Annotated in this window: 50 protein-coding genes and 1 tRNA gene (2 of these 51 cut by a window edge); 10 read left to right on the top strand and 41 right to left on the bottom strand. The window is 58.0% G+C overall.

The annotated features are described in order from the left end of the window. Positions 1 to 459, bottom strand: partial view of a ribonuclease R gene (rnr, locus tag LC059_RS09605; protein ID WP_226703631.1) — the 5' end (the start) only. The gene continues 2,403 nt to the left of window position 1, outside the view; the window shows 459 of its 2,862 coding nt (coding positions 1-459); its start codon is at positions 457 to 459; the stop codon falls past the left edge of the window. 303 nt (positions 460 to 762) lie between these two features. Here rnr and LC059_RS09600 point away from each other — a divergent pair. After that, positions 763 to 849: transfer RNA gene (locus LC059_RS09600), tRNA-Leu, on the top strand. Positions 850 to 1,271: 422 nt separating this feature from the next. On the opposite strand, the gene LC059_RS09595 is transcribed toward LC059_RS09600, so the two are convergent. Further along, entirely contained in the window at positions 1,272 to 1,748 is a 477-nt protein-coding gene (locus LC059_RS09595; protein WP_226703630.1) for a DUF6795 domain-containing protein, read from the bottom strand. Positions 1,749 to 2,211: 463 nt separating this feature from the next. Between LC059_RS09595 and LC059_RS09590 the strand changes: the two genes are divergently transcribed. Next, the gene (locus LC059_RS09590; protein WP_226703629.1) at positions 2,212 to 3,675 is read left to right on the top strand and encodes a lytic polysaccharide monooxygenase; all 1,464 of its coding nucleotides are present in this window, start codon (positions 2,212 to 2,214) and stop codon (positions 3,673 to 3,675) included. Between the two features lie 97 nt (positions 3,676 to 3,772). Here LC059_RS09590 and LC059_RS09585 read toward each other — a convergent pair whose 3' ends face one another. The 10 genes from LC059_RS09585 to LC059_RS09540 form a co-directional block, all read right to left on the bottom strand. Further along, on the bottom strand, positions 3,773 to 3,970 hold the full coding sequence (locus tag LC059_RS09585) for a hypothetical protein (protein ID WP_226703628.1): 198 nt from the start codon (positions 3,968 to 3,970) through the stop codon (positions 3,773 to 3,775). Between the two features lie 574 nt (positions 3,971 to 4,544). Beyond that, entirely contained in the window at positions 4,545 to 5,138 is a 594-nt protein-coding gene (locus LC059_RS09580; RefSeq protein ID WP_226703627.1) for a hypothetical protein, read from the bottom strand. A gap of 178 nt (positions 5,139 to 5,316) precedes the next feature. Beyond that, the gene (locus LC059_RS09575) at positions 5,317 to 5,601 is read right to left on the bottom strand and encodes a hypothetical protein (RefSeq protein ID WP_226703626.1); all 285 of its coding nucleotides are present in this window, start codon (positions 5,599 to 5,601) and stop codon (positions 5,317 to 5,319) included. 115 nt (positions 5,602 to 5,716) lie between these two features. Continuing rightward, the gene (locus LC059_RS09570) at positions 5,717 to 6,193 is read right to left on the bottom strand and encodes a transglycosylase family protein (RefSeq protein ID WP_226703625.1); all 477 of its coding nucleotides are present in this window, start codon (positions 6,191 to 6,193) and stop codon (positions 5,717 to 5,719) included. 65 nt (positions 6,194 to 6,258) lie between these two features. Then, positions 6,259 to 7,101 (bottom strand): IS3 family transposase, encoded by an 843-nt coding sequence (locus LC059_RS09565; protein WP_226704113.1) that lies wholly within the window; start codon positions 7,099 to 7,101, stop codon positions 6,259 to 6,261. An 11-nt stretch (positions 7,102 to 7,112) separates the two neighbouring features. After that, positions 7,113 to 7,481, bottom strand: coding sequence for a transposase (locus tag LC059_RS09560; protein ID WP_226703624.1), 369 nt, complete (start codon positions 7,479 to 7,481; stop codon positions 7,113 to 7,115). 68 nt (positions 7,482 to 7,549) lie between these two features. Next, positions 7,550 to 8,038, bottom strand: a complete 489-nt coding sequence (locus LC059_RS09555) for a hypothetical protein (protein WP_226703623.1) — start codon at positions 8,036 to 8,038, stop codon at positions 7,550 to 7,552. A gap of 76 nt (positions 8,039 to 8,114) precedes the next feature. Next, a complete protein-coding gene (locus LC059_RS09550) occupies positions 8,115 to 8,639 on the bottom strand; it encodes a hypothetical protein (RefSeq protein WP_226703622.1) in 525 nt (174 codons plus the stop codon). A gap of 97 nt (positions 8,640 to 8,736) precedes the next feature. Next, positions 8,737 to 9,207, bottom strand: a complete 471-nt coding sequence (locus LC059_RS09545) for a hypothetical protein (RefSeq protein WP_226703621.1) — start codon at positions 9,205 to 9,207, stop codon at positions 8,737 to 8,739. A gap of 347 nt (positions 9,208 to 9,554) precedes the next feature. Then, positions 9,555 to 10,751, bottom strand: a complete 1,197-nt coding sequence (locus tag LC059_RS09540) for a multidrug effflux MFS transporter (protein ID WP_226703620.1) — start codon at positions 10,749 to 10,751, stop codon at positions 9,555 to 9,557. Positions 10,752 to 10,965: 214 nt separating this feature from the next. Here LC059_RS09540 and LC059_RS09535 point away from each other — a divergent pair, with 214 nt between their 5' ends. Then, complete coding sequence (locus LC059_RS09535) at positions 10,966 to 11,982, top strand: succinylglutamate desuccinylase/aspartoacylase family protein (protein ID WP_226703619.1); 1,017 nt, start codon at positions 10,966 to 10,968, stop codon at positions 11,980 to 11,982. A 74-nt stretch (positions 11,983 to 12,056) separates the two neighbouring features. On the opposite strand, the gene LC059_RS09530 is transcribed toward LC059_RS09535, so the two are convergent. The 16 genes from LC059_RS09530 to LC059_RS09455 all read right to left on the bottom strand — a co-directional run bounded on the left by LC059_RS09530 (position 12,057) and on the right by LC059_RS09455 (position 30,365). Beyond that, positions 12,057 to 13,283: a lytic murein transglycosylase gene (locus LC059_RS09530; RefSeq protein ID WP_226703618.1), complete on the bottom strand. Its 1,227-nt coding sequence runs from the start codon at positions 13,281 to 13,283 to the stop codon at positions 12,057 to 12,059. Between the two features lie 216 nt (positions 13,284 to 13,499). Then, complete coding sequence (gene trhA, locus LC059_RS09525; protein ID WP_226703617.1) at positions 13,500 to 14,159, bottom strand: PAQR family membrane homeostasis protein TrhA; 660 nt, start codon at positions 14,157 to 14,159, stop codon at positions 13,500 to 13,502. Between the two features lie 168 nt (positions 14,160 to 14,327). Beyond that, positions 14,328 to 15,044 carry a hypothetical protein gene (locus LC059_RS09520; RefSeq protein WP_226703616.1) on the bottom strand — a complete coding sequence of 239 codons (717 nt, stop codon included), beginning with the start codon at positions 15,042 to 15,044 and terminating at the stop codon, positions 14,328 to 14,330. Further along, entirely contained in the window at positions 14,998 to 16,398 is a 1,401-nt protein-coding gene (locus tag LC059_RS09515; protein ID WP_226703615.1) for a selenium-binding family protein, read from the bottom strand. The genes LC059_RS09520 and LC059_RS09515 overlap by 47 nt, the downstream gene beginning before the upstream one ends. Positions 16,399 to 16,605: 207 nt before the next feature. After that, on the bottom strand, positions 16,606 to 17,928 hold the full coding sequence (locus tag LC059_RS09510; protein ID WP_226703614.1) for an adenylosuccinate synthase: 1,323 nt from the start codon (positions 17,926 to 17,928) through the stop codon (positions 16,606 to 16,608). A 117-nt stretch (positions 17,929 to 18,045) separates the two neighbouring features. Then, positions 18,046 to 19,236, bottom strand: a complete 1,191-nt coding sequence (locus tag LC059_RS09505; protein WP_226703613.1) for an ATP phosphoribosyltransferase regulatory subunit — start codon at positions 19,234 to 19,236, stop codon at positions 18,046 to 18,048. 63 nt (positions 19,237 to 19,299) lie between these two features. Beyond that, positions 19,300 to 19,485, bottom strand: coding sequence for a DUF2065 domain-containing protein (locus tag LC059_RS09500; RefSeq protein ID WP_226703612.1), 186 nt, complete (start codon positions 19,483 to 19,485; stop codon positions 19,300 to 19,302). Positions 19,486 to 19,627: 142 nt separating this feature from the next. Further along, a complete protein-coding gene (hflC, locus tag LC059_RS09495) occupies positions 19,628 to 20,503 on the bottom strand; it encodes a protease modulator HflC (protein WP_226703611.1) in 876 nt (291 codons plus the stop codon). An 11-nt stretch (positions 20,504 to 20,514) separates the two neighbouring features. Beyond that, complete coding sequence (gene hflK, locus LC059_RS09490) at positions 20,515 to 21,666, bottom strand: FtsH protease activity modulator HflK (RefSeq protein WP_226703610.1); 1,152 nt, start codon at positions 21,664 to 21,666, stop codon at positions 20,515 to 20,517. A gap of 111 nt (positions 21,667 to 21,777) precedes the next feature. Beyond that, positions 21,778 to 23,115, bottom strand: a complete 1,338-nt coding sequence (gene hflX, locus LC059_RS09485) for a ribosome rescue GTPase HflX (RefSeq protein ID WP_226703609.1) — start codon at positions 23,113 to 23,115, stop codon at positions 21,778 to 21,780. A gap of 190 nt (positions 23,116 to 23,305) precedes the next feature. Further along, the gene (hfq, locus tag LC059_RS09480) at positions 23,306 to 23,590 is read right to left on the bottom strand and encodes an RNA chaperone Hfq (RefSeq protein ID WP_226703608.1); all 285 of its coding nucleotides are present in this window, start codon (positions 23,588 to 23,590) and stop codon (positions 23,306 to 23,308) included. Between the two features lie 180 nt (positions 23,591 to 23,770). Continuing rightward, complete coding sequence (miaA, locus tag LC059_RS09475; RefSeq protein ID WP_226703607.1) at positions 23,771 to 24,733, bottom strand: tRNA (adenosine(37)-N6)-dimethylallyltransferase MiaA; 963 nt, start codon at positions 24,731 to 24,733, stop codon at positions 23,771 to 23,773. A 146-nt stretch (positions 24,734 to 24,879) separates the two neighbouring features. Continuing rightward, positions 24,880 to 26,790 (bottom strand): DNA mismatch repair endonuclease MutL, encoded by a 1,911-nt coding sequence (gene mutL, locus LC059_RS09470; protein WP_226703606.1) that lies wholly within the window; start codon positions 26,788 to 26,790, stop codon positions 24,880 to 24,882. Between the two features lie 52 nt (positions 26,791 to 26,842). Next, positions 26,843 to 28,189, bottom strand: a complete 1,347-nt coding sequence (locus LC059_RS09465; RefSeq protein ID WP_226703605.1) for an N-acetylmuramoyl-L-alanine amidase — start codon at positions 28,187 to 28,189, stop codon at positions 26,843 to 26,845. Between the two features lie 84 nt (positions 28,190 to 28,273). Further along, positions 28,274 to 28,786, bottom strand: a complete 513-nt coding sequence (gene tsaE, locus LC059_RS09460; protein WP_226703604.1) for a tRNA (adenosine(37)-N6)-threonylcarbamoyltransferase complex ATPase subunit type 1 TsaE — start codon at positions 28,784 to 28,786, stop codon at positions 28,274 to 28,276. Positions 28,787 to 28,832: 46 nt separating this feature from the next. Next, positions 28,833 to 30,365 carry an NAD(P)H-hydrate dehydratase gene (locus LC059_RS09455; protein ID WP_226703603.1) on the bottom strand — a complete coding sequence of 511 codons (1,533 nt, stop codon included), beginning with the start codon at positions 30,363 to 30,365 and terminating at the stop codon, positions 28,833 to 28,835. A gap of 155 nt (positions 30,366 to 30,520) precedes the next feature. Between LC059_RS09455 and queG the strand changes: the two genes are divergently transcribed. Further along, complete coding sequence (queG, locus tag LC059_RS09450) at positions 30,521 to 31,639, top strand: tRNA epoxyqueuosine(34) reductase QueG (protein WP_226703602.1); 1,119 nt, start codon at positions 30,521 to 30,523, stop codon at positions 31,637 to 31,639. Positions 31,640 to 31,699: 60 nt separating this feature from the next. Here queG and LC059_RS09445 read toward each other — a convergent pair whose 3' ends face one another. From LC059_RS09445 to LC059_RS09415, 7 genes are all read right to left on the bottom strand, one after another. Next, the gene (locus tag LC059_RS09445) at positions 31,700 to 33,502 is read right to left on the bottom strand and encodes a PLP-dependent aminotransferase family protein (RefSeq protein WP_226703601.1); all 1,803 of its coding nucleotides are present in this window, start codon (positions 33,500 to 33,502) and stop codon (positions 31,700 to 31,702) included. Between the two features lie 144 nt (positions 33,503 to 33,646). Beyond that, complete coding sequence (locus LC059_RS09440) at positions 33,647 to 34,282, bottom strand: HdeD family acid-resistance protein (protein WP_226703600.1); 636 nt, start codon at positions 34,280 to 34,282, stop codon at positions 33,647 to 33,649. Between the two features lie 142 nt (positions 34,283 to 34,424). Continuing rightward, a complete protein-coding gene (locus tag LC059_RS09435) occupies positions 34,425 to 35,588 on the bottom strand; it encodes an efflux RND transporter periplasmic adaptor subunit (protein WP_226703599.1) in 1,164 nt (387 codons plus the stop codon). Next, positions 35,585 to 38,698 (bottom strand): efflux RND transporter permease subunit, encoded by a 3,114-nt coding sequence (locus LC059_RS09430; protein ID WP_226703598.1) that lies wholly within the window; start codon positions 38,696 to 38,698, stop codon positions 35,585 to 35,587. Before LC059_RS09430 ends, LC059_RS09435 begins: the two co-directional genes overlap by 4 nt. Positions 38,699 to 38,962: 264 nt before the next feature. Beyond that, positions 38,963 to 39,910 carry an alpha/beta hydrolase gene (locus tag LC059_RS09425; RefSeq protein WP_226703597.1) on the bottom strand — a complete coding sequence of 316 codons (948 nt, stop codon included), beginning with the start codon at positions 39,908 to 39,910 and terminating at the stop codon, positions 38,963 to 38,965. Next, positions 39,897 to 41,096 carry an MFS transporter gene (locus LC059_RS09420; protein WP_226703596.1) on the bottom strand — a complete coding sequence of 400 codons (1,200 nt, stop codon included), beginning with the start codon at positions 41,094 to 41,096 and terminating at the stop codon, positions 39,897 to 39,899. Before LC059_RS09420 ends, LC059_RS09425 begins: the two co-directional genes overlap by 14 nt. Positions 41,097 to 41,162: 66 nt before the next feature. Next, positions 41,163 to 44,558, bottom strand: coding sequence for a PAS-domain containing protein (locus LC059_RS09415; RefSeq protein ID WP_226703595.1), 3,396 nt, complete (start codon positions 44,556 to 44,558; stop codon positions 41,163 to 41,165). A 181-nt stretch (positions 44,559 to 44,739) separates the two neighbouring features. Here LC059_RS09415 and LC059_RS09410 point away from each other — a divergent pair, with 181 nt between their 5' ends. The 3 genes from LC059_RS09410 (at position 44,740) to LC059_RS09400 (ending at position 48,800) form a co-directional block, all read left to right on the top strand. Then, entirely contained in the window at positions 44,740 to 46,959 is a 2,220-nt protein-coding gene (locus tag LC059_RS09410) for a TonB-dependent receptor (protein ID WP_226703594.1), read from the top strand. 675 nt (positions 46,960 to 47,634) lie between these two features. Then, positions 47,635 to 48,123 (top strand): META domain-containing protein, encoded by a 489-nt coding sequence (locus tag LC059_RS09405; RefSeq protein WP_226703593.1) that lies wholly within the window; start codon positions 47,635 to 47,637, stop codon positions 48,121 to 48,123. Between the two features lie 131 nt (positions 48,124 to 48,254). Beyond that, positions 48,255 to 48,800 (top strand): META domain-containing protein, encoded by a 546-nt coding sequence (locus LC059_RS09400; protein ID WP_226703592.1) that lies wholly within the window; start codon positions 48,255 to 48,257, stop codon positions 48,798 to 48,800. A gap of 278 nt (positions 48,801 to 49,078) precedes the next feature. Here the strand turns inward: LC059_RS09400 and smrA are convergent, their stop codons facing one another. From smrA to LC059_RS09370, 6 genes are all read right to left on the bottom strand, one after another. Further along, positions 49,079 to 49,675 carry a DNA endonuclease SmrA gene (smrA, locus tag LC059_RS09395; RefSeq protein ID WP_226703591.1) on the bottom strand — a complete coding sequence of 199 codons (597 nt, stop codon included), beginning with the start codon at positions 49,673 to 49,675 and terminating at the stop codon, positions 49,079 to 49,081. A 47-nt stretch (positions 49,676 to 49,722) separates the two neighbouring features. Continuing rightward, positions 49,723 to 50,595, bottom strand: a complete 873-nt coding sequence (locus LC059_RS09390) for an SDR family oxidoreductase (protein WP_226703590.1) — start codon at positions 50,593 to 50,595, stop codon at positions 49,723 to 49,725. A gap of 38 nt (positions 50,596 to 50,633) precedes the next feature. Next, a complete protein-coding gene (locus LC059_RS09385) occupies positions 50,634 to 51,077 on the bottom strand; it encodes an acyl-CoA thioesterase (protein WP_226703589.1) in 444 nt (147 codons plus the stop codon). A gap of 74 nt (positions 51,078 to 51,151) precedes the next feature. Beyond that, positions 51,152 to 51,652 (bottom strand): protein-export chaperone SecB, encoded by a 501-nt coding sequence (gene secB / locus LC059_RS09380; protein WP_226703588.1) that lies wholly within the window; start codon positions 51,650 to 51,652, stop codon positions 51,152 to 51,154. Between the two features lie 138 nt (positions 51,653 to 51,790). After that, positions 51,791 to 52,042: a glutaredoxin 3 gene (gene grxC / locus LC059_RS09375; RefSeq protein ID WP_226703587.1), complete on the bottom strand. Its 252-nt coding sequence runs from the start codon at positions 52,040 to 52,042 to the stop codon at positions 51,791 to 51,793. Between the two features lie 42 nt (positions 52,043 to 52,084). Next, on the bottom strand, positions 52,085 to 52,495 hold the full coding sequence (locus LC059_RS09370; protein WP_226703586.1) for a rhodanese-like domain-containing protein: 411 nt from the start codon (positions 52,493 to 52,495) through the stop codon (positions 52,085 to 52,087). A 331-nt stretch (positions 52,496 to 52,826) separates the two neighbouring features. On the opposite strand from LC059_RS09370, the gene gpmI reads away from it, so the two are divergent. From gpmI to LC059_RS09355, 3 genes are all read left to right on the top strand, one after another. Continuing rightward, positions 52,827 to 54,371, top strand: coding sequence for a 2,3-bisphosphoglycerate-independent phosphoglycerate mutase (gene gpmI, locus LC059_RS09365; protein WP_226703585.1), 1,545 nt, complete (start codon positions 52,827 to 52,829; stop codon positions 54,369 to 54,371). 44 nt (positions 54,372 to 54,415) lie between these two features. Further along, a complete protein-coding gene (locus tag LC059_RS09360; RefSeq protein ID WP_226703584.1) occupies positions 54,416 to 55,561 on the top strand; it encodes a murein hydrolase activator EnvC family protein in 1,146 nt (381 codons plus the stop codon). A gap of 267 nt (positions 55,562 to 55,828) precedes the next feature. Then, on the top strand, positions 55,829 to 57,671 hold the 5' portion of the coding sequence (locus tag LC059_RS09355) for a thrombospondin type 3 repeat-containing protein (protein WP_226703583.1). 1,169 nt of this gene lie beyond the right edge of the window; only the first 1,843 of its 3,012 coding nucleotides appear in the window; the start codon lies at positions 55,829 to 55,831; its stop codon lies off the right edge, out of view.

The following is a 57,671-nucleotide window of genomic DNA, read 5'->3' as shown; positions in this document are numbered from 1 at the left end:
GCGAAAACCGCCGGGGGTCTCGCGCACCAGCACCTCGTCGCCGTCGAACACCTTGCGCATCTGGCGGTGGGAAAGAAACAGGTCGTCACTGCCATCGCCGGGGGATACGAAACCAAAGCCATCGCGGTGACCGATCACGCGGCCACGCACCAGGCTCATTTTATCGAGCACACCGAAATCACCGGCGCGGTTGCTGGCAATCTGGCCGTCCCGGCTCATGGCGATCAGGCGTCGGCGCACGCCCTCGCGGCGGTCTTCATCGTCGATGGACAACAGATCCGCAACGGCTTCCCAGGCCAGGGGGCCGGACTGCTGCTCCAGCAGGTCCAGCAGGAACTCGCGGCTGGGCACGGGCTTTTCATACTTCTCCGCCTCGCGCTCGGCGTGAGGATCGGCTGTCGGTCCAGCGCTGTCAGGGGCGGGTGAGTTGGGTTTGTCTTGATTCAAAACAGCTTCCATTGTTCTGCGATTGACCGCGCAGTCTGCGCAGCCCCGGGATACGCCCGGCGCAGTGGGATGAGTGATTACAACCAGAAGTGGCGAATGCCGGGAGCGGCCGCAAGCCACCCTGAATGTTGCACATTGCCGCGAGTATAAGCGATTTGGCCGCAATTCCCGACCCGTTTTGCCGGCGAAGGCCCCTCTAGATTACGCGGTGCGCCAATGGGCACCCTCGATGGCGTAAAAAGCCGCAAAAAGGCGTTGACACCCCCGGACCAAATCAATATAGTGCGCGTCCTCAACGGAGCACACCGTTGATTTGCCCAGGTGGCGGAATTGGTAGACGCGCTAGCTTCAGGTGCTAGTGGCCTTACGGTCGTGGAAGTTCAAGTCTTCTCCTGGGCACCATATCTGCATAAAAAAGGCCGACTCGGAAGAGTCGGCCTTTTTTATTTCCAGCTTTCTTTATCCCCGTTCCCGCCCTGGAAGCAGGAGGGAGGAAGCTGACGAGCCACAGCTAGCGCCTCCACGTTCCTCAGCCGCCATTTAGCAGTCTCTTTCAGCGCCAGTCCCTGCGTGAACTGATAAAAATAAATATTTTCGATCCCGACAACTCCAGAATGAAGAGCCCTTCAGTCTTCCTTATAGTCTTCGTCTAATAATCCTTTTTCCTTAAGTGTCTTCACAAGCTTTTCTACCCGCACAAATGCGACCAACCCAAGTATTCCGAACACTAGTGATAAATACTCCATCATAATCCTCCAGATAATTTTTATTTCTCTTTAGCTCTAGCCAGCCCACCAAAATCGCGGACAACACTGCCCACCCATCTAGCTCCCCCATGTACAACTTGTACCTATGGAATGAAGCATCATATGGAAAAATCGGGTGTCGTCAGTCAGCTCACATTTGAAATTTAGAGGCTTACCGTCAAGCTCGGCATTGCTTTCTTCACTTCTCTTTACTCCCTCCCAGATCAGGAACTCCTTGCTCTCATATTCAACAATCAACTTTTGATGGGACACAAATTCCTTTGGAAAAATAGTCCTCTCAGCTTTCGTTAGAGAATCAAAGTGAAATAGGCCCTCATCGTTCGCCTCTATTACCTCTTCATAACTTTTATCGCCAAATTTCACGAGGCGTCGAACGTTAGCACGCGAGGCGGGAACCCCCTTATAGGTCAACAGACCTGAAACCTCCGAAAACAAAAAGACTTCCTTTCCCTTTAAAAGATCCACAGCAATTCCTTTATTCGAAGCTGACAGTGCAATAAGAAAAATAAAACAATAGAAAGTGATACGTCGCAATTTAAACCTCCGGTCAGAGCGACTCGCATACCCCAACAGTTAAAAAACTTGTAAAAGATAGTAACGCAGCAGGGGCGTAAGACATACCAATAGCAGCTGTCCAAATAGGGTTACAAAACGAAAATCAGACAATCGCTTTCAAGCAGGGCAATTTTTACCAAAGGCGGAACCTCATTGAGTGGTTGGCCGCGCTACATAATTGCGCCTTCAGCGCGACAAATTCAAAGCCAGCACATTCGTCAGAGAATTTTGCGCCAATGACTAAGTTGCAAAGTTAGGCACCGTTCACATAACCAACTTCTTCAACCTCAAGTACGGCAAGTTTTGACGCCCAATTCCCTACCCACCCTATACAGCAAAGCCGCACGTATTAGCATGGCGACCACCAGACAGCGCTGTCATTGCTTTTGACAGCGCTGTCTGGAGCACAAGAAATATAACCAAAATAATTGAGGAAACCGCTATGTATCAAAGCACCCAATCCGGGACACAATTACGCAGTGCACTTATCCTACTTGCCTTCTGTGCCCTGCCGAGTATCGACTCCTACGCCCACGGCACCATGGAGGCCCCAGAAAGCCGCATCTACAACTGCTTCCTAAACAACCCAGAAAACCCCTCCGATCCCGCCTGTGCAGCAGCCAAAACCCTGGGCGGCACCCAGCAGTTCTACGACTGGAACGAGATCAACCAGGCCAATGCCGCCGGTGACCACCGCGCCCTGGTGCCCGATGGACAACTCTGCTCTGGTGGCCGCAGCAAATACGCCGGTATGGACCTGGCCCGCAGCGACTGGCAGGCAACCCCAATTACCCCCAATGCTGATGGCACGTTTGACTTTCGTTTCTGGGCAACCGCCCCACATGCCACCGACGAATGGTTGTTTTATATCACCCGCTCCGGCTACACCGGCTCTGAGCCACTGAAGTGGAGCGATATGTTCGAGTTCTGCCGTCTTGGCAACCTACCCGTGAGCGCGGACAAGCGTTACACCCTGACCTGCCCGCTGCCAGAGTTGACCGGCAAACATGTGATTTACACCACTTGGCAACGCTCCGACAGCCCGGAAGCCTTTTACACCTGTACTGATGTAGTGCTCGGTAACGGCACACCCAGTGCGTGGGCCGATGAAGGCCCGCTGCAGGCACAATCGGAACTGGCCACAGGCAGCCGGGTGAGCCTTCGCCTGTTCAACAGTAGCGGCAACGATATGGAAACGATCACTTTAGAGCTGGAGCAGGACTCGACCGCGGCGGAATGGGCACTAGCTTTCGCGAACACGGTCAATACACAATCGCAGTATGCACGTATCGGCGTACTGGACCTTTCCAGCGATACCATTGCACCCGTTGAGAGTACTTCGGAGAACCGGGTTTACACCCAGGCGGACCTGAATTTGAGCCACGAAGTGGATATCCAGCCCGCAGACACCAACAGCAGCAACAATGCGCCCATCGCCAATATAAACGCGTCACCGGGCAGTCTTTCCGGGGCCGGGATCATCAATCTTTCTGGCGCCAACAGCAGCGACCCGGACGGCGATCCACTCAGCTATAGCTGGGTGATCAGCAGCGGTACCGGTGCCACCCTGAACAGCGGCAGTAGCCGGGATGTGGTATTGATTCTCGACGCTCCCGCGGTCGCACAGAACGTGGTGGTAGAGTTGACCGTATCCGACAGCCAAGCGAGCGACAGCACCAGCATCAGTATTCCCCATACGCCGGCATCTACCGGCGACGACTACGACTACATCTACCCGAATGGCATGGGAAGTTATGTACCGGGGGACACAGTGGTACTGGGAAGTGACGGCCATCGCTACCAATGCAGGCTCTTCCCCGAGGGGCAGTGGTGCAATATCAACAGTACCTTCCACTATGCACCGGGCACTGGCACAAATTGGGGCGACGCCTGGATTCAGCTCTGATGGTTTAGGTTTTTGCACCGAAACAAAAACGCCCGGAAGGTTCCGGGCGTTTTTGGGAGTGACCTAGGTGAACTTAAAAAGTGCTTTTAGAGCAATACTACTTTTCGGAGTCCTTATTACTTTTTTGCTCCTGCAGACTCACCCCTATGGCAGCGCCAATCGATATGCCCACACCTATACCAAGAGCTACATTATTGATCGCCGCCCCAATCCCGGCTCCAATGGCAACGCCAACGGCGATTCCAAGACCAATGCTGGACTCAGATTTGGCTGGCTTATTTTTTCGTTTACGCATGCAATGTCACTCTTAAGCCCAGTAATAAATAAATCGTCCCGCGAACAATGCTGAAGCGACCACGTAAAAAAGTGCACAAGGTAAGAACTCCCGCGGAGTTCCGACGGGCCGGAGCCTCACTGCATATGATTGTTATATTTTTTTAACCACCACAGTAATAATGGAGTTACAAAAGCCGACACAACGTAGTAAAAAAACAAAGCCAGCATTGAAAATGGACTCAATAGCCAATCTAGATAGTGCTCGAATCTCGTGCATTTCCACACTGCATCAAGTAACCCAAAATGCTCACCATCATAACTATCATGAGAGTACAAATACGTAGTGAGCATGTAAATAATCAAGGGAAAAAGCAGCCCCGAGAGAATTACGATTTTTTTTATGCTCACTTACTCTCCGAAAATATAACGCCCGCAACAGGGGCTACCTATACTATGCACGCTTTGTGCGAAACTGGGAGCGCAGCGACCCGCACAAAACGTGCATAGCGTGGGGCGTCCCGCGGAGGCCCGAAGGGCCGGAGTAAACTGCTTTCGCTTGTTATACAGCTACGAAGTGATCAGCCTTGTAGTTACTAAAAGCAGAAGACATAGCCTTTAGCCGTAGTCTTACATTGCACCATTCCGTTTTTAGTATTAATTAGATAGTGATTTCCAGCTCCGGAGTTATTGTCTGCATATTTTACAGGTGGTGGAACAAACGCATTTCCGCTAGTTGCGGATGCAGTATTACTCATGTCAGCCCCCATCTGTCCTAAAGACGTCCCTATACTAGACAATTCCGCTTGTCGCGCCAAAGTAACGCTTTGCTTTGCCCTAGCATATTCTGCCTTCAATTTTTCGGTGTATGGAGCCCATTGCGATTTGGCCTGCTCACACCCACTTTCAATTTCATAATCTGGGACACCAGCGGTGAACTGAGCAAGTCGCGCATACTCACTCTTGTACAGTTCCTCATTAATCACAGCAAAATCAAGAAATGATGCCGCAACATAATTGTACTCGTATACAAGCGAAGGATCATAAAAACCCTTATCGACGCAAGTATTAGAAATTATATTTCTCTGCGCAAATTCCATAACCGCAACATCATTGATTCGATAGTGAGCAAACATCGTTTCACATCCTGAGACAGATACCACTGCCGCTATCATTAGAATTTTTTTCATTTTTATATTTCCTATTTTTCAACAATGAACATGTATAACGCCCACAGCAGGGGCGGCTTAATTTGTGCGCGTTTTGCGCGAAATTGAGAGCGAAGCGACCGCGCTAAACGTGCACAAAGTAAGACGTCCCGCGGAGGCCCGGAGGGCCGGAGCTTCACTGCCTGTGTTTTTTAAGTTTTTATTGCTTGCGATTTTGCTGATACCCATTTACGAAGCCCCACAATGTAAAGAAGCCAAAAACTGCAGCGAAAAACACCAGTGCATAGAAAAATAGCGGATCGCTCGCGATGGTTAATAACTTCTCTTGAGGCCTATACCTTATTTCTTTGAGTAAAAACTTGCCATCTATCAGTAACCAGGGGATCAAGAGAAAAAATATACCAAGCCCAACGACAAGGTTAATGATAGGTGGCGTGCGGGCCTTCTTAATTCCGCCAAAATCAAACAATGCTTTAATATTCATGAAACTTAACGCCGTGCCCAGACGCAGCTTGCTTCGTGCGCATTTTGCATGAAAATGGGAGTGCAGCGACCGCGCAAAAAATGTGTAAAGTAATCTGTCGGCCTGCAGCGCATTGTTAAGTTTCCAATGCTGCCGCGAAAAACTCAATTGCTTCCGAACTGGTATACACAACTTTCCCTTCTTCGCCGTGCTTTTTCACCATATAGTGAACGACGCTTTCTTCATCTGGTTGAACAACAGCAAGGTATGATGAGTTTTTCCAGCCTTCTTTTTTGTACGATATGTAAAATTCTGCCAGTACCTCTCCATTCATCATTGGGCCTCCAGCTTTCACACCGTTTCCAACTAGATTTTCTGGCCATGCCCCCCAGCCTTGAGAATTCATTATTTCTTCAGCAATTCCCTTTACCTTCTCACGGATAGGTTTCACATACCTTTTGGAGTATGATCTAGGATCAATTTCCTGCAGCGAGTCTTTAACGGCTTCAACTATATCTCCGCGATTCAATCGCTCCGCATTTGAAAGAAGTCTCTCCAACTCTTTCCTGTTGTATTTATTTTCACGAATATTTTGAATAATTTTATCGCTCACTACTTCACCTAGAAACTTAACGCCGTGCTCAGCGGCGGTGATCTGCTACCACTTTCGTGGACACTTTATGCCGCCAGTTTTTCATACTCTGAAGGCGATTGATAGCCGAGGCTAGAGTGAAGCCGCTCTCGGTTGTAGAACTCAATGTATTCGATGATATGAGCCACTGCATCGATTTCGTTTTCGAACATCCTCTGATGAACAAGCTCTGTCTTCATACTATGGAAGAATGATTCGACGATTGCATTATCCAGTGGGTTGCCCTTACGACTCATACTCCGTGTCATACCTGCCGACTCAACAAGCTCTCGATACTCATGTGCTGCATATTCAATTCCCTGGTCAGAATGGAATATACAGCCCTCCTGTGGTCGTTGGCGCGCCAAGGCCATCTTCAGTGCACTCTTCGTCAGTTCGCTATTACGCTTCCTGCTGAAGGACCAGCCAACTACCGATCTTGTAAATAAGTCGATGACAACAGCATGATATAGCCAGCCCGTTCCAGTCTTTATATAAGTAAAGTCTCCGGCCCACTGCTGCCCTACGGTATCCGCGGGATCTTCGGCCCCGAGCTGGTTGCCGGTCGAAGAGTAGAATTCATGCTTGCCAGGGTTCCAGGTGTAGAGTCCCCTGCTAGAGGCTTTGACGCCTACGGACTTCATAAGCCGGGATACACGCCTGACGCTACAAGACAGACCATTACGCTTTAGCTGTTGGTGCATGCGGCGCGCGCCGTAAGCTTTCCTGAATCCCTGGTGCAATTCCACGATGGCGTCCGTCAGGCGTCGGTCGTGTATACGATGGGCACTTTCTTCGCGGTTGCGCCAGGCATAGAAGCCGCTCTTCGATATACCTAAAAGCTCACAGAGTTTTCTGACATCTCGCCCTTTGCGGTTCTTCTCAACCAGCTCGAAGAGCTTTACTTTTTCCGCTGGAAGAACCGCTCGGCCTTTTTTAACAAATCGATCTCATCATTGCGGTTGGCTAGCTCGCGTTCCAACTTCTTGATCTTCTTCTCTGCAGCGGCCAGCTTCTCTTCTGCTTCTTTTACTGGATCAGCTCTATCGGGGCGGCGTTTCGGTGAAGGTTTGGATGGTCTCATATGCTTATTTTCCTTCAGCTCTCCCCGGCGATGCTCCATCTGCCACCGATATAGCATCACCGGGTGTATGCCGAGGGATTCTGCCACATCCTTTGACCTAACGTCAGGATGGTTGGCCAACTTAACGGCCTGAAGCTTGTAGGCCAATGTGTAACGATCGTAGTTACGCTTTTTTGTTTGCCCCATTCTGGACCTCTTACATGAACAGTAGATACCGTCCACGAAAGTGGTTACAGATCAGCGGCAGCACCTTGTTAGCTGTTGGTTCGTGTGTCAAATGTAAATTTCTTGCCATAGGAACATTTATACTCAATCTTTAAATCAAGGCGATTTAGCCGTTTCTCCATCTCTTTTACATCCTCATCCGTTTTGCATGGAAAAATTACGCTAATTACTGTTTTCTCTTCACCCGGCTTCATTGCGTAGCCCTTTCCTAGAGAAGAAAACTGCTTTGGTACACTCGCGTTTTGTAACATTGATTGTACTGCTTGCTCCGGATCACACTCTTTGCCATCCAGGTATGCCTGAAAACTCTCAATAAATGCTGGGCCAATGCCATTGTTTGAAATAATTGCCTTCAGCCTTGCCGAACTATCGTTGCGGTCACTATTCACAAAATCTGATAGATGGGGCCTCACAGACAAAACATTGTGGCGGCGCTGGATATACGCTTGAATGATAGTAAGCGCCAATGCGCAAATGGCGATAATTTGTGCAGAAAAAGTTTTAAGAAATTCAATCATCGATGGTCCTACGACGTAGAGCAGCTATGCTGCCCCGCGGAGGGCCGCGAGGCCCGGAGCTGATTACCCGGCTTTGTTAGGGTTTTCTAAATCGGAGCCAATGAGATTCTTGCCCTGCAATCGGAATAAAGAAAAGTGCCCCCAAAGTAGCTTGTGTCTTTTCAATAATCAGTGATTCTTCATTAGACTGGATCCTATAGCTAAGCCATTGCTTTCCTATCGCACCACCAGAATTGGCCACTGTATTGCGAGCAATCTGGTAGGTTCCGCCGTCACACTTCAAACCTTCAGAGTGCCCGATTTCGGATTCATATGAATCCCCAGAAGTATCGTAAATAGTTACCTTAAATTTATTAGCCTGGACGTCGATTCTTACCCACTCTACCTTATATTTTGATGAATAAAGGGGAAGAAGAATCTGAGCAAGATGATACTCACCATTTTCTAATGTATTTTCACCAACATTATCATAAAGACCTGAAATATCCCGACATCGGCTATCCACGTGGTTCGGTAACGCACCCCAGCTAGACGGATAATCATCTTTCAAAACACAACCTGAAAGAGTGAATGTCATTACTATTGAGAGTATCAATCTCATGCTAAGTAACCCTAACGCTCGGTTTAGGGGCGACTGGAGCGTAGCGTAAGCCGTCCCAGCCGCGTAATTCGCGGCGACTACAACCGCTTGTTAGTATTTAGCCGGTGGTGACAGCGCCCCCCGGTACCGTAGTTCTCGAAACTTGCCATACCCGCCAAACTTCAAAAATTAAGCCAATGCCGATGCAATAGCCATAGAGCCGCAAAAAATAAGGAATTGAAAGAGTCAATGAGTACGCAAGGAACACAATACCGTAGAGCACTACTGCATTGTTAAATGAATGCCTAAAAAACCCAAGCGTTGCAATAACACGTAGTTCCTGAGTAGTTACATTCTCTTTATGAAATAACGGGAATAGCAAAACTCCGATTGCCACGGGAATTACTACCCCAGGCGAAGCTATGCCGAACGAAAGGAGGATGAGCTTAGTGGTCTCAATCTCTAGGAACAGCTCTTTATCAAAATAAAGAATCAGTAATGCCCCAGGCCCTAAGAAGGCACAAAAGAGTGCTGCCAAAATGACACTGGTTCGAAGATTTAGCTCTTTTAGTTCTTGTGCGATATTCATAATAAATACTAACAGTTTTATTCATAGCCCATAGGCTTGTGTTGTTGATGCCATTATTCTCTGGCGCAACCTTGCACGCACGAAATATTTTTTTAAAAATCAATCCGTTACTGTAGTGTGTTATTTCAGCCACGAGGTAAAACGAGCCTATGGCTATTGTTCTAATTTATTAGTTGGCAACTTTGCATTCTGGATCTGCATATAAATCAAGCAGTTACCCTATCTCATTCCGTGCACACAAGCCAAAGGCTTCTGATCTACGGCCAATTCCCGCAAACTTGCTCTCAGTATCGGGTAACCACGAAAGCGTAATGCGTATTTCGCATACCCTCGGTCCGGTAATCAGCTCAAGTAGTAGCTGGTTGCAACGATTGGCGAAGGGTCAATAAAGACAGGAGCGCCGCTATCCCTCCACAGGCAGCGATTGCACTCACCAATGCGAGCGATGTTCCATCAAACACCGCGCTCACTATGCCAATCGCTGCTGCCCCCAGCATCATCTGGAGGGTACCACCCAGTGATGCCGCGGTACCCGCGATCGGACCGTGATCGTCCAGTGACAGTACCATGGTGGTGGGCACTACCAGCCCCAGGAAGGAATTGCCGAGTAACAGTAGACCCACGAGAATCGCGAAGTCATCGATACCGGCCAGGTTGAGCGCAAGATTTACTGCGGCACTTACGGCAAACCCCGCCACAGCCCACTTCACCACGGTTACTCCACCAAAGCGTTCGCAGAAGTTTGCCGCAAACTGACTGGCGGCAAAGAACCCCAGAGCATTGAGGGCAAACGCCAGGCTGAACTGGGTGGGAGAGAGGCCGTAGTATTCGGTATACAGGAACGCGGCGATGGAAAGAAACGAGAAAAAGCTTGCCATACCCATGCCGCCGATCAGTGTCATACCCATAAAGTAGCTGTCACGGAATAGCACACGGAAAGCACTCAACATGGCGGCGGGTTTCACCGGTACACGCTGGTCTAAGGGAAGGGTTTCCGGCAGCGCAAAACGGATTAACAGCAGGCTCGCCACCGTTGCCATTGCCACGGCGTAGAATACCGAAGGCCAACCAAACGGCGTCATCAACAAACTCCCAACCAGGGGAGCCAGCATCGGTGAAATGGAGATGACCAGCATTACCGTGGTCATCAGCCGGGTAGCCTCGGTGCCGGTATACCGGTCGCGAATGATCGCGCGCGGAATCGACATCACTGAAGCAGCCCCCACCCCCTGTACAAAACGCAGTGCGATCAGCCATTCAATGGTGGGCGCCAGCGCACAGCCGATGGACGCCAGCAGAAAAATTACAAGCCCAAAGTAGAGTGGCGGCTTGCGCCCAAACATATCCGCCGCCGGGCCGTAAAACAGCTGGCAGACACCAAAGGCAATAAAAAAGGATACCAGCGTGTACTGGGACATGGCCGTGGGTACGCCGTAGTCCTCGGCCATTGCCGGCATGGCGGGCAGGTACATATCGATGGCAAAGGGGCCAACGCAGCTCAGCAGGCCGAGCATCAGGGCCATTTTAATCAGATCGGGCTTCATAACTTCCTGGTGACTTCTCGATAACTTCTCGAGTTCCGGTTGTCCGGAAAATCCGGTGAATCGTACCGCCGGACCTCTCTGCCCGAACACTCCCTCGATTCTAACAGCCCTCATTGCCAGTCCAAGCCCTCGATGTCACCACGAAAACCGACTTCCCTGAGTCACTGCGTCACATCTACAATAGCGAACAACTCAATTTTCCAAAGCCTATTTCATGCAAGAGCCCTTCGAGATCGCCGGCGTCAACGTGGCCCGGGGCGAAACCCGCAAGATCGAATTACCCATCGTGCGCCTCTACACCGACACCGAAATGGCCATCCCGGTGTATGTGCACCGTGGCAAAAAGCCCGGCCCCACTATGTTCGTCTGCGCCGCCATCCACGGCGACGAACTGAACGGTGTAGAAATCATTAGCCGCCTGATCAACAGTAAAGCGCTCAAATCCCTGCGTGGCACCCTGATCGCTGTGCCAGTGGTCAACGTCTACGGCGTACTGCAGCAGTCCCGCTATCTGCCGGACCGCCGCGACCTGAACCGCTCCTTCCCCGGCTCCGCACGTGGCTCCCTCGCCGCACGCATGGCCCACGTATTCCTCGAAGAGGTTGTCGCCAAATGCGACTACGGGATCGACCTGCACACCGGTGCCCTCCATCGCAGCAACCTGCCCCAGATCCGCGCCAACCTCGACGATCAGCAAACCCGAGACATGGCCTCCGCTTTCGGCGTGCCGGTGCTCTTAAATGCGACCTTGCGCGACGGCTCCCTGCGCCAGGCCGCTGCGGACCTCGGTGTACGTATCCTGCTGTACGAAGCCGGTGAAGCCCTGCGCTTCGACGAACTGTGTATTCGCGCTGGCGTGCGCGGCGTACTCAACGTCATGCGCAAACTCGACATGCTGCCCCCCAAAAAAGGACGCCAGGGCATCGAGCCTTTTGTTGCCCGACGCAGCGGCTGGCTGCGTGCCGGTGACAGCGGCATCGTCAACCACAAACGGCAGCTTGGGGATCACGTGAAGAAAGGAGAGGTCCTCGCCACCATTGCCGACCTGTACGGCAACGAACTGGACAAGGTATTGGCGGGTGCCGATGGCATTATTATCGGCAAACAGAATATCCCTCTGGTACAGGAGGGAGAGGCGATGTACCACGTGGCGTACTTCCAGGAGCCGAATGAGGTGCTGGAAAATCTGGAGTTATTGCAGGATTCGTTGCTGCCCGAGGAAAATTTCTAGTGCGGCTTACAAATTTATTGCCTTAGACGTGAAGGGCGGGCGCTGGGCGCCCGCCACCTAAGACCTAAAAAACGTTACTGCTTACGAAGGAGCTCCAAAACTTCCTTACTAGGAAAGCCCTGCAGCTCAACCCCGGCCTCTTCTTCAAACTTCAGAATGGCCTTACGAGTGCCGCCGCCGGCCTTGCCGTCGATCTCACCGTCGTAGAATCCCTTCTCCTTCAGTTTGGTCTGCAACTCGATCACTTCATCCTGATCCAGCTTGGTGAATGGACGCTTCCAGTCTTTGGTCAGCGGCGCCGCACCACCAATCTGGTCCGCCAGAATACCCACCGCTGCGGCATAGCGATCCGAATTGTTGTAGCGCTTGATCACAAAGAAATTCTTCAACATTAAAAACGCTGGCCCCTTGCGCCCGGCCGGTACCTTAAGCTCCGCGATATCATCCGGTCGCGGGAAGGATTTGCCACCGACCCGTTTAACACCCAGCTTCTCCCACTCCGAAATCTTCAACTTGCCCGCCGGCAACTTGCGATCCGGAATTGTCACCTCATAACCCCAGGTCTCCCCAGAGCGCCAGCCATTCTTCTTCAATAGATTGGCCGCCGTCGCCAGGGCATCCGGTACCGAATTCCAGATATCCCGCTTGCCGTCACCATCCATATCCACCGCGTACGCCTGGTAGCTGGTGGGAATAAACTGGGTGTGGCCCATGGCACCCGCCCAGGAACCGGTCAGGTGGCTCTCGTCGATATCGCCGCTCTGCAGAATTTTCAGTGCCGCCAGCAACTGGCTGCGACCAAATTTGCCGCGCTTCGGATCCGCATATGCCAGTGTCGCCAGGGAGCGGATTACGCTGCGCATTACCGTCTTGTTATCCAGAATCGCGCCGAAGCTCGACTCCATCGACCAGATCGCCAACAGAATATTCGGGTTCACCCCGGACTGCTTTTCAATTTTATCCAGCCACGGCTGCAGCTCTTTTTTCTTCGCGCGGCCGCGCTGTACCGCGTACTTGGTAATACGGTTATCAAAATACTGCCATGCCGGCGCCTTGAACTCCGGCTGATAGCTCGCCTTGTCCAGCACCCACTGATCCGGAGAATCGATGCCCTTGAATGCGCGATCGAAGGTTTCCGCGGTAATCCCCTCTTTCATGGCGGTTTTGCGGAACTCTTTCTTCCACTTTTCAAACCCCGGGTCCGCGGCAGCAGCCGCCACCAGTGGCAGCGCACATAAAAAAGCAAACAGGATGGAAACAAAGCCGGCACGACGCACCGGGGTAGAGGCAACCTGGCCCATAACAGCTCCTTGGCAATAACAGCTCGCACAAGGGTAGAACGTATGACAGGTAACGGAAAGGGAGGATTGGTGCCAGTCACCCAGGTTGTGACTGGCCCGACACTATATTCTACGTGCCGAGGGCTCTTTTCAACGGAATGCCAATCAACCTCGCAGACGGTGCTGGCATTTCCTGGCGGAGCGCTGCCACCGCAGCCTGGCTATCCGGCTCGCAGGTCAGCTCGCGGGCGGAATGACGTAAAACAGAATTGCAAAAAAGTGCAGTACTCCGCCAGCCAGTACAAACAGATGCCAGATGGCGTGATGGAAGCGCAGACTGCGCCAGAGGTAGAAACCAATACCTCCGGTGTAACACAGCCCCCCCAACACAAGCAGCCAGAGACCGCCGGGGGCGAGGTTATCCATTAACGGCTTGATCGCCGCAATGACCACCCAGCCCATCAAAGCGCTGAGGGTGATCGACAGGGCGCGGATCTTTTTCAGCGGGGTGAACTGAATAATCAGTCCCAGTAGCGCCAATCCCCAGATTACGCCAAAGATCGACCATCCCCAGGGCCCGCGCAGGGTCACCAGGGTAAACGGCGTGTAAGTACCGGCTATCAACAGGAAGATGGAAGCGTGGTCTATGGTGCGCAGCACCTGCTTGGCACCCATATGGGTGATGCTGTGATACAGCGTCGACGCGGAAAAACACAGAATCAGGGTAGCGGCGTAGATGCTGCTGCTGACGATATGCCAGACATCACCACGCAGGGCGGCAAAGCCACACAGAACGCCCAGGCCGGCAATAGCCAGCAATGCACCAATACCATGGGTGACACTGTTGGCGATCTCTTCGGCGAAGCTGTAACGGCCCGCGTTAAGGGTGGTAGACATGAAACTGGACCTCCGGGACGACCGAATGTGGTCCCAAGCAATATCGCAATAAAAAATGACTATTTAATTAAATCCGGTCTAATCTTCAACAGGAAGCGGCGACAGTGCAAGCGAATTCTGAGACCATCCATTCAGCTTACTGCACCCCTCACCACCACCCGCAGAAGGTCACAGGGCCATCATTGCAGCAACGGCGGCGGCAATCAGAAGGGCAATAGCCCAGATGAGGTCGAAGTTGATCCAGTGCCGGCGCAGGATGGCCAGTCCGAACTTCCGATAAACGATCCACGCGGTGCCCCCCATCACCAGCAACATGGCACCGGTATGCAGGATTACGGCCAGCAACATATTCACTCCACTCGCCCCGAGATGTGACGCGTGCTCGCCGTGTCCGGCATGCCCGACATCGCCTCCGGCGACGCCGATCAGTGCAGGCAGCACCATCAGGCCGGCGCCGTGGGCCGTTGCCATCAGGAAGGACCACAGGAACAGATCCCCCAGCCCAACCTTCATCCCGACCCAGCGCGGGTGACGGTAGTAATTGAAAAGCTTGTACAGGCCAAAGGCGAGCAGCAACCCCGCCGTCAGCCACTGCAGCGCGGGCAGGGAAATGACTTTTGTACCGAACAGAACGAGCATCGCCGCCAGCGCGATCGCTAGCGCGTGGCCGGCGGCGATAGGCAGTAGAGACAGCCAGATCACCCGCTCACGTTGCTGCTGCAACCCCAGGGACAGGGCGAACAGCCAGCCCATGCCGGGATTGAGACCATGAAAGGCGCCGAACCCCAGCATGGCCAGCCAGGGGACGATGGAGACAATCACATCCTGACCCACAGATTCATGACGGGTAACAGAAGGAATCGGTGGAGGAGTCGCCCCCTTCAAGGCGAATCTGATGTACCCGGGTATCGCCAAAATCTACAAAAAAGCCGGGGTCCAACGCCATGCCGCCGTCCGGCTGGACGTTTACCTTCACCATCCAGCCCCCCATCTTCTCCGGATAAAACTGGTCGTCCCAGGTGCTGTAGAGGGAGTTGGTGAAATACACACGCTTGCCGTCGCGGCTGATCTCCACCATCTGCGGCCCGCCAAGCAGTGGCCCATCCGATTTGGGATGGGGCGCTTTGTTGACGATGCCACCAATGGCCACTTTTCCTGCAAGTTTCGGGTTGAGGGGATCGGAGACGTCGTATTGGTGCAGCTCACCGGTGCCCCAGCAGGAAACATAGAGAAAGCGATCATCCAGGGAGAGGTCGATGTCACTGACCAAGGGCGGCACCGCGCCAAAAGGTTTCAGCGCCGGGGGCAGCGCGCTTTCCTCCGCAGGTACCGCAGGGATGGTGATGACCTTGTCCATGGTCCACTGCCCGTCTTTGTCGCTGCGCTGCCACAGCCAGATGGATGCGGAGAGATCGGCGGTACTGATGACGACACCCGCGAATCCATAGGTCTTGCGCGGGTCGTGAGCCGGTCGCAATTCAAGCACCATCTGGTGTTGGGCACCCAGGTCAATGGTCTGAACCCGCTTGCGCTTGCGCAGATCCCAGAAATGCAGACGGTGGCCGTATTTGTTGGCCAGCAGGTCTTCCGGCACCAGTCCATTTTCAAACTGGTGCGGCTTGGCCCACTCGCTGCTAACCAGCACATCTTCGGCCAGGTGCCACCAGAAGTCATACGCCAACTCCTGGTCCCCGCGATCGATTTCCCACGGCCCTTTCACCTCGAAACTGAAGTGATCGAGCATAAATATTCCGCCGGGACCGTCTTCATCCGTAGAACCCATGGCACTGACATAAATCGCATCCGGCCCGCAGTGCACCGTGTGCGGCCGACTGTAGCCGGATTTTTCGATCACCTCCTCGGGCTCGATAATTTTTGCGATGTGCGGCTTGGTGGGATCGGGTTTGGTGTCGACGATGTACAGGCGGGAACTGCGAATCCCCGGAACCACAAGATAGCGGCGCTCGAGGTGTGGGTGTGGCGCAAACGGGCACAGGGCAGAGCTGCAGGCATTCCAGCCAAAGTGGTGCAACTCGTCCCCCACATTGGGGAGTTCCAGCGTAGTCAGAACGGTGCCATAGCTGGCGGAGTCTGGATCGAGGTCCACCACGCAGATCCCGTCCGGTTGATCATTACGCCCGTAGTTCAGTGCTGCCACATAGGCGTGGCGCTCAGGCGGCGCCTGCATTGCCATCTTTGCCGATGGGTAGAAAGATGGATCCGGCTTCCAGAGGCCCATGCGCCCTTCCTCGATTTATCATTTGTTGTGGGTAACAGAAATGGATCGAGTATAGGAACGGGACGGGAGAACCATTCAACAGAAAGGGGAATTGGGCGCGAAGATCACCGGGTACTTGGGGGGTACTTGCGCAATAGGCGGCAGGGCCTGGAGCGGGAACCACCGCTGAGCGGCGGTTCCCGGGGGAATGTATCAACAGCGGTGCGTTCAGACGCTCGCGTTGTGGATACCCATTTCACACAGAGCGGAGGATTCACGCACGATGGTCTGTACGCGGTCCGGGCCGGTGGAAATGATATCGATGGGTGCGCCCACCAGCTCTTCGATGCGGGCGATGTAGTCGCGCGCTGCCTGGGGCAGCTCCGCTTCGCGGCGCACACCGAAAGTGGTGTCGCTCCAGCCGGGCATGGATTCATAGACCGGCTCGACACCTTCCCATCCTGCGGCGTCGAAGGGTACCGGCACATCTTCACCGGCGGCGTTGCGGTAGCCTACGCAGATCTTCACTTCCTTCAGGCCGTCCAGTACATCCAGCTTGGTCAGGCACAGGCCGGAGATGCTGTTAATACGGATGGCATGGCGTACCGCCACAGCGTCGAACCAGCCGGTGCGGCGCTGACGACCGGTGGTAGCGCCGAACTCGTGGCCCTTCTCACCCAGGTGACGGCCCACATCGCAGCCCAGCTCGGTGGGGAAGGGACCGCCGCCCACGCGAGTGGTGTAGGCCTTGGTAATACCCAGCACATAATCCAGGTACAGCGGACCAAAACCGGAACCGGTGGCGGTGCCGCCGGCGGTGGTATTGGAAGAGGTCACGAACGGGTAGGTGCCGTGGTCGATATCCAGCAGGGAGCCCTGGGCACCCTCGAACAGGATATGCTCGCCGTTTTCGCGGGCCTTGTGCAGCATGTCCGCCACGTCGGCGATCATCGGCACCAGGTCATCACGCCAGTTTTCAGCCAGCTTGAGGGTTTCCTCGTAGCTCACCGGATCGACCTTGTAGTACTGGGTCAGGGCGAAGTTGTGGTACTCCAGCAGCTCTTTCAGTTGCGCGCAGAAGTTGTCCCAGTTGCACAGGTCGCCGAGGCGTAGTCCGCGACGGGCCACTTTGTCTTCGTAGGCCGGGCCGATACCGCGGCCAGTGGTGCCAATCGCCTTGTCACCGCGGGCTTTTTCGCGGGCCTGGTCTAGGGCCACGTGTACCGGCAGGATCAGCGGGCAGGCCGGGGACAGGCGCAGGCGCTTGCGCACAGGTACGCCAGCGGACTCCAGCTCACCCATTTCTTTCTGCAGGGCTTCCGGAGACAGCACCACGCCGTTGCCGATCAGGCAGGTCACATCCGGGCGCAACACGCCGGAAGGGATCAGGTGCAGTACGGTTTTCTCACCGTTGATCACCAGAGTGTGGCCGGCGTTGTGACCGCCCTGAAAGCGGACCACCAGTGCGACTTTCTCGGTCAGCAGATCGACAATCTTGCCTTTACCTTCGTCGCCCCACTGGGTGCCCAGCACCACTACATTCTTGCCCATGTGCGTAAATCTCGTGTCGTCAGTTCAGTAGACGGGCGGAAAGAAGGAGCGGCCGCGCCCGTCGTGCGGCCTAGAAATCGGTTCAACTGGCCAGAGGCCAATAGCAAAGCTTAGGGTTTACGAGCGGGGCTTCACCACCCAGCCGGCGCCTTCCTTTACCAGTTCGCGGTCACAGCGTGCCAACGTCTCGCTGTCATCGCTGCCGGCGTCGCCCATCAGGCTGATGACCACTTCGCCTTCGGCGCGCAGAGACTCGGCGGTCTGCCACAGCTGCTCGCAGTCACTGGCGGGTGCCAGAATCGCACCGGCTTCGCGGTCACCGTTGCCGCCGAGGGCATTGATGGCTGCGAGGTCGGTACTGAAACCGGTGGCGGCCCGGTCGCGCCCAAATACAGCGCCGATACCGTTGTAGCGGCCGCCGTTGGCCAGTGCCTGGCCGTGCCCTGGAGAATATGCGGCAAATACCAGGCCGGTCTCGTAGTCGTAGCCGCGCATTTCGCCGAGGTCAAAGAACAGCGCTACCTGCGGGTAGCGGCGCGCGACCGCGTCGGCAACTTTTTGCAGCTCCTCCAGCGCGCCCTTCAGTGCTTCGGGCCCATTCGCGAACAGTTCCTGTGCGCGTACCAGGCACTCGGTACCTCCCGCCAGGCGCGGCAGCGTGCGCAGCCAGTTGGCGGCATCGGCAGAGCTGATATTGGCATCGACCCAGCGCTCGATATCCGCCACCGCCTTGCTCTGCAGCAGGGCAATCAATTCGCTCTTCTGCTCTTCATCGAGTCCCGCGGCGCGGGCCAGACTGCGGAAGATGGCCACATGACCCAGGTCCAGATGAATCTCACGAATACCCGCAGCGCGCAGGGTCTCGATCATCAGGCTGATGACTTCGATGTCCCCTTGCAGGCTCTCAACGCCGTACAGCTCCGCACCGATCTGGATCGGTGCGCGCGGCCCCATGGGCGCACGCGGACGGGTGTAGAGCACCTGGCCCGCATAGCACAGGCGGTTGGCACCGCTGCGGGGAAAACTGTGGGAGTCGATACGCGCCGCCTGCGGCGTAATATCCGCGCGAATTCCCAGGCTGCGTCCGGACAACTGATCCGTCACGCGGAATGTGCTCAGGTCCACGTCGCGTCCCATGCCGATCAGCAGGGAGTCCGCGAACTCTACCATCGGCGGAATAATTAGCTCGTAGCCCCAGCGGTGATAGAGGTCCAGCAGGTTTCTGCGCAGGGTTTCCACCCGCTTGGCGTCAGCAGGCAAAATCTCGGCGATGCCATCCGGTAGCATCCAGCGTTCGGCTTGGGTCATGGTGTGGGCGTTCGACAGTTAACAGTGCGGCCGCATGGGCCGGGAGAACCTCAGTCCTGGAGATCAGCCAAAGAGCATCAGCAGGGCTGTACCGGCGAGCATGGATACCAGCCCGGCGGTGCGCAGGCTGCGATTATCCACAGATGCCAGCTGTTGCACCAGTGCGCGCCAGCGGCGGGGGTAGAGAAAAGGCAGTATGCCTTCAATGATCAGTACCAGGGCCAGGGCCCGGACCAGCTCGTCCCACACGGTGGCAGCTCCAAAAGCGCGTCAGTGCACAAGAGATTCAACAAAATGGGCCGGCACAAAAAAACCGGGCGCCGGCCCGGTTTTGGGGATTTTACCACTATTTTGCGGGGGTGTGGCCACCACAGTGGCCACAAAATAGTCGCTAGTTGCCAGAAGGGTCCTTCAGGTAGCGGAAGAACTGGCTATCGGGCTCCATCAACAGCATATCGCTCTTGCTCTTGAAGGACTCTTTGTAGGCCGTCAGGCTGCGCGAGAAGCGGTAAAACTCCGGGTCCTTGCTAAAGGCCTGCGCGTAGATCTTGGCCGCCTCGGCATCGCCGGCACCGCGCAGCTCTTCTGCCTTGCGGTAGGCTTCCGCCTCGATCACCACCTTCTGGCGATCCGCGTTGGCGCGGATGCGCTCACTGGCTTCCTGACCTTTCGCACGGTGATCCCGCGCTTCCAGTTCACGACCGGCACGCATCCGCTGGAACACGGACTCAGATACTTCCGGCGGCAGGTCAATACGCTTAACGCGCACGTCGACAATCTCCACACCGAGGTCCGTTTGCGCGGTCTCGTTCAGGTTCTTGGTGATTTCCCCCATTAGCTCATCACGCTGACCGCTCACTACCTCGTGCAGGTCGCGCACACCGAACTGGTTACGCAGACGGTTGTTGATCTGCTCAGCCAGCAGGCGCACCGCGTTGCGCTCGTCACCGCGGGTCGCCACATAGAAGCGACCCACGTCGAAGATGCGGAACTTCGCGTAGGAGTCCACCATCATGAACTTGTTTTCGCTGTTCAGCATCCGTACCGGCTGGGAGTCGACGGTCTGGATACGCGCGTCAAACTTGCGCAGTTCGTGCACCAGTGGAATCTTGAAGTAGAGCCCCGGCGTGTAATCGGTGCGCACCACTTCACCGAAGCGCAGCAGCACGGCTTTTTCGGTTTCTTTGACTACGAAGGCGCTGCCGGACAGGATCAGCAGGCCAACCAGCACCAGCGCAATAATAAAAAGTGATTTGTTACTATTCATTGCACTTCTCCTTATCGCACTTCGCGGCTGCGGCGAGCGTTGTTCACTTCGGTGCGAAGCTGGTTGATCACCCGCTGGGAAATCTCGTCGATCACCTGCGGAGAGACCTGCTGGCGCTGGCCAGCGCCGGTCGCGCTGTTTTCCGCCAGCTTGTCGAGAGGCAGGTACATCATGTTGTTACCGCCTTCGACATCCACCATCACCTTGGAGGTGTTGCTCATCACTTCTTGCACGGCATCGATATACATCCGCTCACGGGTGACTTCCGGCGCCTGCTGGAATTCCGTCAGCAGTGCAGTGAAGCGCGCCGCTTCACCGCGGGCACTCTCGACTACACGGGACTTGTAGGCTTCCGCTTCCTCGATCATGCGCTGGGCAGAGCCGCGGGCCACCGGGATTACCTGATTGGAGTAGGCCTGGGCTTCGTTCTGCAGGCGTACCTCGTCCTCGCGGGCGCGCACGACGTCATCGAATGCGTCCTGCACTTCACGCGGCGCCTTGGCGTCGGTGAGGTTGACCACATCCACACGAATACCGGTCAGATACAGGTCGAGATATTCCTGCAGGCGCTGCTGGGTATCCGCGGCAACCTGGGTACGATTCTGGGAGATGACGCCGTTCAGGGTCTGGGAACCGACCACGTGACGCAGTGCACTGTCGGTGGCTTCCTGCAGACTCTTGAGCGGATCGGCAACGCGCAGTACGAAGGACTCGGCATCGTCGATATGCCACTGCACCTGCAGCACCACGTCAACGATACTCGCATCCTCGGTCAACATCTGTCCGGTGGTGCGCTCGGTACGTACCTCGGTCATGTTCACCTTGGTGACGTGATCGATCAGCGGCGGGTTCCAATGCAGACCGGCGGTGTTGGTGCTGTGGTATTTACCCAGGCGCAGGACCACCGCGGATTCGTTCGCATCCACCTGGTAGAAGCCCCACAGGCCGTACACCACGGCGAGCACGATCGCCACCAGCGACCAGGGGAAACTACCGCCACCGGGGCGGCCGTCATCAGCGCCGGACGGCTTGCCGCCGAACAGGCCGTTCAGCTTTTGCTGCATCTTACGCAGCAGCTCGTCGAGATCGGGGGGGCCGTCATTGTTGCGATTGCCGCCACCCCAGGGGTCCTTGTTATTACCACCCGGTTCGTTCCAGGCCATTTATTTACTCCAACTCTTCAATTTATTGATCGTTAGCTGTCGCGAAATTCTAGCATTGATTGCCACAGAGTATCCGCGCACAGGGCTGTATTCTTCTACGGGAAAACTCGCTCAGTCGATTTCCCAGTCTTCCGGTTTTGGCTCTTCGTCCGGATTTTCCGGCAGCCACTGGGGCGGGTTGCCAACTTCCCGGAAAGGCGCCATCAGGCGCTGTAGCTCGGCGCGCGGCAGCAAAATCTTCAGTTCCACATCACCGTTGTCGCGATAATTTTCTTCCTGAACCGCGTTGCCTTCAAATAATTGCGCACGCAGACGGGCGTGTTGCGGTGGTATCACCACGGCACCGCTCACCATCTGTTCGCCGAGGCGCTCAGCGATGGCCTCCACCAGTAGTTCACAACCGGCACCGGTGGCCGCAGACAGCCATACCGCGCGCGGCACACCCTGGTCATCCCGGTCGATACGCGGTTCCGCATCGGCCAACAGGTCCAGTTTGTTGTACACCAGCAGATGGGGCAAATCTGCCGCGCCAATTTCCTCGAGTACCGACTGCACTTCTTCGATCAGGTGCAGGCGGTTTTCCGCCGCAGCGTCCACCACGTGCAACAGCAGGGTGGAATTTGCCGCCTCTTCCAGGGTGGCACGAAACGCTTCAACTAGGCGGTGCGGCAGGTGGGAAACAAATCCCACGGTGTCCGCCAGAATCATTGCCCCCACATTGGGAAGCTCTACCCGGCGCATGGTCGGGTCCAGGGTGGCGAACAATTGATCGCGCACATAGACCTCGGCATCGGAAATGCGATTGAACAGGGTAGATTTGCCGGCGTTGGTGTAACCGACCAGGGAGACGGTAGCCACTTCCGCACGGGAGCGCGCGCGGCGCCCCTGCTCGCGCTGGCGGCGGACTTTGTCGAGACGCTTTTCGATGGAGTCGATGCGCGCTCGCAGCAACCGGCGGTCGGTTTCCAGCTGGGTTTCACCCGGGCCGCGCAGGCCGATACCACCCTTCTGACGCTCAAGGTGCGTCCAGCCCCGCACCAGGCGGGTAGACATGTGGCGCAGCTGCGCCAGCTCTACCTGCAGCTTACCCTCGTGGGTGCGGGCACGCTGCGCAAAGATGTCCAGGATCAGACCGGTGCGGTCGAGCACCCGGCACTTCAGCTCGCGCTCGATATTGCGCTCTTGGCTGGGCGAGAGGGTGTGGTCAAAGATCACCAGCTCGGCGCCGTGTTTGTTCACGGTTTCCTGGATTTCTTCCAGCTTGCCGCGACCAACAAAGGTCTTGGGGTCAGGGGAGGCGCGTTGGCCAAAAATAAATGCCACCGGGTCGGCGCCGGCGGAGAGTGCCAGCTCTTCAAACTCCCGCGGGTCGTCGGGGCTGTCGATGGCGGAGAGTTCCAGGTGGACCAGCACTGCCAGCTCACCGGATTCCGGGCGATCAAAAAACAAGGATTATTCTCTTGAACTCAAAATGTGCGCCATTGGACTGACGCCGAACAACAGACGCCCCGGACGAACCGGGGCGCTGTAAATTACTGCATGGTAAAACGATTATTCAGTGACATCACCGCTACGGAAACCCCCTCACACCAGGTAAGTGGCAGCCGGAGTGCGCGACGATTCACTGTCGATCAGCTGTTTATCCGCCGAAAGTATCGCGCTCACCACCTTCGGGTGCGGCACCTTCTCCCTGTCCCGCCGGATTCATCAGCGGCACGCGCACAGCGCGGGAGGGTACAACGGTAGAAATCGCGTGTTTGTAGACCATTTGGCTGACAGTGTTTTTCAACAGCACCACGAACTGGTCGAAAGATTCGATCTGGCCCTGCAGCTTGATGCCGTTAACCAGATAGATAGAAACCGGGATACGTTCTTTACGCAGAACATTCAGGTAAGGGTCTTGTAAGCTGTGCCCTTTTGACATCTTTTTTCTCCTTGCCAAAAGATAAATCGCCAGATGACGCACGATCGCGCCCGCGAACTCCGCGGACTAAGAAACGGCCATGGTGATACGGCGTATAAAAAAGAGCCAAAAGTTAACGAGGCTCTGTGAATAACTGACTGAAATGGACCGGATACACCAGCCCACTCACGTTATGGCTGCTCAACCGAGAAATTTCAAGGCTTCAATCAACATTTCATCGATTTTGCGGACTTTGCCGCCAGGCTCCTGTGCGGAGATTCGCTGCAGGTCTGGCCAGCGCCGCAACCAGGTGAGCTGGCGCTTGGCGAGCTGACGAGTGGCGGCGATACCGGCTTCCACCATTTGCGGGTAATCCATTTCACCTTCGAGGTACTCCCATACCTGCCGGTAGCCAACCGCGCGAATCGCCGGCAGGTCCCGGTGCAGATCGCCGCGGGCACGCAGGGCCTTCACTTCATCGATAAAGCCATTCTCCAGCATGCGCTCGAAACGCTCGGCGATGCGCCGGTGAAGGATTGACCTGTCTTCCGGGACGATCGCCAACTGCTGGATGGCGTATTGCCCATGCAGGGAATCACTCTCCTGCTCGGCACGCAGCTGGGTCATGGTCTTGCCGGTAAGGTGATAGACCTCCAGCGCACGCTCGATACGCACCGAGTGATTCGGATGCAGCTCCGCAGCGAGGGCAGGGTCAACCTTCGCCAGCTCGGCGTGCAAGGCAGGCCAGCCTTCCCGCTCCGCGCGCGCTTCCGTCTCTGCACGAAACACCGGATCCGCTTGCGGCATCTCTGCCATTCCCTGCAATAGAGCCTTGAAGTACAGCATGGTTCCGCCCACCAGCAGCGGAATTTTTCCACACCCACTGATCTCGGCCATGGCCTCCAGTGCATCCTCGCGGAAGCGCCCGGCCGAGTAGCTTTCAGCCGGGTCACAGATATCGATCAGGCGATGGGGGTATTTCGCGATTTCTTCCGGGGTCGGCTTCGCCGAGCCGATATCCAGCCCGCGGTACACCAGCGCGGAATCCACACTGATCAACTCGACCGGCAGGTGATCACTGATGGCCATCGCCAGATCCGTCTTACCGGAGGCAGTGGGCCCCATCAGAAAGATAGCGCGGGGGCGCGCGGGGTTTATTTGCATTTGGACGCCTTTAGAAACCGTAGCGAGCGGGTGCCTGGTGGTGGCCGCCGGAACGCAGGCAGCGGAATGTATTCGCTATACATGAGCATGCCGAGTACCGCCGGACGCCGCCAGGCATCCGCGCAGTAGGTTTATGAAGGCGTCCATTATTGGCCACGCATAAACCACTTATCCATATCGGACAGCTTCACCTGGGTCCAGGTTGGGCGGCCGTGGTTGCACTGGCCACTGCGCTCCGTGCGCTCCATATCACGCAGCAACGCATTCATCTCCGGAATGGTGAGCTTGCGGTTGGCGCGCACCGAGCCGTGACAGGCCATGGTGGAGAGAATCTCATTGATCTGGTTGCCAATGCGATCGCTACTGCCTTCCGCCAGCAGGTCAGACAACACGTCTCGCACCAGTTGCTCCACCGGTGCGCCGTGCAGCATGGTGGGCACCTGGCGCACCATCAGGGTCTCTGGGCCCGCGCGCTGCAATACAAAACCGAGGGAAGTAAACACTTCCTCACGCTCCTCAAAGCAGTCCGCCTCGCGCTCGCTCACCGCCAGACTTACCGGCACCAGCAGCGGCTGCGCCTGAATACCGCCGGCCGCGTGGGCGGCCTTCATATTTTCGTACACGATGCGCTCGTGCGCCGCGTGCATGTCCACCACCACCATGCCGTGCTGGTTCTGGGAAAGAATATAGATGCCGTGCAGCTGGGCGATGGCGAATCCCAGTGGCGGCGCCTCACTGTCCGCCTCTGTCGGCATTTCCTGCGCCCAGCTCGCGGACTGCACGGGAGCCGGCACCTCCTGAACACCGCGCTCTTGGCCACCCATATAGGGCTGGTGCAACTCGCCATACCCCTGCATCTGCTGCTGGATGCGCTGGGGCGATGTCTGTGCGCCGAATCCCTGACCGGCAAATCCGCCTGTTTGCGGGTGTCCCGGCTGCGGGCTTGCGGACTGAGCCGGTGCCAGCGCCATGCGCTCCTGGCCGGCGAACTCTCCGGCGCTCACGCCGGAAATCTGCGGTGCCTCTTCGTCCTGCTCATCGCGCTGCCCCGGGCGCACATCGGCCAGTGCACGGTGCAGGGAGCCAAACAGGAAGTCGTGCACCAGGCGGCTGTCGCGGAAGCGCACTTCGTGTTTGGTAGGGTGTACGTTTACGTCCACCGAGGCCGGGTCCAGCTCCAGGTAAAGCACAAACGCCGGGTGACGGCCGTGATACAGCACATCGGCAAAGGCGCGACGCACGGCATGGCTCACAACCCGGTCGCGAATCGCACGGCCGTTCACATAGAAAAACTGCAGGTCGGCCTGGGAGCGGGAAAAGGCCGGCTGGGCGACCCACCCCCACAGACGCAGGCCGCTGCGCTCCATTTCGATATGCAGGGCATTCTGCATAAACGCCGGGCCACACAACTGCGCTACACGGCGCTCTTTTTCCGCGCGACTGGTGCCGCCGCGCAGGTTATGCACACCCTTGCCGTTGTGGCGCAGGCTAATAGACACATCGAAGCGCGACAGGGCGAGGCGCTTGATGGTCTCATCGACGCGATTGAATTCGGTCTTTTCCGTGCGCAGGAATTTGCGGCGCGCAGGGGTATTGAAGAAAAGATCCCGCACTTCAACGGTGGTGCCGCGCGGGTGGGCCGCGGGTGCCAGCTGGGTCTCCATCTCACGCCCCTCGGCGGACACCACCCAGCCTTTGCCGGTGTCGTCGCGGCTACTGGTCAACGTGAGGCGGGCCACGGACGAAATACTGGCGAGAGCCTCGCCGCGGAACCCCAGTGTGGCAACTGCCTCAAGATCTTCCAGAGCGTGAATTTTTGATGTTGCGTGGCGGGCCAGGGCCAGATGCAGGTCTTCCTTTTCGATCCCCTTACCGTTGTCCCGCACCATAATGCGCTTGGTACCACCGGCATCCAGGTCGACCTCCAGCCTCGTGGCGCCCGCATCCAGGCTGTTTTCCAACAGCTCCTTGATGACAGAGGCCGGCCGCTCGACAACTTCACCGGCGGCAATCTGGTTGGCAAGTCTGGGGGAAAGTAACTGAATATGTTCTGGCATTGGGAAACTGGTGATCGGAAAACTGGCGATTGGAGATTTACTCCGGGGTCAATTACCCCGAAGGAATAGTGAGCGTCTGGCCCACCCGGATCATGGAGGTCTGCATGCCGTTGGCCCGCTTCAGGTCCGAGATGGAAATGTTGTAGCGGGCGGCAATGCCCGACAGGGTATCACCCCGTGTGATCGTATGCTTGCGATCAATGCGATTGCCGTTGGCCGCGAGCCAGCTGTCCGCTGGAGGACGGGCACTGAAGTGGGCCACGATACCGTCGCCGAGCTTTTGGGCCATGCGTTTCTGGAATGACGGGTCACGCAGGCGACGCGCCTCCTGGGGGTTGGTGATAAAACCAGTCTCCACCAGGATCGACGGCACGTCCGGATTGCGCAGCACCGAGAAGTTGGCCTGCTCAACTTTCTTTTTGTGCAGGTGGGTAAATGTGCCCAGGGAGCTCAATACACTACTGCCGATATCCAGGCTGGCATTCATGGTGGCGGTCATCGCCAGGTCCAGCAACACGCCGGCCAGGGTGTCGTCCTTATCGCTGAGGCTCAGGCTGCCGGCACCACCGATCAGGTCGGATTCGTTTTCCCGCTGCGCCAGAAAACGCGCGGTCTCACTGGTAGCGCCGCGGGAGGACACCGCATAGACACCGGCACCGCGGGCATCCTTGCGGGTAAACGCATCCGCGTGAATGGACACGAACAGGTCCGCACGCATCTCGCGCCCTTTTTTCACGCGGTCGCGCAGGGGAATATAGTAATCACCGGTGCGCACCAGTTTGGCGGAGAAGCCGGAGCGCGCGTCGATGGATTTTTGCAAGTAGCGGGAGATGGCCAGCACCACATCTTTCTCGCGCAGGCCACCCGGCCCCAAAGCACCCGGGTCTTCACCGCCATGGCCCGCATCAATGGCAACGACGATGTCGCGCTTGCCGCTGACCACCTGAACCTGCTCAATGGTTTTTTCTTCCACCTTACCCAGGTCGTGCAGGTCGATCACCAATCGGTCGGGGAGCTGCTCGTGGCGGCGCAGGGCAAAGCTGCGAGGGTTGACCGGCTGTTTGAGGTCCAGCACCACCCGAAGGTCACGCGCGTTTTTTACCGCGTGGCGCACACTGGCGATGGGTGTATCCGTCAGCGGCAGGCCGTCCAATGCGCTGGACAGTTTTGCTCCACTCACATCGATGACCACGCGATCGGGGTTTTTCAGGGTAAACAGTTTGTGCTCCGCGGGGCCGTCCAGATCGAGCACCAACCGGGTGTGATCCGGCGCGCGCCACAGGCGCACACCTTCGACTTCGGCACTGCTTGCCTGGAAAACCGGCAGCGCAAGCACTGCCGCCAAAACCGCACTCGTGAATTTCGTTTTCAGCCGCACCGGCAAACCTGCTCCGATCATTATTATTACCCTGTCGAATCCTTTTGCGGTTTTCCGTCCCTGATCACACCCGCTTCCATCAAGTCGTTCAATCAAATCGCTCAATCAACCGGGAGAAAACTGTGCCTGAGCCAGAACTGCGTTTCCAGCATCGCTCAGCGCAGTCAGCGTCAGTTCACGCCCTTCCCCCTGTAACTGCAATGTCAGCTCCAGATCCGGCGGCGGCAATACCCCGGCGCCGCGCTCGGACCACTCCACCAGACTCAGGCTGCCGGGGCCAAAGTAGTCCCGCACCCCCATATATTCCAGCTCTTCGGCATCGCCAAGGCGATAGAGGTCAAAGTGGTAGACCCGACGCTCGCCCTCCTCGCCCGGTGAGAACTCGTAGGGTTCCACCAGAGTATACGTCGGACTCTTTACCGCGCCACGATGGCCAAATGCGCGCAACACCCCGCGGCTGAAAGTGGTCTTTCCGGCACCCAACTGGCCGCCGAGAAAAATCACCAGCCCCGCGCCGAGCCCGCTTTCATCACAGGCTTTGCCCAGCACCTCACCGGCGGCAACGGTCGCGGCCTCGTCAGCGAGGTACAGGGTTTTATCCACAGGCAATGCGCTCACGTCGAATACTCTTGCTCAATAGCTCAGCGGTAATTTAGCCCGCAAATCAGTCCACCAGTGCACGGATATGCGGCAGCAGGTCGGTGGCGAGCAGGCCGCGCTGGCCGCCCACCGCCGCGCGATCGCCGGCCTCGCCATGTAGCCACACCGCCAGTCGCGCCGCTGCAGGCAGCGCCATACCCTGTCCAATCAGCGCGGCAAGAACACCGGTCAGCAGGTCGCCCATGCCGCCCGAAGCCATGCCCGGGTTACCGCTGTTGATTATCTCGATGCCGTCACTGTGGGCAATCAGGGTACCGGTACCCTTAAGTATCACTACGCCGCTGAATTTTTGCTGAATCGCTTTCGCCGCGGCCACGCGGTCGGCGCTCACTTCGGCATTGGAAACACCCAGCAATCTTGCCGCTTCGCCGATATGCGGGGTCAGTACCCAGTCGTCGCGCTTTACGCCCGCGAGCACTCTGCCACCGGCGAGAATATTCAGCGCATCCGCATCCAGCACCAGCTTGGCGTTGGCGCGACCGGCGCGAGCCAGCAACTGCTCGCTCCAGGGACTCTTGCCGAGGCCGGGGCCCACTGCGATCACATCCGGCGCCTCCAGCAGCGGTTCCAGCTCCTGCCCGGAAACCACGGGCTGTGCCATGACTTCCGGGCAGCGGGTCAGTACTGCGGCCGCATGCTCCGGGCGCGAGGCCAGGGAAATCAGGCCGGCACCGGCGCGGGCGGCAGCCTCTGCAGCCATCAGTGCCGCGCCGCCATAGCCGTGGTCGCCGCCAACCACCATCACATGGCCGAACTGGTTCTTGTAGCTGTCGGCTGCGCGCGGGGGCAAGCGTTCGAGGGTTTCACCACTATGCCGGGTCAGTAGTGCCGGCACCTGTTGATAAATATCCGGAGACGCACCCAGATCGTCGAATATCACTTCACCGCTTAGGGCCGGGCCGCGCCCCAGGTACAGACCGGCTTTGCGGCCAATAAAGGTCACGGTCACATCTGCCTGTACCGCGGATGCCGCGGTGCCGCTGTCGGCGTGCAGGCCAGACGGCAGGTCCACCGCCAGCACTGGTGCAGCGGCATCATTGATGTGCGCAATAGCGCTGTCCATGGGTGCCCGCAGCGCCCCGGAAAATCCGGTGCCCAGCAGCGCATCCACCAGCACGGTATTCTTCTCCACCGGCGGCAAGTCCTGCAGGCTCGCCACCAGTGTGGCGCCCTCGCGCTCGGCAAAGCGGTAGGCCTCCAGCGCATCCCCTGTCAGTTTTTCCACAGGCACACCCACATAGACCGTCGCCGGAATCTGCCGCTGGGCGGCGAGGCCGGCAATCACATAGCCGTCACCGCCGTTATTGCCACCGCCACAGAACACCTGCAAAGCAGCCATATCCGGCCAGCGGCTGCGCAGGCAATCATAGGCTGCGCGCCCGGCGCGCTTCATCAGTGCGAGGCCGGGAATCTGCTGCTGGGTGATGACCCGTTGATCCAGCTGGCGCACGGCCTCTGCGCTGTAGAGATCCTGCGGTGCAGAAAGCGCATTTTGGGCGGGAGCCCGGGTCGGACTTTTTGGGGTCGGGCTATCCATGGTGTCTACTGCGTTCCCTTCTATCTACTCTTATCAACCTATACACCCTTCTCAACCTATGAATGCTTCACAGCGCACTGTGGTCAAATTTTAATCTGTGGCAAAATACCGGCAATTATACCGCCTCAACCCCCAAATCGCCGCACACTCGTTCTATGAGCTCCACTCCTGACCCGCAATTACTGCAAGACCTGGCCGCACAGATCCGGCTGTGGGGGCGGGAGCTTGGCTTTCAGCAAGTGGGCATTACCGACTGCCACCTGGAACAGCACGGCGAGCGGCTGCAGCAATGGCTGGACGCCGGCTATAACGGCGATATGGAGTGGATGGGTGCCCATGGCGAAAAGCGCTGGCGCCCGGAACTGCTGGAAGAAGGTACCCTGCGGGTGATCAGCGTACGTCTGGATTACCTGCCACCGGATACCGAGCCGGTAAAGATCCTGAAAAGTGCCGACAAGGCCTATGTCTCCCGCTATGCCAATGGCCGCGATTATCACAAACTGATTCGCAAACGCCTGGCGCAGCTGGCACAGCAGATAGACCGCTATTGTGAAGAGCGCGGTATCGCGACCAGCGGCCGCGCCTTTACCGACAGTGCACCGGTGATGGAGCGCGCCCTGGCGGAAAAGGCAGGGCTTGGTTGGATCGGCAAAAACTGCATGGTGATCAACAGCCAAGCCGGCAGCTGGTTTTTTCTCGGCGAAATTTACACCAACCTGCCGCTACCTGTGGACATCAGCGAGGAGCCGAACCAGTGTGGTGAATGCACCGCCTGCCTCAAGGTTTGCCCCACCGACGCCTTCGTTGCCCCCTACACCCTGGACGCGCGCCGCTGCATTTCCTACCTGACCATCGAAAACAAGGGGCCTATCCCGGAAGAGTTCCGCGAGCCAATAGGCAACCGCGTATTTGGCTGCGATGACTGCCAGATCATCTGCCCCTGGAACAAGTTCGCCACACCCACTGCCGAGCAGGACTTTCATCCGCGGCACGGGCTGGACAGCGGTGAGCTGGCAACACTGTTCCAGTGGACTGAGCAGGAGTTTCTGAAGAAGACCGAGGGTTCTGCGATCCGCAGAATCGGCTTTGAGCGCTGGCAGCGCAATCTGGCGGTGGCCCTGGGCAATGCCGACGCATCCCCGGAACTTATCGACCTGCTGGAAAGCGCCTACGAGAATGCGACGCCTTTGGTTCAGGAACACATTGCCTGGGCGCTAATGCGCCTGCGCAGTGGACGGCGGCGCAAGCGGAAGATTCGCAGGGCGGCAGAATAAATACGCCGAACCCGGCTGGCGCTGTGGGCTCTCGCTATTCGTTAGTGCTATTCACTGGCGCTACTCATTGGCAACGACCGCCGTATCGATCAGTTTGCCGGACTCGTTAAACCACTTGATGCGGTGCCCATCCGTCACCACCAGGAAGCTGGCCTTGCGCCCGTAGGACCAATTTCGCCACTGGCGCACCCACTGGTCGCCATCGAGCCACCAGCGGCCGGTATCCGTCTCATCCATTTCCACATCGTTGCGCGAGTAGCCCAGCATGGTGCCGTCTGGCTTCAGCTCAATGCGGTAAGACTCGCCCAAGGTATTGGTGCCGAGGAAAACCGCTCCCGGCATTTCCCGCTCCAGATCGGCAGCGGTCAGACGGCGCCCGCTGGCGATGTCGAGTGTTTCTTCTTCTGCGCGCAGTTCACCGTTGATCAGCTGGGCGAGAATTTTTATTCCGGGCTCAATCTTGTCCGCGTCGATCGCAGAGAAGCCAAGACGCACCGCGCTACCGTCACTGACGGTCTCGAGCAGCAGACCATTCTGTTCCGCATTCATTTGCAACTGCGCGGCATCGACATGCGCGGGCAACTCCAGCCAGCAGGCGGTGCCGCAGCTGGCACGGCGGACTTTCAACTTGGGCAGGTGGTACATCAGCGCCTCACCCAGCGCCACCCAGCGCTCCTTCAGCTGCTGGGTGATTTTGAATAACGCCGCATCCAGATGACCGGCGGCCACAAACTTGGCCAGCAGCCTCTGATTCAGTGCCGGAACGCGCTCACGCAGGGTATACCGCAATGCCCGCAAACGCTGGATCACCGGCTTGGGAGCGACCACAAAGGCGAGCTGCATCCCCGGGTCAATGGCCCTGGGGAACTGGTAGAGGTAAATCACCCCATTACCGCCTTCCATACTTTTCAGCGGCGGCAACGGGTTGCCGTGATAACAAAAATCGTGGTCGCAGTCGTTTTCAATCACCACCGCGCTCTGTTCCCTGGCCCATTTCAGCAGCAGGCGTCGCCGCTCCAGACTGGTAGTGACCGCGGTGGGATTGTGCCCATTCGGTTGCAGGTACACGCAGTCCACCTGCTGTAGCTGGTCGTCCACCACGGGGCCGTCCGCATCTTGGGACAGGGACAACAAGCGGGCGCCGGTGCGGCGGAAAATCTCACTGGTTTCCCCACCCGTGGGTTTTACCAGCCCCAGGTTGCGCTGCTCACCCAGCAGCAGTTCGCCCAGCAGGTAGCACGCCTGCTCCATGCCACTGGTCAGCAATATCTGACCGGCATCAACATAGATACCGCGGCGCGGCAAAAGGCGGGTACAGATCTGCTCCACCAGGTGGCGGTCATCCTCATTGCTCCCCAGCGTGGCCCACTGGGCAACCTCGCGCGCGGTAAAAATATCCCGGGTGCACTCCCGCCACTCCGCGCCCGGATACAGGCGCGGATCGTATTCATTGCTGACAAACGGGAAGGGGTACTGGAGCCAGTTCGCCGGGCGGTTTTGCAGGGCGCGGCGGCTGACGGAAACCGGGTTGCAATGGGATCGCCAGAAGCTGCGATCGTCGTCATCCTGCCGGGGCATGGTCCCGGCGCCGTGACTGATCAACCCCTGCTGGGAAACTGTTTCACTGACATAAAAACCGCTGCGCTCGCGGGTAACCAGAAAACCGTCATCCACCAGTTGCTGATACGCCAGCACCACCGTATTGCGGGCGACACTCAGTTGCTCCGCCATACGGCGGGAGGATGGCATCTTGTGCCCGGCGGGAATACTGCCGGAGAGAATCCCCTGGATCAGCTTTTCGCGGATCTGCTGCTGCAGGCTTTTCTCTGCCGCGGGGTCGAGAACGATCAGTGCTTCGCTCATGTTCGGCTCTTTATATTGTTATCGCCTGCGATGACTCGGGTGGTGGGTCGTGAGGGCAGTTTGCCCCGCACTTCGGAGACATTCAAGAAAGGGGCGCTCTACAGACGCGCCCCTGGCCGGCCACGGGGTCTCTATTTCAAGCCCTTACCGGCCATGCGCGATACGTGCCAACTTGCGCAAACGGAACGCCAACCACACCAGTATGATGCCGAAGGCAATGGCGTAGCCACCGATCAGCCACAGCAGAGCGAGGGCCCCAGCACCGGGTTTCAGCAACAGGACCAGCCCGAAGATCACGGACAGAACACCGGCGAATATCAGCAGCCACTCGTGCTCGACTTCCTTGCGCAGACGAATCGCACCGATAATTTCAAAGATACCCCGCACCAGTGCCCAGGCGCCGATAAAGATCACCAGCACCAGTGCCGTCACCTGTGGATAAATGAAGGTCACAATGCCCGCGGCAATCCCGGTGATACCGACAAACAGCAGCCACCAGAGTGAGGACCGACTCACCTCTTTGCGCCCGGTAATCGCGCCGTACAACGCAACGACGCCGTCCATCAGCGAGTAAACCCCGAACAGGATCACCAGGCTAAGCAGGGAAATACCCGGCCAGACAAAAGTCAGCACGCCGAACAGTATCGCAAACAGTCCGCGCACCAGCGCCACCCACCAGTGGTCGGCCATGGCGCGCAGCATAGGGCGGGTGGAGAGGTTGATCTGCCCCGGGGCGGAGCCCCCGGAAGAAGCTGGGTTGGGGTCGTTTTCTACAGGCATTGGGTGCTCCCGGCTAAAGCCTCCACGAAAATTGGAGTTTTAGTCTCTCAGAGCGCAGATAACGAGTTAATTTTTCGCCCCACTGCTGACGGGGCTCCCATAGAGGCTCCCTATAAAGGAAAGGCCCCGCAGCAAGACCGGTTCAGGAGCCCCCGGCAATAGCCGCCGCCGTGTCTCCCACCGCAATTTCACGCAGTACTTTCACCTGCTGTCCCGGCTGCAAACGCTCGGCACCGCGCACCACGACCTGATCGCCATCGTTTAGCGCGCCCTGCACGGCGATCCAGTCACCGTCGCCGCCGCCCGTTGTGATCGCGAGCCGCTCGGCCTCACCTTCATCGCTCACCCGGAACACATAGGCATTGCCGTCGCGCAAAATCAGCGCATCGCGGGGCACGGCTATGGTCTTTTCCGCCGCCTGCAGGGGTACCGCGAGCTGCACCGGTAGCCCGGCGATCCAGCCCTGAGCCAGATCCTGGGGCAGGTCGACCAGTACTTTCACACGTCGGGAAGTTGAGTCTGCCACCGGCACCAGTTTGCGCACCTGCCCCTGAATCATTGCCGCGGCAGATTCGCGTTCGGAACGGTTGAACGATAAATCGCTGCGCAGAGTGACCATGTCGCCGCCCCCCATCAACGGCAGCGCAGCGAGGGGAATGTCCGCTTCCACCTCCAGCTGCCCCATATCCAGGGCGCGGAGCAGTTCATCACCGCTGCGCACATATTCGCCCGCCTGCAATTCCCGGCTGACTACGAGTGTATCGAAAGGTGCATTGATGCGGGTTTTTCCAAGCTCGAAGTTGCTGCGGTCGAGATCAACCCTGGCCGCAGCCAACTCCTGTGCCAGAGCCTCCCGCTCGGCCTGCTGCTCTTCCAGCGCCGCACGGGAAGTGCTGTTGCGATCTGCGAGAGACTGCAGCCGCTGCAGCTGTGCATCCATATAAGTGAGCCGCGCCTGCAACTGTTTGATGCGGCTTTCGGAATCGCGCACCTCCAGTTCCCAGTGCGTGGTTTCCAGTTGCGCCAGCCGCTGCCCCTGCTTTACCCGACTACCCGGCTCTGCGACAAACTCCAGCAATCCGTTCAGTTGAGATGAAATACGGATATCCCGCCGGCTCACCACCCGACCGGCCACCCACTGGCTGGGAGAGAGGTCACGCAGCTGGGCGCGGCTGGTGGAAACAGCCACGCCACTGCTCTGGGGCTGGGCCTGCACTGAAAGCGGCAATATGCTCGCTGCCACGGTGATCGACACAGAGAGTAAAAACGAAAGGGACTTGTGGGGCGAAAAACGGATCGGTTTCATGGCTGGCTCGCTTGGCGACGCGCTACGTGGCCGCGCTTGATTCGAAGGAATGCGGGAATTGCGGAAACTGATAGTTGCCCCGTTTGCAGCAGGGCCGGAAGAAGTACCAGAGTGAACAGGGTGCTTACTGCCATGCCGCCGACAATAACGGCAGCGAGGCCGCGATAGATCACACTGCCTTCACCGGGCGCCACCAGTAGCGGCAACATGCCAAATACGCTGGTCAGGGTACTCATGAAAATTGGCCGCAGGCGCAGCCTGAGTGCCTGCTCGACCGCCGCGCTGCGCACCAGGCCTTCCTGCTCGGCAGCGCGCGTCTGGTGCACCAGTAAAATCGCATTGTTAACCACCAGCCCCAGCAGGATCACAAAACCAATCATGGTCAGCAGATCCAGCGGCTGGAAGCCAAACAGGTTGATCAGGCGCAGCGCGAGCACCCCACCCACTGTGGCGAGGGGCACCGTCAGCAACACCAGTGCAGCGTCTTTGAGCGAGCGGAAAAGCGCACTCATCAGCAAAAACAGGATCACCAGTGCGAGGATAAAGTTTTGGGACAGCGACTGGATCGCATTGTCCAGGTCACTGGCATTCCCGCCCACCAGAATACTGCCGTCGGCCGGCATGGCCGCCTGAATTTGCGGCAGGATATCCGCTTCAATCTGGGCGCGCACCTCCTCCAGAGACACGTCATCCGGCGGCACAATATTCAGCGTGATGGTCCTGCGCCCATCCACCCGCCGCAAACTTCCCGGACCCACGGTGCGTTCAACAGCTGCCAGCTGGGAAAGCGAAGCCACCTGTCCCGTCGGGGTGACCAGTGGTGTGTTTTCCAACTGCTCGGGTGTGTTCCAGGGCTTGGCCTTGAAAATCACATCAAGACGCTTTTCACCATTGAAGTATTCGCCCACATAGAGACCGTTGCCCAGCGCACGCACCAGCGAGCCTACGTCCTGCCGATTCCACCCCTGCTCGTAAATAGCCCGGTCATCAGGGTGCACGGTAAGCTCGGGTTCGGAGAGGGAAAGGCCGGGGTTTGGCTGCACCGGAACGCCGGGCATTTCCTCGGCAAAAATTTCCACCCCGCGCGCGGCGGCTTTCATCAGGCCATCGGCATCACGGGACTGCAAATGCAGGGCAATCTGGCGATCGCCACCAAACTGTCCGAACAGGTTGCCACGTGCGGCAAATCCCTGGAAATCCGGTATATCCATGAGAATTTCCTGCCGCAGAATACGCTCCATATCCGCGGCCTTATTCATGTCTTTTACCCGCACCCCCATGGTGCCGCCATTAGGCCAGGTGAGAATGTAATAATTCTTCAGCGCGGGCTCTTTTTCTCCACTCATGTAGGGCGCCATGCGACGATCAAGTTCGGCCACAATCTCCCGGGCAATGGTCTTGTTATTGGTCGCGGCGGGGAAATTCAGCCAGACATCCACGGCATCCCGTTTTACCGGTGGCAGATAGTCCAGCTTGGGTAACAATAGCCATGTGGCAATCAGCGGCACCAACAGGAACAAGATGATCACGCGCCAGCGTTTTGCACGAGTTTGGGTAAGCCGCATGACCGAATTGCTGATCCGCTCCCACAGGGGAGCAAGGCGATCCCGTGCTGATACTTCCGGCAACCAGAGTTTCGCCGCAACCGGCACTACCGCCACCGCCACCAGTAGCGAAAAAACCACGGCGACAGCAATGGTCAGCGCGAGGTCTCCAAAAATCTGACCCTCGACACTGTTGAGAAAAAATACCGGCAGGAAAATGGCCACCGTAGTCGCGGTACTCGCCAGCAGCGCACCCCAGACCTGGCCGGCACCCTGCTCGGAAGCGGCTTCCGCACCCTTACCTTTCTCCCGTAAACGGATGATGTTTTCCAGCACCACAATGGCCGCATCGAGCACCATGCCCGTGGCAAAGGCGAGTCCAGCCAGGGAGATGACATTTACACTGCGCCCAGCGGCCGATAGCACAACGAAAGTGGATAACAGCGAGATGGGAATCGCCATCGCCACAATGAGCGTCGCGCGCATACGACGCATAAACCACCAGAGCACGCCAACCGCCAGCAACATCCCCAGCAGCAGGTTGCCGCCCAGCAAATTGAGTGCCCGATAAACAAAAATTGAGGCATCGAACGACTGCACCAGAACCAGTTTTTCACCGGCCAGTGTTTCCTGATTCAGCTGTTCGACTCTCGCCTTGACCCGCTCCAGAGTCGCCAGCATGTTGGCACCGTTGGCGCGATTGACGCGGATGGATACTGCGGGGTTCCCGTTCTGGGTCGCAGTACCATTGGACTCGGAAGGCGCAACTTGCACCGAGGCAATATCGCCGAGACGCACCGGCTTGCCATCCCGCCACTCCAGCACCAGCCGCGCCAGCTCCTGAGGTCGATATTCACCGGCGAACCGCAGGGTGTAGCGCCGCCGCCCAACATCGGCGAAACCGCCAGATACATCCCGTGCCGAGGCCAACTGCTGGGTCACCATCGGTAGCTGAATACCCAGCTCCGCCGCTTTCCAGGGGTCGAATACCACTTGCAGTTCCTCGCGCGCGGCAACGCCGTTTTGCGCTTCCACACTGGCGACACCGGGCACAGCTTCCAGCTCCGGACGCAGCACATCCTCGATCAGGCCGGTGTAGTCCTGCATGCTGTTGGGATTGCCCGGTAATAACTGCAGGAAGAAGTAGGTCAGCGGCGTGGTGTTGCCGCCCCAGCCACCGAGCATTACCCGCGGCGGCTCGGCATCACGTGGCAGCGGTGGCAAGCTGCTCATGCGACTGATGACATCGATCAATACCCGATCCATGTCCGTGCCCATGGCGAATTCAAGATTCACCCAGGCACCGCCGCGCCCCGCATTCACCTGCATTGTTTCCAGGCCGGTCAGCCCCTGTAGAACCGATTCGATGGGCTCGACGATCTCAGCCTCTACCTCTTTCGGTGAGGCCGCACGCCAGCCGGCCTGAATGGTGATCTGTGGGTTCTGGATATCGGGGAATAATTGCACCGGTAACTTGCTGGCAAGAAAACCACCCAGCAAAACGGCGAGTACCACGGCCACCGCGGTTGCAGCCGGATTTTTCAAAGCGGTATTGGTGAGCGACATGCTCGCGACCCCATCAACGGTATGCGTTGTTATAAATTTTTTTGATGGGATTAGCGTAAACGCTTTCCGAAGCGAGACAACGGCATTGCGGTAGGGGGAAATATTTTGCCGGCGAGTGGGCGGCGAGGGTCGTGTTGGTGGTTTCGTGCGACGCACATTAAGCGCCACACGAAGTTAATTACTCGAAGTCAGCTATTCAAAACAAACTACACGAAGCAGGCAAGTGCGGGGCTGCGAGTGAGCAGCCCCGTCGAGGCATGCGCCTCACACTCCTTGCAGGTACTCCGCCATATGGCGATATATCCGGTCACAGGCCGCCGGCACCAGCTTCTCGACATTCAGGAAGGCGTGAATCATATCGTCAAAGTGCAGCTGCTCGGCATTGGCGCCGCCCTCGCGCACTTTGCGCACATACTCCACCCCCTCGTCCCGCAGGGGGCAGAACTCAGCAGTGATGACCAGGCTGGCAGGCAGGTTGTGGGTGAACTCTCCATGCAGCGGTGAAACCTGCTTGGGGTTTTCCGCGTTCTGCAGGTAGTTGTTGAAGTACCAGAGGATCTTTTCCTTCTCCAGCAGATAGCCGCGGCCATTTTCCTCGATGGACGGGGTCTGCATGGTGTAGTCGAGGCTCGGGTAAATAAGCACCTGGGCATCCACCGTATGCGGCTGGTGCTGCAACAGGCGACTGGCGGAAGCACACAGGGCACCGCCACCGGAATCGCCCATCAGAATCCAGCGGCCATTGTGGGCGATGTCTTTTTTATCCAGCGCCGCCCCGAGGTGACGAACCACACTGATCAGGTCATTTAGCGCTGCGGGGTAGGGGTTTTCCGGCGCGCGGCGGTATTCGACGCTGATCAGCGTGCGCCCGCAAGCCTCTGCAACGCGGCGGCAAATGGGATCGTACACCGACACGCTGCCGGCCATATGGCCGCCGCCGTGGCAGTAGATGATCGCCGCTTTTTCCTTCGCGCTTCCCTCTTCGGTATTTGCAGGTTGGTAGATTCGCACCGGCACCGGGTATTCGCCACCGTGTACCAGGGTCTCGCACACCGCCATTTCCGGGCCAGGCTCGACAAAGTTCCGCGTCAAATTCGCGAGACTTTCACGGGCGGAAATCGGGGTCGGCTCGAATCCCGCTGCCTTGAGCTGGTTCACCTGTGCATTGACGGCAACCAGCCATTCACTGAGTTTCGAATCAAGCTGCCGCATCACTGGCCTCCAGGTTTTCCACTTCGGTTTTTTTGCCGCTCTCCGGTAACAGGAAGGAGAAGACGAACAGGGAGGCAGAACACGCTACGGCGAAATAGGCTGCGGTAGCGGGCTCACCGGTAACGTCTGCAAGCACACCCGCGCCGTACATCAGCACCGTTTCCACTCCGTAGGAGATGGACCAGAACATGGCGAAGGTGACGGTAATTTTTGCCGGTGTCATACCGGGCAGTTCCTGCGGCAGGGTAACCAGCGCGGTCATCGGCAGGAACATGCAGAAACCGGCAAGTGCCGCGGCACTGTAGGCAATGATCGGGTCGCGGCTGGTGACCATCAATGCGGCGAAAATCACCAGTGCCAGGCCACCGAAACGCAGTACCGGCAGGCGCAGCGGATAACGCTTGGTGACAATAATGCCGGCGACGGTGCCCACCATACCCGCGGCGATCATTACTGCGGACAGGTGATGGCTGGCAACGGCAAAGCCATCGATTAGAGGAAAGAGTGCGAATACCGCGATGTAACAGAACAGCACACCGCAGTAGGCCAGCGGCAGCCACCAGTTGAAGCTCTCGCGAACACCTTCCTTCAGCCCGTATTTTTCCTCGGGTTTGTCACCGCCACCGGACAGCGGGAAATTTTCCGCGGTGAGCCACCACAGCACCCCCAGCGCCAGCACCATGACACCGTAGAGCACCACCACCGATTGCCAGCTACCCAACCACGCCAGCAGGGTCGTGGTGGTCAGCAGGGCCAGAAGGTTGCCGGTATTGAAGGCGGCGGCGTTGATGCCGTTGATCATTGGGCGCTCTTCCGCGGCAAAGTAGTGCAGCACCACCGGGGCAAAGTAGACAATTGCCAGCGCACCGCCGAGGCCCAGGGCCAAGCGCGACACCAGCCAGCCACCGTAGGTGCCCGCCAGGGCGCCGAGACCACCGGCCGCGATCAGCACCACGGCAATGGCGAAAGCGCGCTTGGCACCGAGACGCATCAGCAGGGCCGCGGCGGCCAGGTTGCCGACGATCTTGGCAATCGTAATGACATTGCTGCCCCAGGTGGCGTTAGCGAACCCTTCCTCACCAAATGAAGCCTGAATGGCCGGGGTGAGGATGGCACCGGAGACCCAGCTCGCCGCGAACAGCGCGTAGGCGCTGAACATAAGAATTTCCAACAGGTATTTTTTCATCGCTCTGATACCACTTTTTATTATTCCAGATTCACCGTTCAGACTGCGCCGGAACAGCCCCCCTGCCTATACGACCTTGGTCGCAACTGCGCTGCGCTTGGCACTCTGTTGCAGCAACGCGCGCAATGCGGCCGGCCGCAGGGGCTTCTGTAAGAACTGCCAGCCGGCCTGCTGTGCGCGGGTCTTTACGGTATTGGTGTTTTCCGCCGAGATAATCACGCAGGGCACCTCACCGTCCCACTGCCTCAACAGTTCCGCCGCCAGGTCGATGCCGTTGTCGCCGTCGTCCAGATGAAAGTCCATCAATAACAGGTTCGGCTCGCTCGCCGCCAGCGCCTCGCTGCGGTTCTGGGCACAGGTTACCGTGCACCCCCAGCCGCCCAACAGGGCCGCCATGGCTTCGAGAATCGAGGGCTCGTTGTCCACACACAGGATCTGCAAATCCAACGCAGCGCCGCGTCCCGCGCCTCTTTTCACTTTTGGCTGGGCATCGATCCGCGCCGCCGCGCGCGGCAATTGCAGACGGAACACACTGCCGCAACCGGGAGTGGAAGAGAGGCCGATGGGAGCATTGAGCAGTCGGCACAAGCGCTCCACCGTGGCCAGGCCCAGTCCGTAGCCATGCTGACGCTGGCCGCGATCCTGGTCTTTTGGGGTGAGGCGACAGAACTCGCGGAAAATCGCCTGTTGCTGATCCGCGGCGATCCCCTCGCCGGTATCCCAAACCTCCAGAGAAACGCCATTGCCCTTGCGGCGCGCACCAACCAGCACACCGCCCTCGGGGGTATATTTCACCGCATTATCCAGCAGGTTCTGCACCACCCGCCGCAACATTTTCTCATCGCTCTGCACCCATAAATGACTGCGGTGGTAGCGCAGGCGGATACCGCGGGCCTCGGCGGCGAGACGCGCCTGGGCAACCGCGTCATCGAGGATGCTGTCGAGAGAAACCGGGGCAAAGCTCGGCTTGATATCACCGGCATCCATGCGTGCAATCTGCAGCATATCGGTGATCAGCTGTTCTGCGGCGGCCAGCGCGCGGTCGGCGCGGGTAAGTAACTGGCGACTGTCGTCCTCCAGCGGATGTGCAGCCAGCGCATCGATAAACAAACGACTGGCGTTCAGGGGCTGCACCAGATCGTGGCTGGCGGCGGCAAGAAAGCGGGTTTTACCGGCGCTCGCCTCCTGCAGCTCGTGGTTCAGTCCCTGCAGTTCGTCATTCACACTTTCCAGTTCCGCCGTGCGGTTCGCCACCTTCTGCTCAAGGGAATTGCGGATGTCGGTGAGTTCCGCCAGTGCGCGCTGGTAATCGGAGACATCTGTATAGGTGGTTACAAAGCCCCCTCCCGGCAGCGGGTTACCGCGGATTTCCAGCACCGTGCCATCCGTGCGATTGCGCTGTACCCGGTAGGCGGTGCCGTTACGCAAATGCTCCACCCGCTTCTGCACATGGTCTTCCACCACACCCGGGCCACACTCGCCGCGGCTGGCGTTGTAGCGCACCAGCTCTGCCACCGGGCGGCCCACGTAAATCATCTCCGACGGATAGCGGAACAACTCCAGATAGCGCCGGTTCCAGGCCACCAGGTTGAGGTTGGCATCCACCACCGAAATACCCTGGTCGATATTGTCGATACTGCTCTGCAACAGGCCGCGGCCGAACTGGTAGATATCCGACGCCTGCTCCAGTTGCTGCGCGGTGACTTCCGGCTCGCCCTGCTGCCGCACCAGACGACGCGCGCTGGTGCTGCCGACGACGCCGGCGAGGATCTTCTCTACTGCATCCCGGTAGTGTTCGGCGGAAGCGTGCGGCTTCTGCTGCTCCTGTTTTTCCACCATTGGCGCCAGGGCGCGCTCCGCCGCATCTTCACCGACAAAGCGCGCGAGCAGCTGGCGCAGGCGCACGCGGTCCACAGGCGCCACTTCCGCCGCGGCACTGCCCGGCAGCCAGCGCTGCTGCAGCAGAGAACAACCGATAAGTGCCGCGGCGTTGATACCCAGCCCGAATACGCAGGCAATGGTGAGCGGGCTCAAGCCAAGCCCCAGCAGGGTGGCAATCTGGTCTTGCCCCCCCAGCGCCGCCGGCAGCGCAGACAGGGCCCAAACCAGCGTACCCAGCACCAGCCCCACAACCACGCCCGCAGCGCGCAACCGCGGCCAGCGCCCGGGCCAGGTCACGGCGGTGATCATCGCCGGCGCGAGTTGTGCCGCCAGTGCCAGCGACAACAGGCCGAAGGTACCCAGGCTAACCCCGGAGCCGATCAACTCGCTCACGCCAAAGGCTGCCAACATCAGCAGCCCGATAATCACCCGCCGCACCCGCCGCAGATCACTACCCAGTGCGACACCCGCCGGGCGCCGCTGCAACCGTTTGAGCCACCAGGGAACAATCATGGTGTTGGCGATCATGGTGGACAGCGCGATGGTGGCGATGATCACCATGCTGGAACCGGCGGAAAGCCCGCCCACAAACGCCAGCAGCGCCAGCCAGGGTGTTCCGCTCTCCAGCGGCACACCGAGAACGAAACGCTCAGGGTTGCTGTAGGCATCCGGCAACCACAGCAGGCCGCCATAGCCCACGACCAGGATGGCAACCGACAAAATGCCGAGGTACAAGGGGATCAGCTTGCGTACCGGGCCGATATCGCGCTCGTCGTCGCTCTCGATCATCAGGATATGGAACTGGCGCGGCAGGCAGAAGATTGCAGCCATCCCCAGCACCACCACGGCGAAATAACCGGTGTCTGCCGGTCGCGCCTCGGCAATGGCGGCGACCCTTTCGCTCGCCAGCGCCGCGCGGGTGAGATCGGCGGCGCCATCAAACGCGGAGTAAAGTACGAACCAGGCCACCGCCACCAGCGCGCCGATCTTAACCAGCGCCTCAAACGCCACCGCCAGCAACATGCCGTTGCGGTGCACACTGCTGTCGATATGACGGGTACCAAACAGCACCGCAAACAGGCCCAGGGTCACACTCACAACCCCAGTCACTACCGAGGCACTGATGTCACTGTCTTCCACACTCTGTGCCAGCAACAGGAAACTGTCTGCCACCGCGCGCAGCTGAAGGGAGAGATAGGGCACGATCGCTACGACCGCGAGCAGCGCCACCGCCGCCGCCAACCATTGGGAGCCGCCGTACTGGGCGCTGATAAAGTCGGCAATAGAGGTAGAGCCCTGCTGTTTGGACAGGCGCACAAAGCGCATCAGCAGCGGCGCGCCAAAAATAAGCATCAGGCTGGCGCCGACAAAGGTGGGGGGTAACAGCCAGCCCTCCTCTACCGCCTGGGCCGAAGTACCGAAAAACATCCACGCACTGGTATAGGTGCCGGCGAGTGCCAGCAACAGGGGCTTGATCGGACGGATACGTGCAGCCGGCAGCCGGTCACCCCAGAAGGCGATGGCAAACAGGATCAGCAGGTAAGTCAGACCCACCGCGGCCAGCAAAGTAAGGCTGAACAATTGGCGCCTCATTCATTATTTTGTTTATCATGCACAGACTACCCCATCGGCTGTTTTTTGTCCTGCTTCCTCCTCCAACCATGGCGTCATACCTTGGTCTAGCAGGCAAGACCACCAGCAGCCGATACAGTGCAAGTCCGGAACTTAGATAAAAACCATAAACTGGTGATCGGAGAGAGCCATGCGCAAAACAATGAAATTCAATCCCATCGCCGCCGGCATCATGCTTGCCTGCGGTGCATCCTTCGTACAAGCCGAAGCCCAACTGGAAGAAGTGACCGTGACCGCGCAGAAGCGCGAGCAGTCGCTGCAGGAAGTACCGGTGGCGGTCACCGCCTTCGGTGAAGACCAGTTGCTGGAAAACGGCGTCAGCGACCTGACCGACCTGCAAAAACTTTCCCCGAACACAACTTTACAGGTTGGACGCGGCACTAACACCACCCTGACCGCCTATATCCGCGGTATTGGCCAGGCTGACCCGCTGTGGGGCTTTGAGCCGGGCGTGGGTATCTATGTAGACGACGTATATATCGCCCGCCCGCAGGGTGCGGTAATGGACGTGTACGATGTACAGCGCGTTGAGATCCTGCGCGGCCCCCAGGGCACCCTGTACGGCAAGAACACCATCGGCGGTGCGGTGAAATACGTTACCAAACGCCTCACCGGCGACACCGAAGTTTCCGTGAGCGGCGCACTGGGCTCCTATAACCAGACCGACTTCACCGTGAAAGGCCAAACCGCCCTGAGCGACAATGTCTTTGTCGGTGCCACTGTCGCCAGCTACCAGCGCGATGGCTACGGTGAGAATGTCATCACTGGTGTCGACCAGTACAACAAGGATGTGCTCGCCGCGCGCGTTTCACTCGAGGCCAACCTCAGTGAAGACCTGTGGGTACGCCTGGCCGTCGATCGCACCGAGGACAACTCCAACTCCAAGCATGGCTATCGCCTCGCGCCCAGCTTTGCCGGCAACGAGCCCGTCCTCGACAGCGTTTTCGATACCCAATCCAACATGGTGTCTGACGAGAACGTGGTGCTGAACGAGGGCGCATCGCTGACTGCAGAGTGGGATGTCTCCGATGCGATTACCGTCAAGTCCATCACCGCCTACCGCGCCGGTGAGTCCGATACCAATATCGATTTTGACAGCATTAACGCCGCGGAATTCGATGTGCCCGCCCGCTACGCAGATGACCAGTTCTCTCAGGAATTCCAGCTCAGCTGGCAGGGAGAGAGTGCCGATCTGGTCGCCGGCCTCTACTACTTCGACGGCATGGCAAACGGCAAATATAATGCAGCCCTGTTCAGCGCAGTAACCAACGTGAGTGAGGGCCAAACAGACACCAAGAGCATGTCACTCTACGCCCACAGCAACTGGGCCCTCAGCGACCGCATGAACCTGACCCTTGGTGGCCGCATCACCAAGGATGAGAAAGAGTCCACCATCAACGCCTACAAGATACTCGGCGTCTACTCCGATGACCTCGCTGGCGCGGATCCGGTCAACGGTACTGGCGAGCTGGCCTTCCTGGCACCATTTACCGACAGCTTCTACGGCAAGAAGTCCTGGACCGAGTTCAGCCCGAAGATCGGTATCGACTACGCCATCTCTGATGATGTCATGACGTACGCATCTTACAGCCAGGGCTTCAAGAGCGGTGGTTTCAACCTGCGCGCCAAAGAAGAAGTGGATCCGCGCTCCGCAGATCCCTTCGCCCCGGAAACCGTGGCCAACTACGAAGTGGGTGTGAAGTCCGAGCTGGCTGACGGCCGAGTACGCCTCAATGCCGCAGTGTTCAACTCAGACTACACCGATATGCAGACCGGCGACTCGACCCGCATCTACTACGCTGCGACAGATGCTGCAGAGCTGATGCAGTATGTGGTCAATGCCGGTGAAGCGCAGGTACGTGGTGTCGAAGTCGAAATGGTTGCCGCCATTACCGATCGACTGACTGCCACCACCACCATCGGCCTGCTGGACCCAGAGTACAAAGAAATTCTGGTAACCCAGCCAGACGGCTCTATTGAAGACGAGTCCGACGTTCGCGAAATGGCCAACACGCCGAAGCAGACGTTCATGGCCCAACTGAGCTATGCGGTACCCATGGCTGGCGGGGAGCTGATGCTGAACTCCACCTACTCCTATCGCGACGATGTGCGCATCTTTGAAGTGCCATCTGCAATCGACCAGGATGCCTACGGCCTGATAGATGCCAGTGCGACTTTCTACAGCGCCGATGGCAACTGGAATCTCAGCCTGCAGGGCAAAAACCTGACCGATGAGGAATACATCGTTGCAGGCTATAACCTGGGCGACGCTTTCGGTATTCCCGCCTGGAACACTGCCTTCTACGGCGCACCACGCACTATCGCTCTCACAGGTAACTACAACTTCTAAACATCATCTCTCGCATTGTTGTACATTGCATTGTTATTGGGGCCCCTCCGGGGCCCCTTTTTTGTTCTTCTGAATCCCGCGAAATCACTCGCACCTGTCGCGAGAACCAGCACCCCGGCGCACGTTTATTTAAAATGGCGCCCTTATCAACATTCTGGCAGCAGACTCTTCTAGGCTGAAAAGTAAGGGCCGCAGTGAGGCGCCCTTGAATCAGCCATCGAGGTAACCGCGTGCAGAAATTGAGTAGTATTCTGCTGACTGCGGCGATAGCGACAGGAGTTGTTGCCGGTTGCACATCAACCGAGCCCAGGGAAAGTCACGTAAACCGCGCCTTCAGTAGCGCAGTCCCCCCGCATATGGATCCAACGCACCTGTCGGTGCGCGCTTCAGACCGCAGGCCCAGGAGTGGCAGCCGCGATTCGCCCCGCTCCCTGAATGTGAACGGCACCCGCTTCCGGTGTTTCGAGCAGGAGCTGGATTCAAAAGTAGTGGTGCGCTGCGTACGGCAACCGTCGTAACCCTTTCCCAGCGTCCGGTGCGGGCACTGGCGCCCGCCCACTCTCCATTTTGTGACCATTTCCGCCACAAGCTGTCGCCGTAGTCCACTCGCAAAAGGCGCGGCTGACTAAGCTTGTCCTATCTGTCGGCAGGGAGCAGGCACAGGGAGCAAAAGGAATGATCCAGAAAGGACTCAACAAGGCGATACCGGTGTGGCTGATTGGCCTCGCTATCGTCATCGCAGGTTGTATGAACATGGGCGACAAGGATTCTGGCCCGACCCAGAACCCGGGCTCAATGTCTGCCGTCTGCGGTGACAAATGGGAAATGCGCCTGCTGCGCATCAACGGCCAGGCGGTCCCCGTGGACCAACCACAGGAGTTCACCTTCCTGTGCAACAGCGACGGTGAGGCCATGGGCAAAAGCGGCATCAACACTTACCGCGGCACTCTGCAGATCACCACCAACGGCCAGATCCTGTGGGACACAGCCAGCTTTGCCTCCACCAAGATGGCTGGCCCGCCCCAGATCATGGAGCAGGAAACCCAATACCTGCGCGCGCTGTCCGGCACCCGCCAGGCATTCGTGAAAAGTGGCGGCGGTCGCCTGATCCTGCGGGATGCACCCGGAGACATCTACATCGAATTCATCAAGGCGGGTAGCTGACAGAAGCTACCCCCCCTCCAAGTCTGCTCCCTAGCCCATCACATTCGTTCGGCGCCGGATAGACCGGTTGGGTCACAGACAGCCGCCGGCAATTGATGTTAAATGGCGCAAAAGGCCACCGGATGGATTTCATGTTCCGCCAGCTACCGCTGCCATCTTTCCACGCTACCCGAAGCAACCTGCTTGGCGGGAGCATTCTCTCCCTGGCGTTCGCCTGCCTGCTCCTGAACGGCTGTAGCAGTAACGACACTAGCCCTGTAGCAATAACGGAAACCGGCAGCAGCGCCATCTGCGATCGCCAGTGGCTGCTGGACAGTCTGTCTGTGAATGGCCGCGAGCACAAACCGCGGATCTTCTGGAAAAAAATGTGGCGGGACCGCCCCTACCTAGGCTGTGACAAACTTGGATTTGTGCGCGGCAGCGCCGGCTCCAATCCCTACCTGGGCAAGTTCCAGCTACGAGAAAACGGAAGCGTCCACTGGCTGAAGCCACCGAAAATCTCCCGCATGGTGGGTCGCCGCGACAGCAGCGAGCTGGAGCAAGATTTTCTGCTGGCCCTCCCGAGGGTCACCCACGCCCACACCCAGGGTGACACCCTGATCCTGGAAGGAGATCAGGGCACGCGCCTCGAGTTCAGGCAGGCCAGCGAAGCCCCGCCGCCTGCCCCTGACACCTGACCGCAAACGAAAAAAGGCGGCCCGGGGGCCGCCTGAATTACATACTTTCCTCCACCTGTAGGAGCCTCCAAACCCGGAAGCATAAAATCACCAATGACATTGGTGTGATGCAAAGAGAGAAGATCAACGAAACGCGTTCAGTTGCGCGATGAAACAACCGGACAAGCCCAGAAAGGCCCGGAAATGAAAGCTTCGTTGTGGGGATACTCTACTTACCAGACGTGACAAACAGATTACCAAATAGGAAGTTCTCCCATTTCCCGGTAATTTTTTGATATTTACGGTCGCGAGCGTCGCTGGTGCTGCTCAAGATTTTGCTGGCGTTTGCGCTCGCTCTTGCGCAGCAGGATATAGGTAGCACCCAGGCCACCGTGCTGTTTCTGCGCACTGTGAAACGCGAGCACTTCGTCCAGCTGCGGCAGCCAGGCATTTACGCAGCTCTTCAGCATCGCTGGAGTTTTGCGCCCCTCGCCTTTGCCATGGGTGACCAGCGCACAGCGCACATCCGCCTCCACGCAATCCCTCACAAACTGGTACAGCGCACTGCGGGCCATTTCCACGGTGTGATTGTGAAGGTCCAGGCGCGCGTCCACAGTGTATTTGCCCAGACGCAGATTGCGGTAAACACCGTTCTGCACACCGTCACGCTTGAATTCGATGGGGTCGAAAGGCTCCACTGGCTCCACGAACTCACCTCCCAGCGGGTTCAGCTCCCGGTAGGTCTGGGCGGTGGCAGCTTCGCGGCGGGCGCGTTGATTGAGCGAATCCTTCGCCTGCTTCTTTAACGCAGTTTCACGCTGCTTGGGGCCCAGGGGCTTTACATCGCCCAGCGCTCCCATCGCCCCGCGAAAATCTTCCAGGTCGCTCTTGTCCACAGTTCCCCCGTTTACCTCTTACTGCCAGAACGCACCGGAAAGCGCAGTCAGGGATCGAGAAACAGATCCACTGCCAGCTCACCGGCCTTGGCGGGATTGTGCGCATATTGGGTAAAATCTTCCACCCCGCGTTCGTGCAGCAGCGTCTCGTCAATCAGTTGGGCGCCGTTCAGGCCCTGGTTATCAGTGATCAGCACCTCGTAGGCGGCGTCCGCCATCACCATGGGCTTGCGGCTCTGCTCGAACATTTCCCGGTTACCCACTGCGAACTCGATAGCGGCAGTGGCTACCAGGGTACGCGGCCACAAGGTGGCAACGCTGATTTTGGTTTTACGCAGCTCTTCCGCCAGTCCCATACTCAAAATGGTCATGCCGAACTTGGACAGCGCGTAGGGCGCGAAAGGTCCGAGCCAGCGGGGCTCAAGGTTTAACGGCGGCGACAGGCTGAGGATATGCCCACAGTCCGACTGCTTCAGGTAGGGAATGGCCAGGTGCGCCGTTAGGTATACGGCACGGGCGTTGACGTCCATCATCAGATCGTAACGCTTGGGTGGCGTGGCCTCGACGCTGGTGAGATTGATGGCGCCGGCGTTGTTGATCACCCCGTCGATACCGCCGAAGGTGTCGGCGGTTTTCTTCATCGCTTCTGCCACCTGCTCTTCCTCCCGCACATCGACCTGCATCGGCAGGGCCTTGCCACCGGCGGCCTCGATCTCTTCGGCAACACTGAAGATGGTACCGGGCAACTTGGGGTGGGGCTCTGCGGACTTGGCGGCGATAGCGATGTTGGCGCCGTCAGCGGCACACTTGAGGGCAATGGCGCGGCCGATGCCGCGGCTGGCACCGGTGATAAAGATGGTTTTGCCTTTGAGGGCGCCGGTATTCTCGGTGAGGGTGGTGAGGGTATTCGCGTCGCTCATGCAGGCACTCCCGTAGGGCTGGTGACAATAAGTTGCTGTTATCCGCCCTCGGCATCAACTACTGCGGGGCAGTAAATATCCTTGAAGGTCTGCGGCATACGCTTGGGTTTGCCACTGGAGAGTTCGATGCACACCATTTGCCAGCTAGCCCGAAGCACCAGAGCCTGGTCGCTGGCGCGATAGACCTGGAACCTGCGGGTCATATTGAGCCGACCGTCCACCATGGTGAGCCAGGTGCCGATCAGCAGCTCATCGCCCTCTCTGGCCGCCAGTATATAGTCGTACTCGGCCTGACGAATGGCCATTCCGCGGTCCATCGACTGGTAATTGGTGACATCCAGCCCCAGCTCGATACTGTGCAGCCACGCCGCGCGCTCACACCAGCGCACATACTCGGCGTTGTTGGCGTGGTGCAGGCCGTCGACCTGCTCAGCCTCGACGCGGACCTTGTGGATAAATGGCTGTGGATAATCCCATTGCATAAGTTTCCCCCCTGCAGATACAAAAAAGGCTCCCGAAGGAGCCTTTCTCAGCAAAGCCTCAGAAAAACCGAAGCTTAGGCGTCGGCTTTCTCACCACCTTGCTCGGCGGCCTGCTGCTGCGCCTGCTGCAGAGCAGCGGCGAACAGGGCGTCGAAGTTGATCGGCGGCAGCATCAGGGCGGGGAAGGAGCCCTTGGTGACGACGTTGTCTACCACTTCGCGCGCGTAGGGGAACAGGATGGTCGGGCAGGCAGTGTTCAGTGCCTGTGCCAGCTGCTGGCCTTCCAGACCCTTGATGCCGAACAGGCCGGCCTGCTGTACTTCCACCAGGAAGGCGGTCTCACCTTCAACCTTGACAGTGATGGTCAGGGTCAGCGCCACTTCATAGAGATCTTCGTCGATCTTGGCTGTTTTGGTATTCAGTTCCTGGGAGACTTCAGGTTTCCACTGCTTCTTGAAAATCTCTGCGCCCATCGGGGTCTCGAAAGAGAGGTCTTTCAGGTAGATGCGCTGCATTGCGAATTGTACTTGTTGTGCGTCGCCGTTTACTGCTGCGCCGTTTTGTTCTTCAGCCATGTCACTGCCTGTCGTAAAAAATTAGATTATTGACTGCCTTCCCTGAAAGAAAGACTCCCTGTATGGGTCTTACTTATGGGGGCCTCGAAAACTCCTTTCAAGGCACCTTTTGGAAATTTGTTGAACCCGCGCCGGGCCTTACGCCAGCAACTTGTCCAGCTCGCCGCTGCGCTCGATGGCCATCAGCTCATCGCACCCGCCTACATGGTGGTCACCGATCCAGATCTGCGGCACCGTATGGCGACCGGCCTTGGCAGTCATTTCTGCACGCAGGGCGCGATCACCATCCACGGAAATCTCCGTATAGGGGACATTTTTGTTGTCCAGCAGGTATTTCGCGCGCACGCAGAAAGGGCAGAAGCGGGTGGTGTAGATAACAACTTCTTTCACAACCGGATAACCTCTTTGCGGTACAGGCAGCTTGGGGCCAGATTAGCCCTTAACCAGCGGCAGCTTTTGGTTCGACCATTCGGACATACCGCCTTCCAGGCGGCGCACGGTGTAGCCCGCTTTCTTCAGTTGGCGACCCACCGGCCCCGCGTGCTGGCCGATCTTGTCCGCCAGAATCAGGGTCTTTTCTTTATAAGGTGCCAGCTCGCCGATGCGCTTCTCGATCTCGCCGTGGGGAATGTGGAGGGCGTCCACGATATGCCCGGCGGTGTAGTCGGAGCGGTCGCGCAGGTCCACGACCAGTGCGCCATCGGAGTTGATCAGACGCGTGGCCTCATGGGCTGACGCGGGCTTGCCCGCCTTGATACGCTCGGTAATGGCCAGCGCGTAAACAAGCGCCACCAACAGACTCACCAGCAGCCATTGCTCGCTGATAAAGACGAAAAAATCCACCTCGCCCCCGGAATTTCACAAATTGTTGTTCTGATATGACCAGACCTCTCAGTCTGGCCGCTTTGCGGCTGCTGCGTGCACTCTGCCATGCAGTCACTTGAAGGTGGCGGAGTATACACCACCGTGACCACTAAATAATCAGCAATTTCGGGGGCTCAATGGCGCCGATAGGCGGTTAATACCTGACCTCGCCGGCGCAAACAGGTTAAAATCCGCCACCTGCGGTACTTTACCCATACGAGACACCTTTAGGAGTTTCGTCTAGGAGTTTCGTCCCCCGGCACTGACGCCGAACGACCTTCCATCAACCCAATACAGGAATTCCGATCCCATGGCATCCGAGTCTTCGCCCAAACGCCCCGTGGTACTGCTTATTCTGGACGGCTTCGGCCACAGTGAGCACAGCGAACACAACGCCATCGCCGCGGCCAAGAGCCCGGTCTGGGACAACCTGTGGGCAAACTCCCCCAAGACCCTGATCCAAACCTCCGGAATGGCGGTAGGCCTGCCGGAAGGACAGATGGGTAACTCGGAAGTCGGCCATATGACCCTGGGCGCCGGCCGCGTGGTGTACCAGAACTTTACCCGCATCAACAAGGCGATCAAGGACGGTGACTTCTTCAAGAACCCGGCCTATACCGCCGCGGTCGACAAGGCCGTCGCCAACGACGGCGCCGTGCACATTATGGGCCTGCTTTCGGAAGGCGGTGTGCACAGCCACGACGACCACATTGTTGCTATGGCCACCCTGGCTGCCCAGCGCGGCGCCAAGGCGGTATACATCCACGCCTTTACCGATGGCCGCGACACCGCCCCGCGCAGTGCGGAAACCCCGCTGGCGCGCCTGACCCAGGTGTGCGATGCCCTCGGCACCGCGCGCATCGCCAGTATCGCCGGCCGCTACTTCGCCATGGACCGCGACAACCGCTGGGAGCGCGTGCAGCCCGTATACGACCTGATCACTCAGGGCAAGGCCGAGCAGCACGCCGAAAGTGCCCTTGCCGGTCTCGAGGCCGCCTACGCCCGCGACGAAAACGACGAGTTCGTGGCGCCGACCCGCATCGGTGATGCGGCTCCGGTCAACGATGGCGACGCGGTGATCTTCATGAACTTCCGCCCGGATCGCGCGCGCCAGCTGACCCGCGCCTTTACCGACCCGAACTTTGACGGCTTCGAGCGCGCAGTCACCCCGAAACTGGCGGACTTCGTAATGACCACCGAGTACGCCGCCAACATCGACGCCAGCTGCGCCTTCCCGCCGGAAAACCTGGTAAATACCTTCGGCGAATACCTGGAAAGCCAGCACAAGACCCAATTGCGCATCGCCGAGACAGAAAAATACGCACATGTGACCTTCTTCTTTAGCGGCGGCCGCGAAGAGCCCTACAATGGCGAAGAGCGCATCCTGATCAAATCGCCGGACGTGGCCACCTACGACCTGCAGCCGGAAATGAGCGCGCCGGAAGTAACCGACAAACTGGTTGCGGCCATCGAGAGCGGCAAGTTTGACGCTATCATCTGCAACTATGCCAACGGCGACATGGTCGGGCATACCGGCGTGTTCGAAGCCGCAGTAAAAGCGGTGGAAGCACTGGACGGCTGCGTGGACCGCGTCACCAAAGCCGCACTGGCTGCCGGCGGCGAGGTGCTGATTACCGCTGATCACGGCAATGTGGAAGAGATGTTCGACGCCGGCTCCGGCCAGGTCAGCACTCAGCATTCCACCCTGCCTGTGCCTTTCGTCTATGTGGGCGAGCGCAAGGTCACCATGCGCGACGGCGGTAGCCTGGCGGATGTAGCACCCACCATGCTGGCATTGATGGGCATTCCCCAGCCGGTAGAGATGAGCGGCGAACCGCTGGTAAAACTGAACTGATCCGGACTGATACTCAGAGCGAATTGCAAGGTAATACAGTCTTCATGAAAATTTCTGCGATTGTCATGGCAGCCCTGCTGTCCTCACTGTTTGTGGTACCCGCCTGCTTCGCGCAGGCGGCAGAGGAAGAGCAGCAGGCGCGCCTGGCGGAAATCAAACAACGCATCGAGTCCCTGCAGCAAGAACTGAACCAGGTAAAAAGTGAGCGCGACCAGCTGCTCAAGGACCTGGAGTCCAACGAGAAAGACATCTCGGAACTGCTGCAGCGGATCGACAAGATCAAGTCGGACATGCAGAGCCGCGGCGAAAAGCTGCAGGAGCTGAAACAGGAAGAAAAACAGCTGGAGGATTCCCGGCGAAGTATGCAGCGGCGGGTTGAGCAGGAAGTCGCCGCCGCTTACCGACTCGGTCGCCAGGAGCAGATCAAGCTGCTCCTCAACCAACAAGATCCCCAGCACATCGCCCGCCAACTCCGCTACCACGACTACTTCCTCAAACAACGCAGCCGCGTTATCGGCGACTACGTTTCCACCCTCGAGCAGCTCTCCACCGTCAGCACTGGCATCCAGCGTGAACAGGACACCCTCGCCCGCGAGCGCAGCCAGCTCGAAGAAAAACGCCGCGACCTGGTCAGCGCACAAAAGAGCCGCCAACGCACCCTCGACAAGCTCGCCAGGCAGCTCGCCAGCAAGAGCGGTGAGCTCGACCAGTTGCACAGTGACCGCAGTCGCCTGCAACGTCTGGTGGACGAAGTGGGCCGCGCCATTGCCAGCCTGATCAATCCCAGCGACCAGACGCCTTTCGCCAAGCAGCGCGGACGCATGCAGTGGCCCACCAGCGGCCGCCGTGCCAATGCCTATGGCCAGCGCCGCGCCAACGGCATCACCTGGACCGGCGTTACCCTGCGCGCTAACGAAGGCGCACCAGTAAAAGCCATTCATCGGGGCCGGGTGGTATTTGCGGATTACCTGCGCGGCCAGGGCATGCTGATCATTCTCGATCATGGCGACGGCTACATGAGCCTGTACGGCCATAACCAGTCCCTCAATCGCGCCATCGGCGAATGGGTTGAGCGCGGCGACACTATTGCCAAGGTCGGCAATACCGGCGGCATCAGCCAGCCGGGCCTCTACTTCGAAATTCGCCGCCACGGCAAACCGCAGGACCCTACGGTTTGGTGCCGGGGCTGACCCTAGGCACCCCCCCTATATTGATTCCCACCAGGGTGCAGCACGCATCACCACTCACGCATCACCACAATAGTGTCGCGGTACCTAAGGATGATTGACGCGCATCTGACCTTTACTGAATAATCGGTCACGAAGCTGAGACCAAACAAAATAAGAAATCAGCGCATCAGACCTATCGAGAAAACCAAAATAATCATCAGCCCGCTTTTGGCCAGTACTTCTGTGCGACAAATACTCGGGCGAACCATCCAGTTAGGACGCGAAGCCATGTTGCACGTAGTTTTCAGGGGAGTAGTCGCCATTGTCATATCAGCGACTTTGATCGCATGTGGTGGCGGTGGAGGTAGTAGTGATACCCCGAATAACACTGCGCCCGACAACAATAACGGTACAGTCACACCAACCACGCACAACCTTTACCTTCCTGCGGGCAATGACATCCGGCTCTACTACAACAACAGCGGTGCCGCAGCGTACTTTTCTGGTGATATCTCGGTAAATGGCACGGATGGGCGCATTCTTAGCTACCCAAGTGGTGGGCGGCACTATTTTCAGTCCACCGAAGATAGAATCGCGCTCCTCGGTTACTTCGCGTCAGAAATCGAGGTGAGTGGAATTGGCACCTTTTCCGTAGATTTGCGCCTGAACACCCCAATCGTGCTCTGGCAAGAAGGCATGCAAGTCTCCAGCAGCGCAGACTATAGTGGCACGGGCACCGTTGATATCTCACCAACCTATGGCCAGCGCGATATTACGTTTTCCGGTTCACAGAGAATTTGGCACGAAGAGATCGAAACGCCTTTTGGTCCTGCGCAAGCAAAAGTGGTGAGCGTTTATCTGAGCGCGAATACGACGATTGATGGTGCAAGTGTTGAATTGAATTATGAGATCAAATTTTGGCTCGTGGAAAATATCGGCATCGCTCGTCTGATTGAAAATAACGTCTACTCCAATTTATCCCGATTTACCGGCGACGACCCGGATGGTGATGGCGTCCCCGAACCTTTCGACTTGTTCCCTGAGGACTCCGGGAAAAGCTACGACACCGACAACGATGGTATCGCCAACGAGGAAGACCCCGACGACGACAACGATGGCACCGAAGATACTACCGACGCCTTTCCCTTGGACCCCAATGAGCAGAAGGATACCGATGGCGATGGTGTTGGCGATAATCGGGATTACGATATCGATGGCGATGGCTACGCCAACGTATCGGATGCCTTTCCGTCAGACCCAAGCGAAAACAGTGACTGGGATGGGGATGGTATTGGCGATAACGCCGATCCCGATGATGACAACGATGGCGTTGACGATGAAACCGATCGGTTTCCCCGCGTTGCGGGAGAGAGCACCGACTTTGATAACGATGGCATAGGCGATAATGGTGATCGTGACGACGACAACGATGGTGTTGACGACGTATACGACTACTATCCATATGACGCCAGTCGCCACGCGAAACTCGCCCTCACAAACGCCGCCCATGCGATCACTTACGTGCGCGGAAGCCCCAACCCGATCTACACCGTTACTACCACCTTGTATGCGCCGGACCTGGAGTGGGACCTGGGTGCACTCGCCAGCGGCATCTCGGCCGATCAAACAAGTGGCAGCGGCAGCGACACGATCACCTTCACCATTGATATGACACAGGTAGACCGGGCAGTAGCGGAATTCGAAACCGAAATTTCGGTTCTCGATTCAGATGACAGAGAGTCCGTGCGCTTTGACCTGACACACGAGCTACCAGCATTTACATTCGCGCAGGAAGAGCTAGAGCTCGACGCACAATATGGTTGGGACGAAACGCAGGCTATCAATCAGCTCAGCCTGAATACCGGCAGCAACCGCTATGCCGCAGATATTGAAGTGACCTTCCCGATAGCGGAAAGCTGGACCGCACCCACCGCGCTGGAAGTCAGTGGTGAAGAGCAAGTCCTCAGCTTCGATTTCGATCCGACAAAATTTTCAGAGGGCCTACATGAAGGACAGGTAACCGTTACCACGGAAGTCGATGGCGAGACGATTACCGGCAATTTCATCCTGCGCGTGAAAGCATCGTCAAATCGCTTGACAGCACGAGACATCGGTGTGTCTTTGTCACACT

It is taken from the genome of Microbulbifer elongatus (genome assembly GCF_020524885.1).
In the GTDB taxonomy this organism is placed as follows: Bacteria; Pseudomonadota; Gammaproteobacteria; order Pseudomonadales; family Cellvibrionaceae; genus Microbulbifer; species Microbulbifer elongatus_A.
The sequence above is the reverse complement of the archived record's forward strand: the minus strand, read 5'-3'. Positions and strand labels throughout refer to the sequence as shown.

What these genes read in the sequence shown, in the direction of transcription:
- queG (WP_226703602.1), top strand. Translation starts at nt 30,521, where the DNA reads ATGAGCTCCACTCCTGACCCGCAATTACTGCAAGACCTGGCCGCACAG.
- LC059_RS09530 (WP_226703618.1), bottom strand. Translation starts at nt 13,283, where the DNA reads ATGGGCCAGGTTGCCTCTACCCCGGTGCGTCGTGCCGGCTTTGTTTCC.
- LC059_RS09575 (WP_226703626.1), bottom strand. Translation starts at nt 5,601, where the DNA reads ATGAATATTAAAGCATTGTTTGATTTTGGCGGAATTAAGAAGGCCCGC.
- LC059_RS09585 (WP_226703628.1), bottom strand. Translation starts at nt 3,970, where the DNA reads ATGCGTAAACGAAAAAATAAGCCAGCCAAATCTGAGTCCAGCATTGGT.
- LC059_RS09515 (WP_226703615.1), bottom strand. Translation starts at nt 16,398, where the DNA reads ATGGGCCTCTGGAAGCCGGATCCATCTTTCTACCCATCGGCAAAGATG.
- LC059_RS09445 (WP_226703601.1), bottom strand. Translation starts at nt 33,502, where the DNA reads ATGAGCGAAGCACTGATCGTTCTCGACCCCGCGGCAGAGAAAAGCCTG.
- secB (WP_226703588.1), bottom strand. Translation starts at nt 51,652, where the DNA reads ATGGCTGAAGAACAAAACGGCGCAGCAGTAAACGGCGACGCACAACAA.
- LC059_RS09535 (WP_226703619.1), top strand. Translation starts at nt 10,966, where the DNA reads ATGCAAGAGCCCTTCGAGATCGCCGGCGTCAACGTGGCCCGGGGCGAA.
- LC059_RS09465 (WP_226703605.1), bottom strand. Translation starts at nt 28,189, where the DNA reads ATGATCGGAGCAGGTTTGCCGGTGCGGCTGAAAACGAAATTCACGAGT.
- LC059_RS09540 (WP_226703620.1), bottom strand. Translation starts at nt 10,751, where the DNA reads ATGAAGCCCGATCTGATTAAAATGGCCCTGATGCTCGGCCTGCTGAGC.
- miaA (WP_226703607.1), bottom strand. Translation starts at nt 24,733, where the DNA reads ATGCAAATAAACCCCGCGCGCCCCCGCGCTATCTTTCTGATGGGGCCC.
- LC059_RS09360 (WP_226703584.1), top strand. Translation starts at nt 54,416, where the DNA reads ATGAAAATTTCTGCGATTGTCATGGCAGCCCTGCTGTCCTCACTGTTT.
- LC059_RS09590 (WP_226703629.1), top strand. Translation starts at nt 2,212, where the DNA reads ATGTATCAAAGCACCCAATCCGGGACACAATTACGCAGTGCACTTATC.
- LC059_RS09555 (WP_226703623.1), bottom strand. Translation starts at nt 8,038, where the DNA reads ATGATTGAATTTCTTAAAACTTTTTCTGCACAAATTATCGCCATTTGC.
- LC059_RS09430 (WP_226703598.1), bottom strand. Translation starts at nt 38,698, where the DNA reads ATGTCGCTCACCAATACCGCTTTGAAAAATCCGGCTGCAACCGCGGTG.
- LC059_RS09550 (WP_226703622.1), bottom strand. Translation starts at nt 8,639, where the DNA reads ATGAGATTGATACTCTCAATAGTAATGACATTCACTCTTTCAGGTTGT.
- LC059_RS09510 (WP_226703614.1), bottom strand. Translation starts at nt 17,928, where the DNA reads ATGGGCAAGAATGTAGTGGTGCTGGGCACCCAGTGGGGCGACGAAGGT.
- LC059_RS09400 (WP_226703592.1), top strand. Translation starts at nt 48,255, where the DNA reads ATGTTCCGCCAGCTACCGCTGCCATCTTTCCACGCTACCCGAAGCAAC.
- hfq (WP_226703608.1), bottom strand. Translation starts at nt 23,590, where the DNA reads ATGTCAAAAGGGCACAGCTTACAAGACCCTTACCTGAATGTTCTGCGT.
- LC059_RS09455 (WP_226703603.1), bottom strand. Translation starts at nt 30,365, where the DNA reads ATGGATAGCCCGACCCCAAAAAGTCCGACCCGGGCTCCCGCCCAAAAT.
- gpmI (WP_226703585.1), top strand. Translation starts at nt 52,827, where the DNA reads ATGGCATCCGAGTCTTCGCCCAAACGCCCCGTGGTACTGCTTATTCTG.
- LC059_RS09435 (WP_226703599.1), bottom strand. Translation starts at nt 35,588, where the DNA reads ATGAAACCGATCCGTTTTTCGCCCCACAAGTCCCTTTCGTTTTTACTC.
- LC059_RS09440 (WP_226703600.1), bottom strand. Translation starts at nt 34,282, where the DNA reads ATGCCTGTAGAAAACGACCCCAACCCAGCTTCTTCCGGGGGCTCCGCC.
- LC059_RS09545 (WP_226703621.1), bottom strand. Translation starts at nt 9,207, where the DNA reads ATGAATATCGCACAAGAACTAAAAGAGCTAAATCTTCGAACCAGTGTC.
- LC059_RS09425 (WP_226703597.1), bottom strand. Translation starts at nt 39,910, where the DNA reads ATGCGGCAGCTTGATTCGAAACTCAGTGAATGGCTGGTTGCCGTCAAT.
- hflK (WP_226703610.1), bottom strand. Translation starts at nt 21,666, where the DNA reads ATGGCCTGGAACGAACCGGGTGGTAATAACAAGGACCCCTGGGGTGGC.
- LC059_RS09405 (WP_226703593.1), top strand. Translation starts at nt 47,635, where the DNA reads ATGATCCAGAAAGGACTCAACAAGGCGATACCGGTGTGGCTGATTGGC.
- LC059_RS09410 (WP_226703594.1), top strand. Translation starts at nt 44,740, where the DNA reads ATGCGCAAAACAATGAAATTCAATCCCATCGCCGCCGGCATCATGCTT.
- LC059_RS09560 (WP_226703624.1), bottom strand. Translation starts at nt 7,481, where the DNA reads ATGGGGCAAACAAAAAAGCGTAACTACGATCGTTACACATTGGCCTAC.
- mutL (WP_226703606.1), bottom strand. Translation starts at nt 26,790, where the DNA reads ATGCCAGAACATATTCAGTTACTTTCCCCCAGACTTGCCAACCAGATT.
- LC059_RS09385 (WP_226703589.1), bottom strand. Translation starts at nt 51,077, where the DNA reads ATGCAATGGGATTATCCACAGCCATTTATCCACAAGGTCCGCGTCGAG.
- trhA (WP_226703617.1), bottom strand. Translation starts at nt 14,159, where the DNA reads ATGTCTACCACCCTTAACGCGGGCCGTTACAGCTTCGCCGAAGAGATC.
- LC059_RS09580 (WP_226703627.1), bottom strand. Translation starts at nt 5,138, where the DNA reads ATGAAAAAAATTCTAATGATAGCGGCAGTGGTATCTGTCTCAGGATGT.
- LC059_RS09390 (WP_226703590.1), bottom strand. Translation starts at nt 50,595, where the DNA reads ATGAGCGACGCGAATACCCTCACCACCCTCACCGAGAATACCGGCGCC.
- LC059_RS09420 (WP_226703596.1), bottom strand. Translation starts at nt 41,096, where the DNA reads ATGAAAAAATACCTGTTGGAAATTCTTATGTTCAGCGCCTACGCGCTG.
- hflC (WP_226703611.1), bottom strand. Translation starts at nt 20,503, where the DNA reads ATGAATAGTAACAAATCACTTTTTATTATTGCGCTGGTGCTGGTTGGC.
- LC059_RS09505 (WP_226703613.1), bottom strand. Translation starts at nt 19,236, where the DNA reads ATGACCCAAGCCGAACGCTGGATGCTACCGGATGGCATCGCCGAGATT.